This window comes from Legionella gratiana (assembly GCF_001467695.1).
GTDB lineage: Bacteria > Pseudomonadota > Gammaproteobacteria > Legionellales > Legionellaceae > Legionella > Legionella gratiana.
Genome location: NZ_LNYE01000006.1, coordinates 115,343 through 173,013, shown reverse-complemented (window position 1 = coordinate 173,013; position 57,671 = coordinate 115,343). Strand labels below are relative to the sequence as shown.

Below are 57,671 nucleotides of genomic sequence, written 5' to 3'. Positions count from 1 at the left end.
TCCCCTGTTAAAGCATGCATTAAGTGGGCTGGCTTTGGGTTTTTTCGGAACGCCCCAGCAGGTTCTTAGTAACGTACAAACAGCTTGTGCAATAATTGCTGAAAATAAAAAAAATACCCTTCTAACACGAATAGCAAATATCAGTTTTCTACAAGAAGCCATGGGAAATTTAATAAGTATTATTATGGATCAAGAGGCTTCTAGAGGGAAAAAATTTGGTGTTGGTACAGCACTGATACTTGTGGCACTTGCTAGGCTTCCCACTGCTATAATAAAAATCGTACTTGCTCCATCAGAAACAATAGGACATATAATTTCCGGAGTTTCCATGATTTGGAACCATGCGCACTCAGCTACATTAAAAGCAGTAGCTGCACTGGCAAGCATTATCGCTTTAGTTGCATTAGCTCCTTTTGCTTTAGTAGAGCAAGGTATCAAGCACATTTCAAAACCATTCCATGCACTTGCTCGCTGGATGTCAAAAAAGACTTCGCCACCCTCTGTTGAAGATCAGGTAACGAATGGAAGTTATCGCTCTATGATGACTGAATTAATTAATGAGGAAGTTGCTCAAAGAATCCAAGAAAATACCCTAGAATTGCCCAGAAAAAAAACGCCACTTGAGATTTTAGTAAATTTTGAAACAGCGTTTCAAGATAATCCAGATAAGGTAATTACTCTGAGTGATAAAGATTTTGATAAAATTAATAAATATGTTGGAGAAAAAAAAGATTCTGCTTTAAGACTCCAATCTTGTTGCAATGAGTCTTTACAAAGAGCTAATAGATTAAGCATAAAGCCCTCCAAAGAAGTTGATGCGCTTTTTAGGGAAAAAGGAAGTGATTCCGATGGACATTTGTTCAGCATAAAATCTTAAACCTAAATTCAACTGCCGAATTTAGGTTAAAAATTAGGTTTAGCCAGGTAAATTGATCTGGGTAGATTTTCATTGTATTCCGGAAGAGAGAGCTTCTCAAAAATTTGTTGTTGTTTTGCTGGATGTCATTTTTACATCTCAAATTCAAAAATGTATCATTTTTTCCATAGCTGAGAATGATTCTCGATTCCATTTGTGCTAAAATTAGTGTATTTCGTTATTTGCTTGTTCGCACATGGTAAAAATTACAGAATTAATCCAAGGTGATAAAGTACGATTAACAAGTTTTGGCACAACGGATATGCAGTATCGACGTAGACTCTTATCTTTAGGTGTAACTTGTGGTACCGAGTTTTCAGTTGTTCGCATTGCTCCTTTAGGTTGCCCAATACAAATTGAAGTTAGAGGAACGGCTTTAACTTTGCGTAAAGAAGAGGCGAATCAATTGATTTTGGAGTATGTATGACTCATGTGTTACTCGTTGGCAATCCTAATTGTGGCAAGACCACCTTATTTAATGCATTAACTGGGGATAATCAGCGTATAGGAAATTGGCCGGGCGTTACCGTTGAAAAGAAAACCGGTGAATTTTTGCTCGAGGAGCAATGTATAAGCATAACTGATTTACCAGGCGTTTATTCATTAGTCGCTAATGCAGATGGAATAAGTCAGGATGAGCGAATTGCTGCGCAGTCAGTTGTTTCTATGCAAGCGGATTGTATTATTAATGTGATCGATGCCTGCCATCTTGAGCGACACTTATATTTAACCAGTCAAATTCTAGAATTGGGTAAACCAGTAATCCTTGCACTCAACATGACGGATATTGCTCAGCAACGAGGTATAACCATCGATACTACTGCTTTATCTCAATGGTTAGGTTGTCCCGTAGTTGCAATCCAAGCACATAAAATGATCGGCATTCCTTTGCTCAAACAAGCGTTGCTGAAATTGCCACAAGCTATCATGCCTTTGACCCTTCCCTTACCTAAACCAATACAACAAGCATTAATGGCATTGGAACATAAGTTAGTTAATGAAGGTTATAGTCAATCTCTTGCTTATTACCAAGCGCGTAGAATGGCTGAAGGGGACGTATTGATCTCGGGGCAGACATTGCCCAAAGATTTAGCCTCATTGAATCAAGAAGAGCCTAATTTAGATATTTTATTGGCCGATGCTCGATATCAGAAAATACATGAAATCGTTATTTCGGTTCAGAAAAAGCGTAGTGACGCCACCGAGCATTTTACCGCGAAAATCGATAAGATTGTATTGCATCGCTTTTTTGCGCTCCCTATATTTTTTGCCATGATGTATTTAATGTTCTTATTTGCAATCAATATTGGTGGAGCATTTCAGGATTTTTTTGACATGAGTACAGATACGCTATTTGTACAGGGTACAGCTTGGCTGTTACACCAAATTCATGCTCCGAATTGGTTAATTGCTTTATTAGCTAATGGATTGGGTAAAGGAATTAATACAACACTTACTTTTATCCCTGTTATTGCCGCAATGTTTTTCTTTCTATCGCTACTGGAAACATCAGGATATATGGCAAGAGCTGCTTTTGTTGTGGATAAAGCCATGCGTGCTATGGGGTTACCTGGTAAGTCTTTTGTACCGATGATTGTTGGTTTTGGCTGCAACGTACCAGCCATCATGGCTGCGCGTACCTTAGATTCAGAGCGTGATCGGTTATTAACTGTAATGATGAGCCCCTTTATGTCATGCAGTGCTCGTTTGGCTATTTATGCGGTATTTGTTGCTGCATTTTTTCCCTCTGGCGGTCAAAATATTGTCTTTTCTTTATACATTATCGGTATCTTAATGGCTGTGTTAACAGGGTTCATACTGCGAAAATCCACTTTAAAAGGGCATGCATCTCCATTGATTTTGGAGCTTCCCGCTTATCATAAGCCCGCATTGAAACGCTTATTTAAAGAAACATTGATGCGGTTGCGTTTTTTTGTACTGCGTGCAGGAAAATTAATTCTACCTATTTGTGTTCTTTTGGGTGGTTTAAATGCTATTACCCTTGATGGAGGAATTAATTCAGGTGAGGCCAGTACACAATCATTATTGTCTTTAATGGGGCAATGGATTACTCCTTTATTTACACCTATGGGCATTCATCAAGATAATTGGCCTGCAACCGTAGGATTGCTAACGGGTATGTTGGCTAAAGAAGTAGTAGTGGGCACACTAAATTCACTCTATGCTCAAGTCGGTCATGTAAGTGAGATCGCTACAGCACATTTTGATCTTTGGGCGGGTATTAAGGCAGCTTTTTGGTCTATTCCTGTGAATTTATCACAATTAGGCTCTGCATTAGCAAACCCTGTATTAGCAAGTGCTGCAGATAGCCCTGTATCTCAATCTGTATATGGAATTATGGTACAACGCTTTGATGGCCAAATCGGTGCCTTTGCTTATTTACTTTTTGTTCTTCTTTATATTCCTTGCGTGTCTACTATGGCTGTAATTAGACAAGAAGCAAATAGAAAGTTGATGTGGGTTTCAGTAATTTGGTCTTTTGTTGTTGCTTATATGACTGCGGTTTTATTTTATCAAGTGGCCAAATGGATTCAAGCTTCAGAACTAAATAGTTCTTGGATTATTGTATCTTTATTTGTTTTGTTTTTTATTATCGTGTTAGGCATTCTTAAAAAACGAAGTATGAGGAGAACTAATGCTGTTGCAAATACGTGATTATATTCGTCGAGAAGGTGTAGTAAGTACGCAACAATTAAGTAGAGAGTTTCATTTAGACTTCTCCGCATTACAACCGATGCTTCATCAATGGATCGACAAGGGTGTCATCCGTAAGTGTCAGGAACAGGTACAATGTAAAAACACCTGCTTTAAATGTCGAACCCATGAACCTGAGTATTATCAGTATCTTTAATTTTGAAAAAGATTTGCTTATGATTATTTTTACAGATTTTTTACTTAGGCAACTTTATCTTACGTGCCCCTTGGCGAAATTTGAGCTAATATAGACTTATAAGCTTGTTTTTATGTGACAAATAAATGGTTGATAATACTGATACACCTGAAACTCCAACAATTGGTATCGATATAGATAAGCGTCGATTAGAAATGGAGGCAGATTTAAATGATCCGGTCGCTATGGTTGAGCGAGTTTATCAACTTTGGTGGCGTTGGGCTGATTTTCAGTTATATATCGTGTCTCCGTTTATTGATATTATTTCACCTCCAGCGATTATTAAGCCTGAACTCATTCCAGATACAGATGAATATGAATTTGTATATCCTATCCATGATGCAGGATCAAAATTATCTACTTCTAAAAGTGTAGACATGCTTAGCGCGGGCATGTCTATGTATAAACTCTATATGACCATAGAAAAAATGATTTACCTTTTGGTTGAGCGTTTGAAAAACGAAGGTATTACCACAGAAACGGAAGTACAAGTATCTTTTGGCGGACATTTGCTGGCACAAAGAAAGGCTTTTGAATCAATTATCAACTTGGCTTACAACGTGGTAGTAACGAACTTTGATCCAGGTGAATGGGGTGAACGTTATTTACAAATTGTGAAACAAAATGCAGATAAATACGGCTATCCCCCTGAAGCCCCAAGAGATACATACAAACAACCCCATAATTCAGGCTCTTCATCTCCTAAGCGATAAAAATTATTCTAACTGCAAAAATCCTTCTACATTGGTGCGACATGTAAGCCAAGAAGATTTAATAAAAAATTGTTCAAAATAGGGATACTGTTTACTTTTATTCAAATTCCATAGAGACTTAATCTTGCGTGATAAAAACAGAGTGCTATACTCGCATTTGTACTTTATTTAATAACTTTCTCTAATTAAGGAAGAAACCTACAGTGAATAAAAAAAGACCCATTAATCTGGATTTGGCGAGTTTGAAATATCCCCCAATGGCAATAGCTTCTATATTGCATCGGCTTTCAGGGGTGGTTTTGTTTTTATTATTACCCATTATGTTATTTATTTTGGGGCAATCAATACAATCAGAAGAAACGTTCATTCATGTGAAAAACTTATTATCTCATCCAAGTTATAAAATACTAGTGTGGGTATTTGGGGCGGCTATGATTTACCATTTGCTTGCCGGAATCAGGCATCTTTTGATGGATATGGGGTTTGGTGAGCATCTTAATGCTGGCCGGAATTCGGCTGTTTTAGTCATTGTTCTTGCCGCTATTTTGACAATTTTTCTAGGAATCTGGATATGGTAACTAATGTCACTAGCTTGACGGGTAATGGGTTAAAAGATTGGTTGATTCAACGAGTGACCGCGGTTTATTTTGCTGTGTACTTTATTTTTATAGTTGGTTTTTTGTTATCTCATCCTGAGTTGAGTTTTGCTCAATGGCATGCTCTGTTTTCTAATATCGTAGTTCAGGTTGCATCTATAATTGCCTTATTTGCTCTTTCATTGCATGCTTGGATAGGTATTTGGACAGTGACTACAGATTATATGAAATGTACTGTGCTGCGTGTATCAGTGCAAATGATAGTTGTTTTATGGCTCCTTGGTCAGTTTATCTGGGGCTTAATGATCCTTTGGGGGCGGTAGTATGGCAATTGCACGTAATAAATTTGATGCAGTAATTATAGGTGCAGGTGGAGCTGGAATGCGTGCTTCGCTGCAAATGGCTAATTCGGGTTTAAAAGTTGCACTCTTATCTAAAGTATTTCCAACCCGCTCACATACCGTTTCAGCACAAGGAGGTATTACTTGTGCGTTAGGAAATGCACATGACGATGATTGGCGTTGGCATATGTATGATACCGTGAAAGGGGCTGATTATATTGGTGATCAGGATTCAATCGAATATCTTTGTAAAACAGGTCCCGAAGCTGTCTATGAACTAGAGCATATGGGACTGCCATTCTCACGTATGGACAATGGTAAAATCTATCAGCGTCAGTTTGGCGGCCAATCTAAAAATTTTGGTGGTGAACAAGCAGCGCGTACTTGTGCTGCCGCGGATAGAACAGGTCATGCTTTGCTCCACACTCTTTATCAGCAAAATTTGAAAGCAAAAACACATGTATTCAGTGAATGGTATGCCCTTGATTTAGTTAAAGATTCACAGGGACGCATTTCTGGTGTTACCGCAATGTGTATTGAAACTGGTGAAATAGTTTTCTTTCAAGCACGGGTGTGTATTCTGGCTACTGGTGGGGCAGGTCGTATTTATCAATCGACAACCAACGCCTTTATCAATACTGGTGATGGGTATGGTATGGCACTAAGAGCTGGTATCCCTTTACAAGATATGGAAATGTGGCAATTTCATCCTACGGGAATCGCTGGAGCAGGTGTTTTAGTGACGGAAGGATGTCGTGGTGAAGGTGGTTATTTGATTAACAAAGATGGTGAACGTTTCATGGAACGTTATGCGCCGCGAGTTAAAGATTTAGCTTCTCGAGATGTTGTTGCGCGTTCTATGGCTTTAGAAATACGAGCAGGAAAAGGGTTTGATCCTAAAGGTATTGATCATGTTAAATTAAAGTTAGATCATTTAGGTGCAGATCTTATTAAGTCACGTTTGCCTGGAATTCGTGAGCTTTCTCTTAAATTCGCTGGTATTGACCCTATTGTTGAACCCATTCCGGTTGTTCCTACGTGCCACTACAGTATGGGGGGGATTCCTACCAATATGTATGGACAGGTTATTACCAAAACCAAAGGCAAAGAACATCTAGTGGAAGGTTTGTATGCTGTGGGTGAGTGTGCTTGTGTATCCGTTCATGGTGCGAATCGTTTAGGCGGTAATTCCTTACTTGATTTGGTTGTATTTGGGCGAGCAGCGGGCTTACATGTGGAAGAATTATGGCAATCAAACCAATTACCTGAGGTGGCCTATATTAGTGATGATGATATTGCTCCGTCCTTAGAGCGCTATAACCGCTGGAATAATTCAAAAGAGGGCGAAAGTCCTGCCGTAATTCATGATGAAATGCAGCGCGTGATGCAAGAGGATTTTGGTGTATTCCGTACGGGCGAGGTTATGGCATCAGGATTAAAACGTCTGCAAGCGTTACGTGAGCGTTTAGCAAGCGCTAAATTGGAAGATAAAAGTAACGTATTTAATACGGAACGAGTGAGTGCATTGGAGTTGGATAATTTAATGGCAACTGCATATGCTACAGCTCATTCTGCTATGGTACGTACCGAAAGCCGTGGAGCACATAGCCGAGAAGATTATCCAAAGCGAGATGATAAGAACTGGATTAAACATACGCTTTATTTTGAGGAAGGTGAGACAATTGATTTTAGACCAGTTAATGCATCACCTAAGCATGTCGAGCCTTTTATGCCCAAAGAGCGTGTTTACTAAAGAGGATACATTACATGGCAGATAGTAGAAAGTTGACCGTATCAATATATCGCTATAATCCTGAGGTGGATGCTAAGCCATATATGAAAGATTATGAACTGGAAATCCCAGTCAAAAGTGATCCTATGTTACTTACATTACTCGAGCGTTTGAAAGCAGAGCAGGATCCTTCCATTACTTACCGACGTTCTTGTCGTGAAGGAGTATGTGGTTCCGACGGTATGAATATTAATGGCACCAATGGATTAGCATGTATTACTCATGTCTCTCAATTGCAGACCGATAAAGTAGTGCTTCGTCCTTTGCCAGGGTTTCCAGTGATTAGAGATTTAGCTGTTGATATGTCTCAATTTTATCAACAATATGAACGTATAGAACCGTATTTACAAAATGATGAAGTGGCTCCCGCTCGAGAACGATTACAATCTCCAGAAGAACGAGCACAGCTTGATGGATTATATGAATGCATTTTATGTGCATGTTGTACTAGTTCATGTCCTTCATTTTGGTGGAATCCAGAAAAATTTGTGGGACCTGCTGGATTATTACAGGCAAGACGGTTTTTAGCGGATAGCCGAGATACAGCAACAACACAGCGCTTGGATAAATTGCAGGATCCTTTCAGTGTATTCCGTTGTCGCAGTATTATGAATTGTACGAATGTTTGTCCTAAGGGACTTAATCCAACAAAAGCGATTGCAGATATTCGTGTACAGATGTTAACACAAGAAACTTAATATACTGTTTTTTGCCCCTTAGGAGAGAGAAAAAATGAGCAGTTCCAATCTGCAAAATGAATGGGCTTCTTCCTATTTGTCTGGTGGAAGTATGGCTTATATTGATAGTCTTTATGAGGATTATCTTGCTGATCCAAGTTCGGTTTCAGCAGATTGGCGAGCAGTGTTCAGTGCGCTGCCCAAGGTTAATAATGCGGAACAAGAGTATTCACATAGAGATATCCGCGAGTATTTTTTGCAGAATGCGGATAAAAAAGCAATACCCATTGTTCAATCATCAGACAATCAACAATTTCGAATTGCACATTTGATCAATGCATATCGATCAATGGGACATCATGCTGCCAAATTAGACCCGTTGGAAATGACGGAACGTTTGCCAGTTCCCGCACTGGAATTGGATTATCACCATTTGTCCGATGCGGATAAGAATCGTAAGTTTTTTGCAGGAACCACTTTTAATGGACCCGAAATGACATTGGATGAAATATACCAAGCACTTCGACAAACATATTGTGGCAGCATTGGTATTGAGTACATGCACATTTCTGATAGTAAAGAAACAGAATGGTTGCAAGAGCGTATGGAGTCTGTACGTGGTCGTCCAACTTTAGATATCCCAAAGAAAATAGAAATTCTAAAAGATTTGATTGCTGCTGATGGTTTGGAGCGCTATTTAGGTACTCGTTATGTTGGGCAAAAGCGATTTTCTCTTGAGGGAGGCGATTCTTTAATCCCTATGATGAAGGAAATTATTCAATGTGCTGGAAGAGATAATGTTAAGGAATTGATTATCGGTATGGCACATCGAGGACGTTTAAATGTTCTTGTTAATGTATTAGGTAAGGAACCAAACGCTCTTTTTCAAGAATTTGAAGGAAAAATCAAATCTGAGCGCACTGGAGATGTGAAGTATCATTTGGGTTTTTCATCAGATATAAAAACAAACTCAGGCTCGGTGGTTCATTTAGCATTAGCATTTAATCCCTCTCATTTAGAAATTATTGGTCCAGTAGTCGAGGGTTCTGTACGTGCTCGCCAAACACGACGCAATGATTTAGACAAAAAAGAAAAAGTAGTTCCCATTGTTGTTCACGGAGATGCAGCATTCGCTGGTCAAGGAGTCGTAATGGAAACGTTTAATTTTTCTCAGTCTCGAGGTTATTGTACTGGTGGAACAGTTCATATCGTTATCAACAATCAAATAGGTTTTACAACCAGTAATCCTTTAGATGCTCGTTCGACTTTATACTGTACTGATGTTGCTAAAATGGTTCAGGCACCCGTGATTCACGTGAATGGTGATGATCCTGAAGCAGTGGTATTCGCCACTCAGTTAGCATTTGATTTTAGGATGAAATTCAAACGCGATGTGGTCATTGATCTCGTATGTTACAGAAGACATGGGCATAATGAAGCAGATGAGCCCGCAGTAACGCAACCTGCAATGTATCAAAAAATTAAATCGATGCGCCCTTTACGAGAAATCTATGCCGATCAACTCATTAAAGAAAAGTTATTAACGAGTAAAGATGCTGAACAATTAGTAGATGCGTATCGAGATGGCCTGGATAAAGGCAAAGCCGTTGTTGATTTGGTACATGGCGATTATGAAGGAAAATATGCGAGTGATTGGACTCCGTACATTGATGCAAAATGGACAGATAAAGCCGATACCACAATTTCTAAAGCCAATTTACAAAAGTTGGCGAAACAATTAAGTAAGTTACCTAAAGGGTTTACATTACATCCAGTGGTCCAGCGTTTGTTAAATGAACGTGATAAAATGACAGCCGGTGAGTTGCCGATGAATTGGGGATATGCTGAAACTATGGCTTATGCAAGCCTAGTTCAGGAAGGTTATGGTGTACGTTTATCGGGCCAGGACTCAGGACGGGGAACGTTTGCTCATCGCCATGCTATATTACATGATGCTGAGACTGGTGATACCTTCATTCCTTTAGAAAATGTAACGAATGAACTGAGCCGTCCTTTTTCTGTGATTGATTCAGTACTTTCTGAAGAAGCCGTGCTGGCTTTTGAGTACGGATATGCTTCTTCCAATCCTAATTTTTTGGTGTTGTGGGAAGCCCAGTTTGGTGATTTTGCGAATGGTGCTCAGGTTGTTATTGACCAATTTATCAGCTCAGGAGAACAAAAGTGGGGACGATTGTGCGGTTTAGTCATGTTATTGCCCCATGGCTATGAAGGACAGGGGCCAGAACATTCATCGGCTCGTTTGGAGCGCTATATGCAACTTTGTGCCCAGCATAATATACAGGTATGTACCCCAACAACTCCTGCACAGATTTTCCATTTATTGCGTAGACAAGTCATTCGTAATTTCCGGAAACCGTTAATCGTGATGACGCCAAAGAGCTTATTGCGTCATAAGCTAGCTGTTTCTCCTTTAGAAGATTTGTTTAAAGGAAAATTTAATACCGTTATTCCTGAAGTTGATGATTTAAAGGCGCAAAAAATTACTCGAATAGTGCTATGCTGCGGGAAGGTTTATTATGACTTACTACAAATGCGTCGTGATAAGGAGTTGAATCATATTGCGCTGATTCGTCTAGAGCAATTATACCCGTTCCCTAAGAAATCACTTACTGTTGAGCTCAATAAATATCCTAAAGCAAAAGAAATAATTTGGTGCCAAGAAGAACCACAAAACCAGGGGATTTGGTATTCTTCTCAGCATAATATAAGAGATTGTTTGTCTTCTGGACAAACATTGCATTATGCAGGTAGAGACTCTGCTGCAGCGCCGGCTGTAGGAAGTCCAGCACTACATACAGCACAACAGCAAGCTTTAGTGGAACAAGCTTTGTTGGGGTAAGTTTGCGTTTTATCGTAGTCTGGATTAAAGCATTGCTTTCTCCAGCTACAATTTGTTAATGAATCTAGGGTTTAACAGACTCTAATAAAATAAGAAGGTATAACCATGTCTATCGAAGTCAAAGTACCTGTTTTGCCTGAATCAGTTGCTGATGCAACAGTGGCTGCATGGCATAAAAAAGTAGGTGATAAAGTTACTCGTGATGAAAATTTATTGGATCTAGAAACAGATAAAGTGGTTCTTGAAGTTCCAGCTCCAATGGATGGGATACTTAGCGACATCATGTTTCAAGAGGGAGACACCGTACGTTCTGGCCAGTTGCTTGCAAAAATAAAAGAAAGTGATGCAGCTGAAGCTAAAGAAGAGAAAAAGGCTGAATCCAAAGAAGAAAAGAAAACTGAGAAGAGCGACTCTGCGGAAGAAAGAGTGAGTGCCAAAGAAGATAAATCAACAAGTCCTGTAGTAAGGCGAATGATGGCAGAACATGATCTTCAGCCAGGACAAATTCAGGGTAGTGGTAAAGAAGGTCGAATTACTAAAGAGGATGTTCTTGCATATATAGAATCGAACAGAGAAAAATCATCAAGTCTTGCAGAAAATAAAAAAGAACAAACAACACGAGCGCCGATGGGGTTACGTGAAGAACGTCGTGTTCCAATGACGCGATTGAGAGCTAAAATTGCAGAGCGCTTATTAGCAGCACAGCATAATGCAGCTATGCTTACTACGTTTAATGAGATCAATTTAAAAGCAGTAATGGACTTGCGTTCTCAATATAAAGACAGCTTTGAGAAAAAACATGGGGTAAAACTTGGGTTTATGTCTTTTTTCACTAAAGCAGTCGTTGAGTCTTTAAAGCGCTTTCCGGAAGTAAATGCCTCTATAGATGGCCAAGATGTGGTGTATCATGGCTTTTATGATATTGGTATTGCAGTATCTACTGATAGAGGGTTAGTGGTGCCAGTAATTCGTGATGCCGATCAAATGAGCATGGCAAATGTTGAATCAGCAATTAATGATGCTGCAACAAAAGCCAGACAAGGCAAGTTAGCTATGGAAGACATGCAAGGCGGTACGTTTACTATTACTAATGGTGGAGTGTTTGGCTCTTTATTAGCTACTCCAATCATTAATCCCCCACAAACAGGTATTTTAGGTATGCATAAGATTGAAGATAGACCTGTAGTGGAAAAAGGACAAATTGTGATTCGTCCTATGATGTATGTGGCTTTGTCTTACGATCATCGTTTAATAGATGGTAAAGATTCAGTCCAATTTTTGGTGAGTGTGAAAGAGCTGTTGGAAGATCCTGCTCGTCTTTTACTTAATGTTTAAGTTTCATTTACACTTATGTGCTGATGAATTTTACTTTTTTTAGAAAGGTAATTGCAATGAATTTACATGAATACCAAGCCAAACAATTGTTTGCAAAATACAATTTACCCGTTCCAAATGGCCAAGTTGCTTATAATGTGGAGGATGCATTACAAGTAGCATCTCAATTAGCGACAAATCGTTGGGTTGTTAAAGCACAAGTTCATGCTGGAGGAAGAGGAAAAGCAGGTGGAGTCAAAGTAGTAGCTAATAAAGATGAATTAGCGGCTACAGTGAAATCATTATTAGGAACTCGTCTGGTAACTTACCAAACCGATGCACATGGACAACCTGTTAATGCTGTACTTATCGAAGAAACGTGTGATATAGGCAGAGAATTATATCTTGGTGCCGTTGTTGATCGTGCTACCCGTCGAGTAGTAATGATGGCTTCTACAGAGGGGGGCGTTGAGATTGAAAAAGTTGCAGAAGAAACCCCTGAGAAAATTTTCAAAATAGTTGTAGATCCTTTAGTTGGGGTTATGCCTTTTCAGTGCCGCGAAGCAGGGTTTAAATTAGGTTTACACGATGATCAGATCAAGCAGTTCACTCATTTGATGATAGGACTGGGGAAAATGTTTGTTGAATGTGATTTGAGCTTATTGGAAATAAACCCACTCGTAGTGACTCAATCAGGACAATTAATTTGTTTGGATGGAAAAATTAATATTGACGGTAATGCATTATATCGTCAACCTCAATTAAAGAGCTTGCGTGATACAACACAAGAAGACGAGCGGGAAAATCGCGCGAGCGACTGGGAATTAAATTATATTCCTCTTGATGGAACTATTGGTTGTATGGTGAATGGGGCCGGCTTAGCTATGGCGACTATGGATGTGATTAAACTTCACGGTGGCGATCCAGCAAACTTCCTGGATGTAGGCGGTGGTGCTACTAAGGAGCGAGTGAGCGAAGCACTGAAAATTATTGTATCTGATGAAAAAGTCAAAGGAATTTTAGTTAATATTTTTGGTGGTATTGTTCGTTGTGACCTCATCGCTGATGGTATTCTAGCTGCAGTGAAAGAAGTTGATGTAAAAATTCCTGTGGTAGTACGTCTTGAGGGCAATAATGCACAACTAGGTGCTGATATTTTAAATAAAAGTGATTTGAATGTAATTGCTGCAACCAGTTTAACTGATGCTGCAAAGAAGATCGTGGCGGCTGTTGCTTAATTACTAATTTTCGAGGTTAACAATGAGTGTATTAGTTAATAAACAGACTAAAGTACTGTGTCAAGGTTTTACTGGAAAGCAGGGAACTTATCATTCAGAACAAGCAATTGCTTATGGTACACGTATGGTTGGTGGTGTGACGCCCGGGAAAGGTGGGCAAATGCATTTAGGTTTGCCAGTATTTAATACGATGCGAGAAGCAGTTGAAGAAACCAAAGCAGACGCGAGTGTGATTTATGTTCCGGCTCCATTTTGTAAAGATTCAATTTTAGAAGCCGCAGATGCAGGGATTCAATTAATCGTTTGTATTACTGAAGGAGTCCCTGTATTAGATATGTTACAGGTAAAAGTATATTTGGAAAATAACACTCAAGCACGTTTAATTGGTCCTAATTGCCCTGGAATTATTACACCGGGCGAGTGCAAAATTGGAATCATGCCGGGCTCAATCCATTTACCTGGAAAAGTTGGAATTGTATCACGCTCTGGTACATTAACTTATGAAGCAGTAAAACAAACTACAGATAAAGGCTTTGGCCAAAGTACCTGTATTGGTATTGGAGGCGATCCTATTCCTGGTACCAATTTTATTGATGCCTTAGCTTTATTCGAACAAGATCCAAAAACACAAGCGATTATTATGGTTGGTGAAATTGGCGGCTCGGCAGAAGAAGAAGCGGCTGAGTATATTAAGTCACATGTGAGTAAGCCCGTAGTTTCTTATATTGCAGGTGTTACTGCTCCAGCAGGTAAACGTATGGGACATGCGGGTGCAATTATTTCAGGTGGTAAAGGAACTGCTGCTGAAAAATATGCCGCGTTAGAAGCAGCAGGCGTGAGAACAGTACGCTCTCCAGCTGATCTAGGTGACGCAGTAGCGGAAGTAACTGGTTGGAAATAGATGAGGAAATAGTCTGGATGATTGAATGATTATCCAGACTGTTTTTATTATAAATCAGAGCATTCAGGTATATTTTACCTGGCTACTTTATGTGGTATTTCATGACAAATTTTCGAAGCATTGCAGATATAAGACGTGAATATGGAGAACTGAATTTAAGCGAAGAATTACTTCCTGATGATCCAATAGTGCAATTTATGCAATGGTTTGAAGATGTTCTTAAAAATGAAAAAAATGATCCTACTGCGATGGTTTTGTCTACGGTAGATGATAAAGGTTGTCCTGATTCTAGAGTCGTTTTGTTAAAAGGTTTGGTAGAAGGCAATTTTATTTTTTATACGAACTATCAAAGTACAAAAGCGGAACAGATCAAAGTAAACCCATATGCCGCACTTAATTTTTATTGGCCGCAAATGGCTAGACAGGTTAGAGTCCGTGGTCAAGTCAAGCAGGTTGATCAGAAGCAATCTGATCTTTATTTCTTATCAAGACCAATTAAAAGTCAATTTAGCGCAATTATATCACCACAAAGTCATGAGATTAAGGATAGGCAATCATTAGAAAATGCCTTAAATGAATTAATCGAAAGGCATGGTCAAAAACCTATTGTACGTCCAACTTATTGGGGCGGATACATGATTATTCCTGACCAAATAGAATTTTGGCAAGGAAGAGATAATCGGTTGCATGATCGAATCCAGTATTTTCAGCAAGATGGACAATGGAAACATCATCGGTTAGCACCATAATTCTAACAAAGCGTTTGGCCTCGCCCAATTTCATGCCCTATCAGAGACGGCCATGGTTGGCTCAGGTTGAACCTGCCCTCATCGTAGTAAGCGCGTTCACGCCTCAAATGCCACCGCTCACCAAGAGGCAAGCATACCCGCTGAACGAAATATGATTCATCAGTCTCCGTTATCTTTTACTTTTTAGAACGATGGCAAAATTTGCCGGCAAAAAGTAAATTTACATCACATATTTATATTTAATCCCTCTTTTTGTCCTTCTTCTACTTTTTTTGTTTTTTTAAAATGCAAAAAAAGTTGGCCCATAAATTGCATCTAATAATACAGAAATATAAAAATAAAGTGTTGTTTTCTAGCAAATAAAAAAATTGTCAAGAATGAGTAAATGTTTTGAATTGGTAAATAAGCGTTAACTTAAAGTCGTAAAATTGTTTTAAATGTAGAAATTATTTACAGTATTGCGAATATACTGAATACATAAATAGAGGGTACAATCATGAACGACATAACAGCCTTACTACCACATATTAAATTGCGTTTTAACATTGATCATCCAAGTTATGAAGACAGCTACGCATTTGGATACGAATGCGCTCTTGCTGACGTAGCAGAAGAAGATAATCCTTTCCAGCAAGGTAGTCAACAAGCGGAACATTGGTTAGAGGGTTGGTGGGATGCAATGGAAGGAGAGCAACCTCTCTTCGAATTAAACTCTGAGACTCCAGAAGTATTTACTGTAAAAAATGAAGTTGCTGCAAATGATCAAGTTTATTGTCATAAGCATAGTTTTTTATCACTTGTTATTGAAATTAGTGGTGCTATAGCAGCTTCAGCATTAGTTGGATATCAATTATTTGAGTTAGTAGCCTAATTTTAGGAAATCGATATTCCAGTCTAAAGAGCAAAATTCACCTATTTATGTAGTGTTGTTAATGAATCCATGTTTCTCTTCTCCCTTTAGGGAGAAGGAAATACAATCCTACGAGGCAGATGAATAGGTACTTTCTAATTAAATATTGAATTATTTTTTGAATAATTTTAATACAGTTGAACGCATACGCGTAATTTCAGAAGGATTAAATTCTTTATATATATCACTGCCTATATTGAGACACACAGTAACATTATCACCAATCCCTTTAAGTAAATCCACTCCAGATAATTTGAGCAATTTGATTTCTGCAGCAATGTCAGAAGCCCATGAATTAAGATAACTCATTTCAGTAAACACAGGCAAAAAAATATGCTCATTCTCTTGCAAAAATAGAACCCTAGGAGCTTCATTTTCAGCGCTTTGTTCTATTGGAATGATAAAATTAGCTTTAATAAACTCAAGATAAGCCTTATTGGCCTCTTTCGTGGTTCCTGCAGAAAGAAGTGCTTCTTTTATTGCAAGATCAAGAGCATTCATTTTTAGCCTTAAAAAAATTAATAACCGCAATTGATTATACCCCTATTCTATATATAGAGTAACTCCTTGCCTATAGAAGAACTAGGATGAATACAAAAGAAATCAAACTATGTGTTGAAATAAATGACAACAGCAGTATAATGTGATCCTTGCTTTGCAGATTTTTTGCTCATTTTTGTATAAATATTGGGGCTTATTGATATTTATACTACAATCAATGTTCTAGCATTAGTAGGAAATATTAATGGCCCGGAAATGGAGCTTTGCTTTTTGATATACCAATGCGGTTAATAACCCTTCGATGAAACAAAGCGAATTAGAATTTTTATTAAGATAGAGAATTTATGAACAAAATGCATGAATCTAAAGTAGAAATCTATAACCGTAAGAATTATCTGGGATTTGCTTGGTTAGTTTGGGGATTGGCCGCTGCGTTTTATTTTTCAGATTATATGGCTCGTGTTGCTCCCGGAGTAATGCATCGATACTTACAAATTGATTTTGGAATTAATGAAGCGGGTTTTGGGATATTAACTGCTTCTTTTTACGTGCCCTATATTTTAATGCAAATTCCTGTAGGACTTACCGTAGATCGTTTAAGTATTCGTTGGTTACTTACGGTGATGTCCTTAGTTACTGCTTTTGGTTGTTGTGTATTTGGTTTAGCAGGAAGTTTATTTATGGGCTCAATCGGTAGAATGCTCATAGGCTTTAGCGCTGCGTTTGCTTTTGTATGTTCGCTCCGATTAGCGACCTCTTGGTTTCCACCGACAATGTTAGGTTTACTGGCGGGGTTAACCCAAGCCTTAGGAATGTTAGGTGCTGCAGCAGGTGAAGCTCCCGTTTCCTTTTTAGTGAGTAATGTCGGATGGCGCCATAGCATGCTGATTATTGCTTTTCTATTTATTGCTCTTGCTGCTTTACTCTATCAATTTGTACAAGATAAGCCAGGAGAACATCGAAGTGAGGTGCGTTCTATAAATCGATTGAGTATCTTGCAGAGCTTAAAAATTGTATTATCGTGCAAGCAAACTTGGTATAACGCGCTCTATGCCGGATTTTTATTTGGTCCAACAGCTGTTATTGGTGAAGCAATTGGTCCTGCGTATTTGCAATTTGGTAGAGGATTAGGGGCACATGCAGCAGCTTTCGCAACTGGATTAATTTTTATAGGCTGGGGAATTAGTGGTCCTTTGTCAGGTTGGCTGTCAGATAAAATGGGACGTCGTAAACCACTAATGATTCTTTCAGCAATATTTGGCGTGATTTTTACAACTTTATATGTATATAGTCCTACACTAAGCCAAAATTCAGCTTATTTATTGTTTTTTGCTTTTGGTCTTACCAACACAGGTGTTGCTATTGCCTATGCAGTTTCTACTGAGATCCATGATAGAAATGTTATTGGAACTTCAATCGCATTCACTAATATGATTTCGATTTTTGTTGGCGCTTTATTGCAGCCTTTGGTAGGACGTTTAGTTGATATGGTTTCTGGGGCTCGTGCCTATAATGTTGAAACCTTGTTATTATCAGATTTCCAGGCTGGTTTAAAGATATTACCCATTTGTTCTTTGATTGCATTGATATTGGCACTTATGGTTAAGGAAACTTATTGCACGTCAACAAAGCATACTTAATCGCTTATCGATTGTTGCAAAGTTACTATGGCCTGTGGACCATGCTACATCCAGGTCAAAATGGCGTGATTTTATACGTTCCGAGACGCATGTATTTTGTGTATGTTACGCTTCAATCCTCTAAAATCATGTCATTTTTGGCTTAGCCTAGCGAATTGTTAACGGGCTATAGGACTGTTTTTTTATAAGCGTATCGCACTCCTATGTTATTTGCTGTTATACTTCGTACTGCAGTTTGTTGTAGGCGAATTAATAACATGGAGAACAGAATGAAAAAATTTGCAGGATTAGTGATTATCCTGGCCGTTCTAATTCTAGGCGGATATTATGGTATGGGTGCTCTTACTGAAAAATCAATCAGAAAGACCATAAAAGTAATTGATCAATCAAATGGCTTATCTGCGGATATAGAACAATACCATAGAGGACTGTTTAATTCTGAAGCCAAAATTAAATGGCATTTACATGTACCAGAGCGTGTTGTAACCGATGCTAATGGTCAATCTCAAACCATCCCTGCTCAAGATTATAGAACAGAAATGCCATTAACAATTCATCATGGCCCAGTTATCGTTGCTAATGATCATATACGTTTTGGATTCGGATATGCAGAAGCAGTTTTCCCATTCCCGCCACAATATAATGATCAATTTAATGCACAGTTCACTCAAGAATCAATAAAACCACAATTAGATTTATATATATTTGTTAATTATCTTAATGAAAGCACTGTTGAGTTTAATGTTCCTAACTTTAAATTAATTACAAAAGATGGTTCTGGTAACTTTGAATGGTTAGGCATGAATTCTAGTACTACCATGACTTCTGGAGTGAAGAAAGTTAAAGGAAGTGTTGTTCTAGATGGATTGAATGCGACTAAAGACGATACCAAAATTACTTTAAGCAAGGTGTCAAGTGATTATGACTTGCATGAAACACCCGCTGGACTGTATTTAGGTGATGCAAACTTTAATTTACCTAGTTTTGATGTTTTTGTTAAAGACCAAAAAATGTTTGGGATTAATAATCTCGCTATTAAATCAGATAGTGATATTGAGCAACATCTTTTTAATACACATTTTAATGTTAGCTTAAAATCAATGTTAGCCAATGGACAGAATTATGGTCCAGGAAATTTGGATATCGCTTTAAGAAATCTTGATGCTGATGTATTAGCTAAAATCAATGAGCAGACACGAGCCATGCAAAATGGTGATGAAGTTCAACGCCAACAAGCGATGCTCGCTTTATTACCGGAATTACCTAAGCTATTCAGCAAGGGTGCAGAGCTTGAAATATCTCAACTCAGCTTCAAAATTCCTCAAGGACAAATCGAAGGGAATCTGTATATTACTTTGCCTAAAGGAGAAAATTCTAATCCATTTGAATTGATGCAAAAAATTCAGGGTAAAGCCAAATTGCAAGTTCCTGCTGAAGCAGTAAAAGAAATTATGAAACAGTCAATCATGCAGCAGTTATCCAAAGAACCTAATTTACAACAAACCTTAATGCAACAATTGCAGGCAAATCAAGCTACTAATCAACCTGCAGCTAAAACCACTCAGCCAGCACCCACACCTACTGCGGAGCAATTAGCTGATATGCAGACTGAAAAACAATTAAATGCATTAAAGCAATCTGGTTTCATTATAGCTCAAGGTACAGATTACATCATCGAAGTCTCTTTAGAGCAGGGCAAATTTATAATTAATGGTAAGCCTTATGATCCCTCAATGATGAAGTTCTAGAAGGGAACTAGAATACTTTTGAAGATGTAGTTTGCAGAAGCAATCTACATCTAATTAAAGCTTTTTAAACTTAGAATGAATATTATATATTGATTTTTAATGTGCTTTTTTTAGTTCTGCCCTTGTTTCAAGTGGCTTGTTTCGGTAATATACTTTTTTTAAAAAGAGGAGCTAATAATAATGACAACAATCAGTAATGAAGTAGTGGATAACACCGCTTCTCTGGCTGAAAGCGTAACTCTTTCAGTGCAAAAATACTTTTCAGAACTTAAAGGAACTGATCCTGTTGACTTATATCAGTTTGTTCTCGAAGAAATTGAGACCCCTTTATTTCGTGCGGTTATGGAGCATTGCAAGTACAATCAATCGCGGGCTGCAATCATGCTGGGAATTAGTCGCGGAACATTGAGAACCAAATTGCGCCGTTACTTTGATGATAAGTATGTAGGTACTCGAGATTAGTTTAAGTTTTATAAGGAGCTAATAAGCTCCTTTTTTCAATCTTAATAAATGTCTTCTTGCAATAAAACACAGATATATTAGTGGCACTAAGTTAAGTGCTTTTTGACTCATCGTAATAGGCATATCGTCACCCTCCGCGGAAAGCGGAGGGTCTCAATCAAAGCCTACAGCACTCTACAGCTTCCAAGAATCTCCATTTGTTCTTGAAACAAAGCGCTTACAGTTTGGTAAGTTATTTAGACCCTGTGGCTTGTCTTCGGATTCAGAAATCTAATTCGAGCGCGAGATTTCTAGATCTCGCGGACAAGCCGCGGGAGCGGAACGTAGATATATGAAGAGTTTACTCAAAAACGCTTACTCGGCAAACATTGAGCTGACTGATTCTTCTATGTTTACTCGTTTAATAGCTTGTGCCAGCATCTCTGATAAGCTAACTACGCGAATCTTTTCACATTGACGCGCTTCTGCTGATAGAGGGATGGTATCAGTTACTACAATTTCATCAAGTCCAGAGTTTTTAATATTATCTATTGCTGGACCAGATAAAACGGGATGAGTAATATAAGCTCGTACACTATGAGCTCCATTTTTTTTGAGCTCATGAGCAGCAGAGCAAAGAGTGCCTGCTGTATCTACAATATCATCAACAATAATGCAATTTTTATAAGTAGGGTCACCAATGATATGCATTACTTCAGATTTGTTAGGACCGCTACGGCGTTTATCAATAATACATAACTCTGCATGATCAAGTCGCTTAGCTACAGCTCTAGCTCTGACTACACCCCCTACATCAGGAGAAATTACCATTATATTTTTTAAATTTTGTTTTGCGATTTCGTCAAGAAGTATTGGAGTGGCATAAACATTATCGACGGGCATATAGAAAAAGCCTTGGATCTGATCTGCATGTAAATCTACAGTGAGAACACGGCAAATGCCCACGGATGCCATCATGTCAGCAACAACTTTTGCAGTAATCGGGACGCGCGCGGATCGAACGCGTCGATCTTGTCGAGCATAGCCAAAATAAGGGACTACTGCTGTAATCCGAGCAGCAGATGATCTTCTTAATGCATCTGCCATGGTCAATAGTTCCATTAAATTATTATTTGCTGGAGCGCATGTTGATTGAATTATAAAAACATCCTTACCGCGAACATTTTCTAAAATTTCAATCATTGTTTCTCCATCACTAAAAGTACCCACTGTAGCTTGGCCAATAGGTATTTTTAAATGAGATGAAATTTGTTGTGCTAACTCCGGATTTGCATTTCCTGAAAAAATCATCATTGTGGACATGTGAATGAAGCCTTCGATCTAGGTTAATCATTTAACTTAAACACATAGCAGAAGACAGCCAAAAAGATATTATTATTATTTGAGCATTACTAAAACGCATCCTTCCAGGTTATCTTCTGCTGTCTGTTTACTTGAATCAACAAGAAAGTGGCAGGGGTGCTAGGATTCGAACCTAGGTATGCAGGGATCAAAACCCTGTGCCTTACCGCTTGGCGACACCCCTAAAATTTGCAGATTCTTAAATCTTCCATGCATTAATTACGTTCATCCCTACAAATGTGTAGCGTATTTTGCAGGGGTTTTTGCAACATGTCAACTTTGAATGCAAGAATTTTTTGTAATTTTTAAGGGGTTTAGGAATTGACATCAAAGCAAGAATAACATATGGGATGAACAGTTGATAGGTTCATCTTTTATGTCATTCTTGCTGGATTGTATTATACAGTCCAATTTTGAATAACAACTTTAACCATTACTCCATTTCCTTGTAGATGAATCATACTTGGAAGATCAATTCCTTTTACTGAAGTGTATTTAGCAAAATTAATTGTATAACCACTTTGTTTTAATTGAGTCAGATGGTTATATTCATCTCGATGTTCTGCTTGAACAGCACCAGGAGCTGGTAATCCCCTTACCCAATAGTAAAGATTGTTTACAGGAAGTTTAATTCCAGTTTGTTGGACAAGCAATTCATCAGCATCATGAGAGGTGATTTTTTTGGGACCATCTTGGAAGGTAATTGTGTCTCCTTTTTTGTCAATGAGTACTGTTCCCCCTCCCAAAGGACCCATTAAACGAATTTGATAAGTATTGGGACCATTTTGTGTCCAATTCATAGTAGCAGACCATCCTTTGGATTTGTTTTTAGCGGCCATAGCACCACGAATTTCCCACGAGGAGATTGTTGCGGTTTTTTCTTTGCGTTGTTCTACTGGCATGACCTTATTTTCAGGCAATTCAGCTGCAGGTCTAGGAGGAGCACAGGCAGTTACGAGACAAATAGGAATGATTGCTAATTTTTTTAAATTATTCATGGATCACCTCAAGTCCTTTTTTGTAGTTTTTCACCTAACAATACGCTAGACTGTGGTGATATGCAATTAGTCTTAACCATAATGAAATTAAAAGCGATTTATCCAGGTACATTTGATCCTGTTACGAATGGGCATATTGATATCATCAGTCGAGCTGCTAAAATTTTCCCTGAAATTGTTGTCGGTGTCGCAAGTAATAAAGCAAAGCGTCCATTTTTGCCTTTGGAGACAAGAATCAAACTTCTGGAGGAATCGGTTGCTCATTTACCCGGTGTTCATGTTCAAGGATTTGAGAACTTATTAATTGATTTTGTATTAGAGCAAAATGCTGGGATTATTCTGCGTGGTTTACGGGCGGTTTCTGATTTTGAATATGAATTTCAATTGGCTGGAATGAATAGAAAATTATCCAAAAAAATAGAAACAATTTTTTTGACACCATCCGAAAACTTAATGTTTATTTCTTCCACTCTGGTGCGGGAAATTGCACTTTTAAATGGAGATATTTCTCAGTTTGTTCCTTCTTGTGTTGTTAGAGAATTAAAAAAGAGACAAAATGAAAATCAGGCTACGGAGAATACATAAGGTTATTTGCATTGTACTTAGTGTCAATTTAGTTTATGCCAATACGAGTTTTGCGGAGCAATATAACGTACAACCTCCTGGTTACGCGGTTGCAAGTGCTCATCCTTTAGCCACTAATGCTGGACTTGAAATTTTAGCTCAGGGAGGAAATGCTTTTGATGCTGCTGTAGCTGTATCAGCGGTGTTGGGCGTAGTTGAACCCTATCATTCTGGTCTGGGAGGCGGGGGATTTTGGTTATTGCATCAAGAAGAACAACATAAAAACACCTTTATTGATGCTCGTGAAACAGCACCTATGGCTGCTAAAAAAGATATGTATTTGGGACCAGATGGGCGTGTCATACCCGGTTTATCATTAAATGGAGGACTGGCAGCAGCAATTCCTGGCGAACCTGCAGCTTTAGCATACATTGCAAAAAACTATGGGCGATTACCTTTGGAAAAAACGCTTGCCCCTGCTATTAGGCTGGCGGAAGAGGGTTTTATCGTGGATAAGCAACTTCACACCTTCTTGAAAAATGAAGATAGACTTAATCAAATCAAAAAATATCCAGCTACCGCAGCAATTTTTCTAAAAAATGGTCGACCTTATTTAATTGGCGATCGTTTAGTTCAAAAAGATTTGGCTAAGACCTTAAGGTTAATTGCTAAAAAGGGAGAACAAGGCTTTTATGAGGGTGAAGTGGCAGAGCAATTAGTCAAGAGTGTCAATGCAGCGGGAGGTATTTGGACATTGGCCGATTTAGCTCAATACCGGATTAAGGTAAGAGAACCTTTAATAGGTGCATACCATAATATGCTTATTATTACAGCACCACCACCTTCGGCAGGTGGCATTGCTTTATTAACAATGTTAAATATATTGTCTCACTATTCTCTTGCTTCGTTATCTAAAGTGCAATGGATACACTATTTGGTTGAGTCTATGCGACTTGCTTATTGGCAAAGGGAGCAATTTTTAGGGGATCCTGATTTTGTGACTATTCCTGTAGAAAAATTGATTTCTGCAGAAAATGGGAAACAATTGAGTACTTTAATTTATCCAGATAAGGCTACACCAAGTGCGGTGTTACAAGGTCAGAAAAAAAACACTACTAAATCTTCCAATTCTAAAAATACCACGCATATATCGATTATTGATGCAGAAGGAAACCGTGTTGCGGCAACAATGACCATTAATTATATTTTTGGTTCCAGTGTTGTTGCTGAAGGAACTGGTATTTTGTTGAATGATGAGATGGATGATTTTTCAAGTAAAGTTGGTGAAGAAAATGTTTTTGGTATCGTAGGTGCTGATAAAAATTCCATTGAGCCCGGTAAAAGACCTCTATCAAATATGGCACCTACTTTTCTCGAATTACCAGGACGTGTTGCAATTTTAGGCACACCAGGAGGCAGTCGAATTCCTACTATGGTATTAATTGCATCTTTAGTTTTTAACGACGCTTATGGAGCAATAAGCATGGTTTCTGCCATGCGTTTTCATCATCAGTATTTACCTGATGTGTTACAGTTTGAACCGGATACTTTTCCACCCGCAATTCAAGAGGGACTAAAAGCTATGGGATATCACTTGATGCCGTTAGGGCAATATTATGGTGATTTGCAAGCAATTACTTGGGATAAACAACGTAATCTATTAACTGCAGCATCTGATCCAAGAAATATAGGCTTGGCTGCATCAATTGTGAATCAACAAAGGGGATATGGGATAAGGTATTAAAGGTACTGCCATTTAACTGAATGGCAATGGCACTATTGTATATTACCTTCTCCAACCAACTCTTTAATCGCATTAAAAGTTTGCTTAATCAGTCTATCTTTATTTTCTAAAGTAAATTGAGAGGCATCAATGGGTTTACCAATATGTATTTCTGCCTTTTGTTTTAAGTGAATATTAAAACTACGCGCTGGTAGAATATTATTGGCACCACGGATTCCTATGGGAATAATTGTCGCATTAGATTGTATGGCCGTAATAAATCCTCCTTTTTTAAAAGGACCGAGTTTCCCATCTTTAGAGCGAGTACCTTCAGGAGCAATCCACATGACAATCCCACTTTCCATGAGCTGCTGGGCAAAAGCTAAATCCTTAATAGCCTGATATTTATTTTTTCTGTCTATAAAAGGAAACTCTGCTGCAGCCATTGCTTTACCCATTAAGGGAATTTTGGCGAGTTCTTTTTTGGAAAGCATACGAATTGAGTGATTTGGAAAGGCCTTAAAAGCGAGCGGGATATCGTACGCGCTTGAATGATTGCACATGATTATGGTCGCTTTTCCTGCTTGTGGTTGAATATTGAATGGATTAATGACCTTATATTCTACTTGTACTTCATTCAATAATTGATCAACCCAATGGTGAATTGCTTTATCAGTCCAAGATCGGTTCAAAGTACTAAGAAAATATTTAAAGATACAGCGTATACTTGTTACGGCTGTATAAAACATTAAAGCACAAATAACCCAAGCTGTTCTAAATTGATTTATTTTCATTATCGTTGAGATAAAGTAAGTTAGCGCTAATATAACGCAAGTTGATTCGATTGCCCAGCGCGTTTTTAGTATTATGAAAACTCATTCTGCCATTGCAGGTGACGTTTTATTTTTCTTAGTAGAGTCTCAATTATAATGAAAAATGTAACTTTGGCATTGAGGACAAAAAGTAGAGTTGCGCCCAGCAATAATGACTGATTCAATTGGATGCAGGCACTGCACACAAGGTTGATTTTTTCGTCCATATACTTTAAGTGAGACACTGAAATAACCGGGTTTGCCATCTAAAGTATAAAAATCTTTTAAAGTAGTACCTCCGCATGCTATGGCTTGTTTGAGTACTTCTTTAATGTGCATTGCCAAGTTGAAGTGAGCTTCTTCAGAAAGCATTTTTGTTGGTGTGCTCGGATGGATCTTAGCTAAAAAAAGACTCTCTGTCGCATAAATATTACCCACACCTACGACAATCTCATTATCCATAATAAATGATTTAATAGGTTTGTTTTTATTTTTTCCTTTTTGAAATAAATAATGACCATTAAATTCTTCTGAAAGTGGCTCTTTGCCTAAATGAATAAGAAGTGGGTGTTCATATGGATTTTTATCGATGTAAAGAAATAAGCCAAATCGTCTGGGATCATAAAATCGTAGTTTAAGATTATTGCTTAAAGTCATGGTAATGTGATCGTGTTTTTCTGGAATGCTCTTATTTTTGGCAATCCTCAAGTGTCCTGACATTCCTAGATGAATGAGAAGATATCCTTCAGACAGCTGGATCAAAATATATTTTGCTCTGCGAGTGACAGCAATAATTTTTTTGCCAATACAGAGTTCATTTAAGTGATTAGGAACAGGTATCCTAAGTCTTGGATTATGAACGCTAATCCAGCTGATTGTGTGTCCTTCCAGCTGGAGCTTAATTCCCTCTTTTGTTGTTTCAACTTCAGGTAATTCAGGCATTATTTTTTATCATGATGCTCTATAATTCGGCCTTCATTCTTTTTGACTACTTCTGTTGTCGTTTTAGAATTTGAAAATAGGATTTGTTTTATTGTAGCTATTAACCACAGAGTACCACCTATAATAATGCCCCAAATTAACACGTAAGAAAACATAAATAACAGGCCTAAGAACAATGCAATTGCCATCCCTGCTATGACGAAAGGGACTAAAGTCTCAAAAATTTTTGCAAATGGAAATTTCTCATTCATATCATCATTCCTAATCGTTGTTATTATAATTATCGGCTACTTAATGAAATGTTGCAACGTAAAGCGTAAAATTGTGTTATTCTTAGTATCATATACAATATTCAAGGATGTATTGGATTATTGAGGCTCAACTAAGGAATTTCTTAATTTGCATGTTTTGCATTTGAAGCGAGGTAATTATGGTTTTTGGTTATTTAAACCTGTCTTTTTGGGGATATGTTATTGCGACATTGATTTTGACGCAAATTACTATCGCAGCGGTCACGTTGTATCTTCACCGAAATCAGACTCATCGAGCGCTGACTTTGCACCCCATTGTTAGTCATTTTTTTCGTTGTTGGTTATGGTTAACCACCGGAATGGTCACAGCAGATTGGGTTGCTATTCATCGTAAGCATCATGCATCAGCTGATGTAGAAGGCGATCCTCATAGTCCTGTGGTTTTTGGTATTAAAAAAGTATTCTGGGAGGGAGCTGAGCTTTATCGTTCGGCCCGTAAAAATAGAGAAATGGTTGCTAAATACTCCCATGGTACTCCTACGGATTGGCTCGAGCGAAATGTTTATTCTCGTCATTCTTCTCGAGGAATTTGGCTCATGTTTTTTGGGGATTTATTTTTATTTGGTGTGCCTGGAATTACCATTTGGGCGATTCAAATGATGTGGATACCATTTTTTGCTGCTGGGGTCATTAATGGAATTGGACATCATTGGGGGTATAGAAATTTTGAGTGTCTCGATGCTGCAAGAAATATTTTTCCTTGGGGCTTTTGGATTGGTGGGGAAGAGTTGCATAATAATCATCATACCTTTGCTTCTTCAGCAAAATTCTCAGTTAAATGGTGGGAGTTTGACATAGGTTGGATGTATATTCGTATTCTTTCCTTTTTAGGTTTGGCTAAAGTGAAAAAGTTACCTCCTAAGCTTGCTATGGATGCAGGTAAGTTGCATGTCGATTTAGATACAGTAAAAGCGGTGGTTTCTAATCGATTCCAAGTTATGTCGAATTATTATAAAAGTGTCATTAGACCGATACTCAAACAGGAAAAAAATAGCGGTGTAGAAAGTAAAGAAGAGAAAAAGCTTTTTGCGCGTGCAGGAAGTCTATTAAGACGAGAAAATTGCTTGTTGACTGCTAAAGCAAAAACTCGTTTATCTAACTTACTGGAAGCTCGTGAACAACTACGTGTAGTTTATGCCTACAAACAGTCACTACAAAATATTTGGCTAAAAACGGCCTCTACCCAGAAAGAGTTGGTTGAGGCTTTACAACAGTGGTGTCGGCAGGCAGAAGAGTCTGGTCTTGATGTTTTAAGGCAATTTGCGCAGCAAATAAAAGGATATGTTCCTGCTTACAGGTAAATTGTGAGTTCGACATAAAAGGCATAGAAATGCCTTTTATGGCAGCTCAACGAGCGTTATCCCGTAAAGCTTGTTCCCAGCAAAAGTGGGGATGCGTAGCATTTATACGGGATCCAGTTCTAAATAAAAACAGTTCGATATAAAAAATCACTTTATTTTTTATATGGAACTGACGTAATTACCCATCATTTCAAATTGATGGGTTTTTAGTTTGGTTTTCTATAATTTATTTTATTATCGTACTAACAGGGAGTTGTTTATGATGAAAGGCATAGCAATAGTAACTGGAGGAACGGGAGGCATAGGTTCCGCTATTTGTCAACGATTGGCTTCCGATTTTCAGGTTGTGGCATGTTATTTTAAGCATGGAAAACATGACGAAGCCAAACAATGGCAAGAAGAGCAAAAAAAGTTAGGTTTTGATATTGATATCGTTTATGGAGACATAGCTCAATTTGCAGATTGTGAAAAGTTAATCTCTCTTGTCATGGAACGTTATGAGCGTATCGATGTATTAGTAAATAATGCAGGTGTTACTCATGATTGCAGTTTGAGAAAAATGACTCCAGAACACTGGCATAGTGTTATCGAGGCTAATTTAACGAGTGTATTTAATATGACTCGTAATGTGATTCCCATAATGATTGATAGAGGTTATGGTCGTATTGTAAGTATTTCTTCCATTAATGGTCGAAAAGGACAATTCGGTCAATGTAATTATGCTTCTACTAAATCTGCTTTATATGGCTTTAGCAAAAGTCTTGCGTTGGAAGTAGCAAGCAAAGGGATAACTGTGAATACGATCTCTCCAGGTTATATAGAAACTCCTATGCTTTCCTCTTTAAAAGAAGACGTGCTTAAATCAATAATATCAAGTATTCCTGTTGGACGTTTGGGGTATCCTAAAGAAATTGCCGATGCCGTTGCCTTTTTAGTATCTCCGGGTAGTGGATTTATCACAGGAGCTAATTTAGATGTTAATGGCGGTCAGTATATGTAAAAGATAATGTCCTGGTTTTAAAAGCTTGGACATTATTGATTATTTTAGCCTTTCTTTTTTAATAAGTAGAGAATTGTATGCACAAAAACAATACGGCGTTGATTACTGGTGGTACTGGTGATATCGGTACTGCGATAGCCAAAGAATTAAATGCATTATATAAGCATGTTTTTGCTCTTGATTTAATTTCTGAAAAGCAAGGTCAAGCATGGGAAAATGAGTTAAAAGAGCAAGGATATAAAAATATTCATTTTCGTCATATGGATGTAACGGATTATGAGCAATGTGGAACGGTTATTTCTTCGATTATTAAAGAGTACGGTAATATCGATGTATTGATTAATAATGCAGGAATTACTCGAGACGCTGTATTTACTAAAATGACTAAACAGCAATGGGATGAAGTACTTACTGTTAATCTTGATGGAATGTTTCATGTAACTCGTCATGTGGTTGAAAACATGAAGCAAAATGAATACGGCCGAATTGTTAATGTTTCTTCTGTGAATGCACAAAAAGGACAATTTTCACAGGCGAATTACGCTGCTTCAAAGGCAGGAGTTTATGGATTCACAAAAAGTTTGGCGCAAGAATTAATGAGTAAAAATATTACTGTTAATAGTCTTTCCCCTGGGTATGTTGATACTCGATTAATGAAGGGAATTAGACCCGATATTCTTGAAGCTATTATTGCCCAAATTCCTGCAAAACGTTTAGCTCAAACACAGGAAATTGCCTGGGCAGTTGAGTTTTTGATTAGCGAAAGAAGCCAATATATAACTGGGGCTAATTTGAGTATCAATGGCGGTCTTCACATGTATTAGTTATTTGAATGAATTTTTTGAAAATCTTTTTATGTAATTCAAATCGAAACATTCTATGAATATCTTAAGATTATTTATATCATGAGAAAATTATGGCTCGTTTAATAAAAAAATATAAGAATCGTCGGCTTTATGACACTGAGACCAGTCAGTACATCACCCTAGAAGAGTTACAACGTTATGTTGTAGATAATGTATCGTTTAAAGTAGAGGATTCTCTAACAGGAAAGGATTTAACTAACTCCATTTTATTGCAAATTATCGTAGAGATGGAGGCAGGATCTACTCAATTTTTATCCCCTGAGATTTTACGACAGATTATTTCTTTAGCGAATCATCCTATGCATGCTTCTTTAAAACAGATGATGGAGCAGATGTTTCAAGTTATGGATAAGCCATTGCAAAATAATCCTTATCTCCAGGCAACGGAAACTTGGAATCAACAAATGCAGAAAATGATGCAGCAATGGCAAAGCTTATTTAAATCTAACAGTTAATTCTTAGTCCATGCTTTTTTATGGTGCATTGCAAAAAATATTTTTATAACCCGTTGACAAAATTGACGCATATATACTAATATAAAATTGTGCATTGCAACATATTTGGAGAATATCATGTATCAACAAAATTTTGAAAGATGGACTGAAATAGCTAAGAAAATGCAAGAGCCTTTTCAAGCTATGGCTGAATTAAATGTTAAAACATTACAAGGTATTAATTACCTCAAACCCGAAGAGATCGCAGGTATTAAAAAACCTGAAGAATTATTGGAGAAACAAATCAATTTGGCTGTTGAAAATGGCCACAAAACTTTGGATTATCTTCAAAAATCGTTCCAAATTATTGAGAAAGCGATGTTGGGTTTTGTTCAAGAAGCCAAAAAGACAGCTGCTGAAGCAAAGCATTAATCCACTGCCTTGTTAAAACAGCTCAACCAATTAAGTTTGAGCTGTTGTCGTTCTTGCTGCCTAGCATCTAGAGTCTACTGCCATTGCTGAAGGATGTTGTTATTTTCGCGAAAGCGGAAATCCATTTCTATAGAAGCATTGTGTTTCCATCAACATGGGGCCCCTCTTTCGTGATGGCGACTACTCGTTGCTTCAGTTAATGACAGTGATTCTAGTGTCTGTTGACCGTTGGTTCTCTTAAGGACATAAAAGTTATTTTTATACCCTTTTATGTCGAACTCACGTTAATTTAGTAGATTCAACCGCTTTTTCTGGGTTAAAATGCGTAAAGCTATCTCATCTTTTAGGTAATTCCCAATAAATCTGGGGAAAAGAATGCCCTATGTTCTGTGGCGTGTACGCAAAATCTAGGTGTCTTACTCTATATCCTGGAGCCTTTGTCGCTGAGTCACAGTAACAGGATACTTGAGTAGTTACCTCTTTATCGGGCTACCTTCATTAGAAGAGGGGGGAATTACTAAAATAGGGGCATTGAGTGATTATTTTTCGTTATTTAGCTAAAGAAGTGTTTATCACTTTGATTTCGCTAACGTCTATACTCGTGTTAATTTTTTTGAGTAATCAGCTGATCCAATACCTCAATCGAGCGGCTTCTGGTAGTATTCCAGGAATTATCATTATGAAATTAATGATGTTGGAATTACCTACCTTACTCTGTTTGCTTATCCCCTTAGGTTTTTACATCGCAATGTTACTTGCTTATGGTCGTTTGTATGCTGAAAGTGAGATGACTGTATTACGTGCCTGTGGTTATGGCCCAAATAAATTATTACAACATAGTTTTATTATGGCGACAGTAGTTGCTTTTATCGTAGCTGTAGTGATGATTTGGGGAAGTCCTTTAATTTATATCGAACGAGCTAAATTGTTACGCTCTACTGGAATACAAACTTTAGTCCAAACCATTATGCCAGGACGTTTTCATGCCATTAATGAAGGTAAGGAGGTGTTCTATGTGCAATCGATGAGTCGAGATCATACTAAGGCGGAACAAGTATTTCTTGCAAAACGAACTACAGTAGAAGATAAAACACGTTGGGATGTGTTATGGGCGGATCAAGCTTTTGCAGAAACCGATCCCCAAACAGGTGAAGATTATATCATTCTGCAAAATGGTAAAGAATATCAGGGGGTTCCTGGTCATGCTGATTATCAAATTGCGGAGTTTGGTCAATATAAAGCACGATTACCCCACCCTGTAGTAAAGATATCCGAAGATTTTCGTACCCTAAGTACTGCAAATCTATTGCCATTCAATAATCCAGATCGTGCTAAAGCAGCTGAATTGCAGTGGCGTTTTTCTGTACCAATAATGGTATTTACATTGACTTTAATTGCCGTTCCTTTAAGTCGTATTAATCCTCGATCAGGTAAATTTGCTAAGTTACTACCCGCAATTATTATTTATATTGTATATGCTAATTTATTGTTCATTGCACGTGATGCTATGGTGTCTGGAAAAATGCCGTATTGGTTAGGTTTATGGTGGGTACATCTTAGCATAATAGCATTTGGATTACTGTTGCTCTGGCGTAATCAGGCAAAGCTGGCATGACTATGAAAATATTAGAGCGTTATATCGCAAAAACAGTTCTTGGTTCTATTGGTTTAGTTACTTTAATGTTGATAGGACTCCAAATTTTTATTTTATTTGTTGATCAAATAAGTGATTTGGGACGAGTTGATTATGGAATTGCGCAAGCTACTCTTTTTGTGATGTTGCAAATGCCTTATCAAGTTTATCTGTTTTTTCCAATGGCTAGTTTGCTCGGCACGTTAATTGGTTTGGGGATCTTGGCGAATCATAGTGAATTAGTCATTATGCGTGCTTCAGGCATGTCTATAGGACAGATTACTTGGGCAGTTTTAAAGGCGTCTGTGTTCCTTATTGTATTAGTTACTGCTCTCGGTGAGACTTTAGTCCCATACTTATCTCATTATGCGAATGATTACAAAACGGCTGCGATTAGTGGTGGCCAAACTTTGCGAACTTCAAAAGGGTTTTGGCTCCGTTATAATAATGATTTTATTTCAGTGGGAGTAGTCCGTTCCAATAATGTGCTTCATAACATTTATCAATTTCGCTTTGACGATCAGCATCATTTAAGAATGTCGCGTTATATTCGTGAGGCTCAGCATACTCCAACTGGGTGGATAGCTTATGATGTACAACAAACAGAGTTTAGTGACGATCAAACTAAGGCGCAGACTTTTGTTTCTGTTCCTTGGGATGTGTCGGTAAAGCCTAAGATCTTGACAATTAGCAGCATTGATCCTGACGAAATGACGTTACATGAATTAAATCGATACATACGAGAACAAAAAATTAATCATCAAAATGTACATAATTATCAGTTTGCTTTTTTACAGCGGCTTATCCAACCATTTACAACTATGGTTATGATGATTCTTTCCATTCCATTTATTTTTGGGCCTTTACGCTCAACTACCATGGGATCGAAGTTATTGGTTGGTGCTGCAGTCGGATTTAGTTTTCATATTTTAAATCGTTTTTTTGGTCCGCTAAGTACGGTATTTCAGTTACCGCCTGAGCTATCGGCTTTGGGACCTACGGTTATTTTTGCACTATTGGGACTTTATCTCATGAAAAGGGTACGATAGCTGTGATTCAGTAGACTTCTAATTTATACTACTTGGCCAGCAGCCCAACCTGAGGACCATGCCCATTGAAAATTATATCCTCCTAACCAACCAGTTACATCTAGGGCTTCACCGATAAAATAAAGACCAGGGACTTCATGAGATTCCATTGTCTTTGATGAAATGGAATGACAATCTACACCACCAATCGTTACTTCAGCAGTTCGATAACCTTCAGTTCCATTGGGTTTTATGATCCAAGAATTAAGTTGTTTGGCTACAGACTCTAAGTCTCGATTTGGTAGTTCAGCTAATTTCTTTTCTGCAAGTTCAGGTTTGATAAAAATTTCAATGACGCGTTTGGGTAATAGTGTGGATAATATCGAATTTAATTGTTTTTGTGGTTTATTGACTCGAGCCGCTCTTAAATACTCGAAAAGATTAATTTCAGGCAATAAATTGATGCAAATAGTTTGACCGACATTCCAATATGAAGATAACTGTAAGATTGCAGGACCGCTCAAACCTCGGTGGGTAAACAGTGTATGCTCACGAAACTCTATAGAAGCATTTTTAACCAAACTATCTACTCCAATTCCTGAAAGAAATGCTATTTTCTCTTTTTCAACCACATCCAAAGTTAAAGGAACAAGTCCTGCTCGTGTTGGCCATACTTTAATTCCAAATTGTTCCGCAATTTTATAGGTAAAAGGACTTGCTCCCATGGTTGGGATGGATAATCCACCACTGGCAATAACTGCAGATTGGCAATGAAATGTTCCTTTAGTGGTTTGTACTTTGAAACTTTGTGTTTTGTGAATTTTTTCAATGCTGGTGTTTAGCTGTATTGTCGCTCCTGCAGCATCACATTCTTTAAGCAACATAGTAACAATATCGATTGATTTGTTATCACAAAAGAGTTGTCCTAGGGTTTTTTCATGAAAAGGGATCTTATGCTTTTTTACTAGCTCAATAAAATCCCATTGGGTATAGCGAGTTAAGGCCGATTTAAAAAAATGAGGATTATTGGATTTGTATTTTTCGGGCTCTATATAATAATTGGTGAAATTACAACGGCCTCCACCTGACATCAAGATTTTTTTACCCGCTTTATTGGCATGATCAAGTACTAAGACTTTTCGGCCACGTTTGCTCGCTTCAATAGCGCACATTAAGCCTGCAGCACCTGCGCCAATGATAATAACATCAACTTCTTCCACAATAGGAGCGACTTGTTTTAAACAAAACCAAATACAAGAGTATCATGAATAACAGTAGTTTAATCTAAAAAATTACGATATTTTTTATATTGAACTCATGTTAAACGTCTCCTTATGTATATTCTAGAGCGCCTCTTAGCACTTTTCTTAGGTATTATTGTAGTACCATTACGTGTGCTTGCATGTCATCTTTTGTATGCAATGATTGCCCTACTTATTGGAGTTTGTGCCAGCATAGGCATACCTTTGTCGCTGGCATTAACATTAAATTACCAAGGTATGTCTAAAGCAGTTAATATACCGCTGACTCTTTTTTTTGTTTTTCCAATGACCGCAGTCCTAATTACGAGCGCTCTTGTTCTTTTAGCTTCGTATTTTTTGTACAGTATGATAATCCATACGGTTGAGGCATTATGGCTTGGTTTTAAAAACAGTCTCTTTTATGGAATGGATGGTTTTTGGAATACTTTAAGTACTCAACAAATTGTAAGTCAGGATGTGTGGAACCAAATTAGAGCTTTTTTAGGACTTGACGATAGAGAGGAATTAAATGAGGCTATCTATTATGCTGGAGACCAACGGATTGCAGAGGGGGGGCTCGATCTTGAGATAGTGGATGAAGATTTTGAGATTCTTGATTTGCAAAGCAAAGAACCACGAGAGCCTCCTATTTTATTTGATGAAATTGAATTAAAAAAAATTGAAGAACTCATGGAGTATGTAACAAACTTCAAAGAGCCTTTAGCGCAACTAACAAAAGAGCAATTCATTGTTTTACAAACCTTATACACTCAATATCAAGATCTTTTTTCCAAATTGGAGGAGGTACGTTTTGCTTTAATCGATAATGAAAAAAGTAAAATTAAGGATGAGCTTATTGCCTACAATAAAGTCAATATACCCATATTATTAGTAAAACAATATAAAAAAGGGGAGCGTTGGTATCATGTCCCTGCTTCAAGTTATGTTACGGATAAAGAAAGCTTTTTGCATTTATTGAAAAAAAATCCCATGCACCCTTTAATTAGAGATCGTTTTAAAAAGCCAGAGCCTTACCATCACATGGAAACAAGATATCTGTGGTACGAGCTTACTGAAAATGATTGTTCTTCCCAGGAATTGAGTGATGCCGTTGTTGAAATACGTGTTTTGGTGGATAGGTTGTTGTCTCAATTATCTGAAACACAAAGAATAAATTTCAGCATGTGGGCTTCTTGTCATGCATTTTTTGGTTCAGTAACAGGAGGCCATGCTCATACACGACCCCTTGAACAGAATACTAGGTTGTATCTTAAGTGTACTTAATTCCAATATCTCGAAAAGGAAGCCATTTTTTCCATGGAGTAATTTAAGGCTTATACTATAAATTAATAGTTAATTGATGTTTATTTTAAAGGACCTGTCATCATGAATGAAATTGATATTTTAGGTTTATTTTATGATGTAATGAGAACTACTGGAGTGACTCGAGATCAAGTTTTTTTAAATATGGAAGATGAATCTGCAGCAATGCTTTCTCTAAAATTAAATGAGTCTGTTTCATTACGGCAATTGCAGAAATTAACCGATGTCTGTATTGCTAATGAATGGTTGGAACGAACTACTGCGGATCCAAATTATAAATATTTATCGTTAACTGAAGCAGGACTTCAAATTGTTTTAGCCAATCTGTACACATAATCCTAGAAAAAGCAGTAGGACCCAGCTGCTTTTTCTAGGATAATTGCAAGTCAAGGGTATAAACTTTAAGCAAAACTCGGTAAAATACATCACTTTATCTTTTTTTGTTGTTGCCATGCCGAAACGAACTGACATTAAATCCATTCTTATCCTTGGAGCGGGCCCTATAGTAATAGGACAAGCTTGTGAATTTGATTACTCGGGTACTCAAGCTGTCCGTGCCTTAAAGGAAGAAGGATATCGAGTGATCTTAGTGAACTCCAATCCTGCGACCATAATGACCGATCCAGAACTTGCAGATGCGACCTATATTGAGCCTGTATCATGGAAGGAAGTTGCACGAATTATTGAAATTGAACGTCCAGATGCACTTTTGCCGACCATGGGGGGGCAAACTGCTTTGAATTGTGCATTAGATTTGGTACGTGAAGGAATCTTGGCAAAGTATGATGTTGAAATGATTGGCGCGACACGAGAGGCGATTGATCGTGCTGAAGATAGAGAAAAATTTCGTCAGCTGATGATTAAAATTGGTTTGGATATGCCGCGCTCTGCGATTGCACACAGTATGGAAGAAGCAATACAGGTACAGGCTCGCTTGGGTTATCCTGCGATTATCCGACCCTCATTTACTATGGGGGGTAGTGGTGGTGGTATTGCTTATAATCGTGAAGAATTTGAAGAAATTTGTATGCGTGGTTTGGAGTTGTCGCCAACTCATGAATTATTAATCGATGAATCAGTGCTGGGTTGGAAAGAGTTTGAAATGGAAGTAGTGCGTGACAAAAATGACAATTGCATTATTGTCTGTACCATTGAAAACTTTGATCCTATGGGCGTACATACTGGTGATTCAATTACCGTAGCACCGGCACAAACTCTTACTGATAAAGAATATCAACGTATGCGTGATGCCGCAATTAAGGTATTAAGAGCGGTTGGAGTTGATACGGGGGGCTCTAACGTACAATTTGCTATTAATCCTGAAAATGGACGTATGCTTGTAGTCGAAATGAACCCCAGGGTTTCTCGAAGCTCGGCCTTAGCTTCTAAGGCAACTGGTTTTCCAATTGCAAAAATTGCTGCGAAACTTGCGGTAGGCTATACTCTCGATGAATTAAAAAATGAAATTACTGGTGGTAAAACTCCTGCTTCATTTGAACCAAGTATTGATTATGTAGTCACTAAAGTACCAAGATTCAATTTCGATAAGTTCCCACAAACTTCAGATACACTAACGACGCAAATGAAATCCGTTGGTGAAGTTATGGCTATAGGTGCTAATTTTCAGGAATCATTACAAAAAGCGATTCGTGGTTTAGAGATAGGTCGATGTGGCTTACATCCCTTGTTTCTAAAAGGTGATTTAGCACGTTTAAGAGGGAATTTACGTGAACCTACTCCAGATAGACTCTGGTATATTGCTGATGCTTTTCGAAAAAATATGTCTCTTGAAGAAATTCACCAGGAAAGCCGAGTAGACCCTTGGTTTTTAGCACAAATTGAAGAGTTGGTTACTTTGGAACGTTCTGTTGCTGAAAAGGCGCTACGCAACATTGATGCAACAACGTTACGCTTATTGAAAAAGCGAGGTTTTTCGGATGCTTATTTAGCCAAGCTATGGTCTTGTGCTGAAGAAGAGGTTCGCCAAAGACGGAAAGAGTTGGGAATCTTCCCTGTCTATAAACGCATTGATTCTTGTGCAGGCGAGTTTCCCAGTGCCACAGCATATATGTATTCTTGTTATGAAAGTAGTTGTGAGGCGAAACCCGATAGAGACAAGAAAAAAATTATGATTCTTGGTGGTGGTCCTAATCGAATTGGCCAAGGAATTGAATTTGATTATTGCTGCGTACATGCGGCTATGGCACTTAGGGACGCAGGTTGTCAAACTATTATGGTAAATTGTAATCCGGAGACTGTTTCTACTGATTTTGATACTTCAGATCGTTTGTATTTTGAACCTGTGACTTTAGAAGATGTTTTAGCCATTGTTGAAGTGGAACAACCTGATGGCGTGATTGTCCATTATGGTGGCCAAACACCTTTAAAATTAGCTCGAGCTTTAGAAGCGAATGGTGTGAAAATCATAGGAACATCCCCAGATGCAATTGATAGAGCAGAAGACAGGGATCGTTTTCAAAAATTAGTCACTGAATTAAAATTACACCAGCCCGAAAATGGTACCGTTCGTAGTGAAGAAGAGGCTATTGTTCTAGCAAATAAGATTGGTTACCCCTTGGTCGTTAGGCCCTCTTACGTACTTGGTGGGCGCGCAATGGAAGTAGTTTATCAGGAAGAAGATCTACGCCATTATTTGTCTCATGCAGTCGCTGTATCTAATGATTCGCCAGTATTGTTAGATAAATTTTTAAATGATGCAATTGAGGTAGATATTGATGCAGTTTGTGATGGCAAGGAAGTATTAATTGGTGCAGTAATGGAACATATAGAACAGGCAGGTATTCATTCAGGGGACTCTGCGTGCACGTTACCTCCTTTTAGTCTTAGTGTTGTAGTACAACAGGATTTAATGGAGCAAATGCGTCAAATGGCATTGAAGTTGGGCGTAGTGGGTTTAATTAATGCTCAATTTGCAATTCAAGCTGATGATATTTATGTTTTAGAAGTTAATCCCAGAGCTTCAAGAACGGTACCTTTTGTCTCTAAAGCGACAGGACTGCCTTTAGCCAAAATTGCTGCTCTTTGTAAGTTAGGTGTTAGTTTAAAAGAACAAGGGTTGAGTCATAATCATCACATGCCATCATTTTATTCGATTAAGTTACCTGTTTTTCCCTTTATTAAGTTTTCTGGAGTAGATTCTATTCTTGGTCCCGAAATGAAATCTACAGGTGAAGTAATGGGTATTGCCAGACGTTTTGGACAAGCTTATGCTAAAGCGCAATTAGGGGCGAGCTGTAATATCCCCAAACGTCGCCGTGCTTTTGTTTCTGTTCGAGATGCGGATAAAACGCGAGTAGGAGAGATCTCGAAGCGCTTGATTGAATTAGGGTTTGAAATCATAGCGACGCGTGGTACTGCTTTAGCTTTGCAAGCTGCTGGTGTTGATTGCCGAAGAGTGTTTAAGGTCAACGAAGGTAGGCCACACGTCTTAGACTTTATAAAGAATAACGAAATTGATTTTATTGTGAATACAACAGAGGGTAAGCAAGCTATTGCTGATTCTTTTGCAATTAGACGCAATGCATTGCAACACAAGGTTAGTTATACTACGACTTTGTCAGGTGCTGAGGCCGCTTGTCTAGCAATGAAATATGAAGATAGAGGAACTGTAACGCGCTTACAGGATTTACATTAAGAAAGGAATTAATATTGAGGTAGATATGAGCAAATATCCTATGACAGTACATGGTGCAGAAGCACTAAAAGAGGAATTACATCGATTGAAATTTGTTGATAGACCTCGCATTGTGGATGCGATCGCCACTGCTCGAGCCCACGGCGATTTAAAAGAAAATGCCGAGTATCATGCTGCTCGTGAACAGCAAAGCTTTAATGAAGGACGAATTCAGGAATTAGAAGCTAAATTATCTCATGCTCAAATTATTGATATCAGCAAATTGCCAAACAATGGCAAAGTTGTATTTGGTTGTACCGTGACTATTTGCAATGTGGCAACTGATGCCAAGCTTACTTATCAAATTGTTGGTGAAGACGAAGCAGATATTAAGCAGAATAAAATTTCGTACAGCTCACCTATTGGGCGTGGATTAATTGGCAAAGAGTTAGATGATTCTGTCACAGTAAATACCCCCGGAGGGATGGTAGAATACGAAATTATTGATGTCCAATATATCTAAATAATGCGTTCGACATAAAGGCATAAAATGCCTTTATGTGCTAAACGAATGTTATCTCACAAAGCATACCCCTGAACGGATAATGTCGTTAACTTAGGACCAATCTTTGTTTCTAGGCACGGACTTCTCAATACCGTCGCCTTCCGCAAAAGCGGAAGGTCTAAAAGTAACAAATCTTTGCTCTAAACCAAACTTCGCCTTGCAGTCATACGCTTACGAGACCCCCTGCTTACGCAGAGGGTGACGATGCTCTCAATACCATCTCCTTCTGCAAAAGAAATAATTGGGTCCTGTTTTATTTGCGATAGACAAGATGTGTAGAAGATTCAGGCGAAAGCGGGGGGACTCAATCAAAGTCTTAGTATAAAAGCACCATTGTTCTAGAAACAAAGTACTTACTGTTTGGCAAGTTATTTAGACCCTCCGCTTTTGCGTGTTGGAATTGCTGCTATAATAATTATATTCATTCACGGAAGAGAGAAAAAACATGCTTACGATCCATATTACACCTATTATTTCATTAATTGCTGGAATTTTAATACTACTTTTACCACGGTTATTAAATTACATAGTTGCAATTTATCTGATTATTGCTGGCATTATAGGCTTAGGAGTTTTGCATTAAGAAACTCGTGGTTTCTGTAATTAACTCTAAGTTGTTGATTTTCATTTTTAACTTCATACTTATATGATAGTCTAAAATGAAACGATACAGGGAAATGGTTCAGTTTGATATGACTGCAAAAAAAACATCAACAAACAAAACGTTCCAAGAAAATGCTTTTTATGCTGCCATAATTGAATCCAGTAACGATGCTATTATTGGTAAAGATCTGGACGGAATTACAACAAGCTGGAATAAAGCGGCCGAAATGATGTATGGTTTTAAAGCGGCAGAAATGATAGGACAATCGATTAAAAAGATTGTTCCTTCAGATAAGACTCAAGAAGTCGAACAGTTTTTAGCTAAAATTAAACAAGGCGAAACAATTGATCATTATGAAACCATTCGCCTCAAAAAAGATGGTACAGAGATCAAAGTTTCTATTTCTATTTCTCCAATCAAAGATTATTCCGGTAGGGTGATAGGTGCTGCTAGTATTGCTCGAGAAATTCCATTTGTAACAAAAGAACAGAAGAAATTTGAATTAGCCGTGGAAGCTTCTCCTACTGGGATGATTATGGTCAGTCGCGCTGGTGCTATTGAGTTATTAAATTCGCAAATTGTAACAATGTTTGGCTATGAAAAGCATGAGTTAATAGGCAAACAAATTGAAATTCTGGTTCCTAATAGATTTAAAGCCAAACATCCTGGATATAGAATTGACTTTTTTGAAAAGCCTAAAGCTAGAGCGATGGGTGAAGGACGCGATTTATATGGACAGCGAAAAGATGGTTCTGAGTTTGCTGTAGAAATTGGGTTAAATCCTTTAATTACTGAAGAAGGTAGTTTCGTACTCGCTTCGGTAGTGGATATTACAGAAAGAAAAAAAGAACAAGAACGATTCCGTTTAGCTATTGAAGCTGCTCCAGCTGGAATTTTGATAGTAAACAAAATGGGTGAAATTGAACTGGCCAATCAACAAATACTTAAGATGTTTAAATATAAGAAAGAAGAATTAATTGGCCAAAAAGTAGAGTACTTAGTCCCACACCGTGCACGTAATGAACATGTCCAATATCGCAATTTTTACTTAAAGAAACCTCAGGCACGAGTCATGGGTGTTGGTCGTGATCTTTATGGGTTAAGAAGTGATGGGACGGAGTTTCCCGTTGAAATTGGATTAAATCCCTTAAAAACAGAATCAGGTGTTTTTGTGTTAGCCTCCGTGATTGATATTACTGCAAGAAAGATGTCCGAAGATTTAATTAAAAAAAGTAATGAGGAATTAGAGCGCTTTGCTTATGTGGTTTCTCATGATCTAAAAGCTCCTTTACGGGGAATTGCCACTGTTTCGGGGTGGATTGTTGAAGAATATGAAGATAAATTAGATCAGGAGGGTAAAAAATATATGGGACTACTTGATAATCGAGTCAAGCGTCTCCAAGCTTTAATTGATGGAATTTTAGCTTATTCCCGTATTGGCAGTATAGATGAAGAATTAGAGCCGATCGATTTAAATAAGATTCTGCAAGAGATCAAAGAAGATTTAATCCCTCCTAAGCAGATACACATTAAAATTCAAAAGGATCTACCGCTCATTTATGGAGTAAAAACACATTTTTATCAGCTTTTTCAAAATTTAATCAATAATGCCATTAAATATAATGATAAAAAACATGGAAAAATTGAAATCGGTATGGTTGAACATGCAAAGGAATTGGAGTTTTTTATAAAAGATAATGGTATAGGGATTGATGAACACTATAAGGAGAAAGTTTTTGAACTTTTTCAAACGTTACAAAGTAAAGACAGCCAGGAGTCTACGGGCATTGGACTAACGCTCTCTAAAAAGATTGTAGAACTTTATCATGGAAAAATTTGGTTTCACTCAAAAGTGGGTAAAGGAACGACATTTTATTTTACTTTAAATAAAGAAAAAATAAGAGAGGCATAAATTGTACTCAACCAAACCAGTGCTACTCATAGAAGATGATCAAATTGATCAACGAGCAGTGCAACGGGTTTTTAGACAACTAAAAATTTGTAATGAACTCATTATAAAAGAAAATGGTGAGGAAGCCTTAAAATATCTTAGCAGCTATGGTAAACCTTGCTTGATTATTCTAGATTTAAACATGCCACGCATGAATGGTATGGAGTTTTTAGATGCTCTTAAAAAAAACCGGGTTTACAAAAATATTCCAGTTATTGTATTTACTACTTCCAATGGGGCGGTTGAAAAAAGAAATGCTTACGATAGGGGAGCGGTAGGTTATATTGTAAAACCGCCTGATTATAAACAATTCATAGAGATTTTTAAGGCTATTGACAATTATTGGACGATTTCAGAGGGTGCAATTTAGTTTATGACTCTACTATAATTTACTGAAAGGATGCTTGAAGTAAATTAAATTCCAGCAGTTACTATTACAGGAAGTAATAATGAACATATTTTCTGAATGGTTTCAAATAACTCCAATTCCAGTTGATGCAATAAATGGCCGTTATGATTTGAAGATAGTAGCTTTGTCTTATGTAATAGCGGTTTTTGCATCTTATGTTGCTTTAAATCTTGTAGGTCGTCTGCGCTCTGAAAAAAATAATCAAATTCGAATGTATTGGCTTGCTGGCGGGGCTTTTGCTATGGGGGCGGGAATATGGGCGATGCATTTTGTTGGGATGTTAGCTTTTATCCTGCCTATGCCTATGGAATATGATGTAGGTTGGACTGTTGCTTCATTGATTGTTGCTATCCTTGCTTCTGCTTTAGCTTTATTTATTTTACAGAAAAAAGATTACTCCCCCGCGCATTTTGCGTTAGGTGGATTAATTGTTGGTCTTGCTATCTCCACCATGCATTATATGGGCATGGAAGGAATGAAGATACATGTAAATATTCATTATGTGCCAGGTTTGTTTTTTCTTTCGATTCTCATCGGAATTGCCGCTGCAGAGTCCGCAATTTGGCTGGCGTTGCAAAGCAATTATGGTTCACGTAAAAGACAATTTAATTTGAAAGTCATAAGCTCTTTACTCATGGGACTGGCTATTTGTGGTATGCATTACACAGGGATGTCAGCTGCTGTATTTACACCCAATTTATTACACCATGTTATGGCTGACGAAAATTTGGCAATTGAGCCAAGCTATTTGGCCTATTTTATTACGGGCATCAGTATCTTAATTTTTACAATTGCACTAACTGCATCTGGTTATTATAAAAAAATGATTCTTGCTGTGGAAAATGAGAAAGAATTTCTTAATGCAATGCTTGATAATTTAGAGGATGGAATCATCGCGTGTAATGCTGAAGGTCAAATAACTGTATTAAACCATACCATTCAAACGTATATTAATTCAAATAAGGTAAATAAAAATATTAATAATATATCGGATTATTTCAGTTTGTTTACGATAAATCATACACCACTTAGTCCGAATGAATTTCCACTCAAGCGCGCTTTAAATGGGGAGCGTGTTCGTGGTGTTGAATTAATAATGCATACTAAAAACGATGGGATGCGTCATGTAGTGATTGACGGGCAAAAAATTATTAATTCAGAGGGGAGTAATTTAGGTGCTGTTATTGTCATCCATGATATTACTGATCTGAAACAAACCGAGAAATTAAAAGATGAATTTGTTTCTACAGTAAGTCATGAATTACGTACCCCTCTTACTTCCATACGTGGTTCTCTGGGGTTATTGGTTAGTGGGGTCATGGGTGAATTCCCTGAAAAAGTAAAGAAATTACTTGAAATAGCTAATAACAATTGCGAACGGTTACTTTTGTTGATTAATGATATTTTAGATATAGAAAAAATTGAAGCAGGGAAAATGGATTTTGATTTAGAAGTGATTGAATTAAATCAGCTACTCAAAGAGTCCATTGATATTAATAAAATGTATGCGGAAAAGTTTAGCGTAAAAATTGAATTCATACCAACTGATGAAGACTATTTAGTTACAGTAGATTCTGGTCGTTTGATGCAGGTTTTAGCAAACTTGCTCTCAAATGCCTGCAAGTTTTCTTATGAAAATGAAACGGTTGCTGTAGCGGTGAAACGAGTGGATTCATCAGTACGGGTGTCCATTTCAAATAGAGGCGATGGTATATCACCTGAATTTCAGTCACGCATTTTTCAAAAATTTTCTCAAGGAGATTCATCAACTACTCGAGGAAAAGGTGGAACGGGTTTGGGGTTGAATATCAGCAAGACAATTATTGAAAAACTGAAAGGATCGTTACATTTTGAGAGTAATCCCAATGATCTCACTACTTTTTATTTTGACTTACCGCTAGCACCGCAACCACTGCTCTCCTGTGAAATAAATAAGCGATCAACTCAAGAAACGGGCAAGAGAGTGCTGATTTGTGACGATGATAGCGATCAGGCCAATTATCTAAAATTACTTTTAGAGTCTGCTGGTTTTATTGCTGATGTAGCTCTTACTGCTGCGGATGCACGAAAATTATTAGAAAATCAGGAGTATCATGCGCTTTTGTTGGATTTAATATTACCCGATCAAGATGGAATTTCATTCATTAGAGAGTTGCGTACGAATCAAAATACGATGAATTTGCCGATTATAGTACTTTCAGTCATTGCTCAGGAGGGAAGAGAGTTATCAAATGGAGATGCTGTTTCAATAGTAGATTGGTTAGATAAGCCGATTGATTTTAGTCAGTTACTCATGGCAATTAGTAAAATACAAAAAAAAGATTCTCAGAATATGCCTCATATATTACATGTTGAAGATAATAAGGACACTCAAGAAATTGTAGAGGCACTTCTTGAAAAACATGCGAAGGTATCTACGGCAAATAATTTAAAAGAAGCGAAAGAGCTACTAAAAAAAGACAAATATAATTTGATTATCTTAGACTTGTTGTTGCCGGATGGAAATGGAATAGAAATTTTGCCAACGATATCAAAATACCATGCACCAGTGCTCGTATTTTCTGATACCAAATTAAACAAAGATTATTCCAAATTTGTGAGTCAAGCGTTGCTTAAATCCAATTCTTCAAATGAAATTTTACTGAATACCATTAAAAAACTGCTTTAACCTAGAAAAGCAATAGGACTCAACTGATTTTTCTAGGTTAAACTTAATTAAGGAATACAAAATGCCTAAAGAGCTTAAAAAAATTTTATATGCAGAAGATGAAGAAGACATAAGAGCGATTGCACAAATTGCTTTGGAGGACATTGGTGATTTTACAGTAAGATATTGTTCTAATGGAAAAGAAGTTATTGAGGCAGCAAAGGAATTTATTCCGGACTTACTTTTATTAGATGTAATGATGCCTGAACAGGATGGGCCAACCACGTTATGTGAATTACGGAAGAATCCCGAGTTTATGGAAATACCCGCTATATTTATGACTGCTAAAATACAAAGTAATGAAATAGCGGAGTATAAATCGATAGGTGCTATTGATGTTATTAAAAAGCCTTTTGACCCTTTGACTCTTGCGATGTCAATAAACAATGCATGGTTAAAATATAATGGATGAGAATATACAGAAAAAATTACATAATCTTTTTATGGTCTATCGTAAGCAGCTTCCAGAGCGAATTTATAATCTAGAGCTGCAATGGCAATCTCAACTCAAACGATGGGATTTGGCCGGTTTTCAAGAGTTCCATCGCAATGTACATAGCTTGTGTGGTTCAGCTGGGACCTATGGTTATTTGGAATTGAGTAAGATAGCTCGGCAGATGGAACTATTATTAAAGAACATTCTAGCTCGTGGAAAATTAGAAGATCAAGATCGAGAAAAAATTACTTCCTATTTTAATCAATTAAAAACGGTATTGGCTCAAGAAGATTCCCCAAAACAACACATGTTTAAAGCAGAAACCAAACCTGAGGACAATAGATTAGTATATATTTTGGAACAGGAAATGGAATTGGTTAATGAACTCAGGGCTGGCCTGAAACAGGCTGGTTATGAGACGCAACATATAAAAGATATGGAATCATTACAGAACTTCATTCAGAAAAAGCAACCGATTGCTTTAATTATTGATACCAACTATTTAAATAAAAGCTCCCTTGAATATCTCGCTACTCTAGAAAAACAACAGACGAGGCTCATTCAATTATTTTGTATTGTTCCTAATGCTGATTTACTACCTCGACTCACTGCGATACGTGCTGGTTGTGTTGCTTTTTTTCAAAAACCGCTCGATGTCTCATACATGATACAAGAAGTGAATTTAAATTGTACTTCCCCAATTAATGAAACCTATCGCATTTTAATTCTGGATGATTCACAATCTTTGGCTGAATTTTATTCGTTGATTTTAAAACAAGCGGATATGATTACTCGGGCTATTACAAAACCATTGGATTTGTTAAAAGAGCTTGAAACATTTCAGCCTGATTTAATTTTGATGGATATTTATATGCCGGAATGTTCTGGTTTAGAGCTTGCAATGCTACTACGCAAGGATAGACGATACACGAAAATCCCCATTATTTTTCTTTCTACAGAAGATGATAAAAACAAGAAATTAGCGGCAATTAGTTTAGGTGGGGATGATTTTCTTACCAAACCTGTTTCGCCCCAAGATTTAGTTTCTGCAGTCAGATCGCGATCAAATCGCGCAAGTATTTTAAATTATTATATGACCACAGATAGTTTGACGGGTTTATTAAATCATTCAAGTGTTTTAAATCGTTTAAATATTGAAATTACCAGAGCAAAACAACAGAACTCATCGCTTTCTTTTGTGATGATTGATATTGATAATTTTAAATTAATTAATGATACCTATGGCCATCCTTTTGGCGATGTTGTAATTAAAAAACTTGCCTCTATGCTCATGATGAGTTTACGTAATCAAGATATTATTGGACGGTACGGTGGCGAGGAGTTTGTGCTGATATTGCCTGGTACAAATCTTGAAAACTGCCAAAAAATTTGCAACGACTTACGTCTTCAATTTTCGAACTATGCTTTTAAAATCAATGATCAACAAGTACATGTGACGATCAGTCTTGGAATTTCGAATTTGAATCATAGTCATGATTTTAATGATATTATAAATTACGCGGATCAAGCATTATATAAAGCAAAGCAAAATGGAAAAAATCAGGTTGTTATTTATTCTGAGCGTTAATTTTAACCTAATCTCCTAATTTCAGTGAAATAGACTTTCGTAATAGAGGTCAACTTCCTTTTTTAAGATAATGCAAACTTATCTTCAATCTATTGAAAATAAAATATTATTTGTAATTTTCATATCACATATAATAATTATTTATTGGGTATAAATTAATTAATTTGATCAAATGATGGCCTGTTCTATTTCAGAGTAAGCATTCACGTAATGGCGCCAACTTAAGGCAACCTGAGTAAGGATGAAGTTTCGGTATCAACTCTCGGTTTTTGAAAGTGCATCATTCTCCCCGAAAGCGCTTTCTCTTGATCCCATCTCTGAGTTTTAGAGAGTAATAAATTTTATTTTATATGAGTAATGAAGATGAACGAAGAAGATGTAAGACTATTTTTTCAAACATTATACAATAACAATACAAGCAATCATGTGCAGTTTGAATCTAGGATTCTAAATGGCTTTAATAATGGAGCAGGACTTCAAATTGTTTCTGCTGCTATGAGTGAAAATGATGCGCAACAAGTAGCGAATGCTCTTAAAAAACTTTTACCCGAGTCAGCCAATGTAGATAAAGTCGGCTCTCAGAAAGTACCTGGGCAATTTCGTGCCATTAAAACAGCTTCAAGAAGAACAAAAAGCTAATACTATCTCTGAAGATCTTCAAGTCGATCAAGAAGCAAAGACGCTCCCTGAGGATCTTGAAGAAGATATTGAGTCTATGATTCATTTGCATAAGTAACGTGAGCGCGACATAAAAGACATAGGAATTGCTTTTATGTCGCTAAATGAAGGCGATCCTCCGTATCCGTTCAGCTAATGGCGTCAACTTAAGGACCAATCTTCGTTTCTAGTCAAATCGTCACCCTCCGCGAAAGCGGGGGGTCTCAATCAAAAGCCTTAATATAAAAGCACAATTGTTCTAAAAACAAAGCGCTGACTGTTTAGCAAGTTATTTAGACCCTCCGCTTTCGCGGAGGGTGACGTTCTTTCGAAACCGTGAGTTCCTCGAAACCTCATCTTTCCCTTAAGTTGACGCCATTATATGAGGCGTGAACGTTTACGGCTATCCAGTTCTAAAATGAAACTAGTTCGATATAATTACTTTATTTTTACTTTGGGAACGCATAAATTCTCAAGGTTGAAATACTTCTTGTTGGACGCCTCCTACTAGCCATTGAGAACTGTTAGGAAATTGACGGAAATGCCAAATTTCATCGAGTTGGCTTACCGCTTCGTCATTTTCTTTAACCGATCCTGTAAAGCGGACACTCGCAATCAATGAATTAGATTGTCTTGAAACATCCAATAATTCCGCGTCTAAAGTGATAACTTCCGTTTTATTAGGAACATCGCCTCGCTCATCTAATTGCATTTTAATTTCTGCAAATACTTCTGGTGCAGTAAATTCACTCAAATCCTGAAGGTTTTTTTGATCATAAGCAGCTTGCAAACGATTAAAAGTTACTTTAGCTTCACGTAAAAAAGTTTCAGGAACAAAACCAATAGGGTATTCGGCACCATTATTGTTGCCCCCCATGGAACTATTGCTAAATGATTGAGTAAAATTATTTAAAGGATTTTGATTAAATGGGCTGTTAGATTGTCCTGTTTGAAAACCAGGCTGCATTCTCCTGCGGAAGAATCCAACAACAAAGAAAAGAATAGCGCCTAAAATTAACCAGGATAAAATTCCACTGGTAACGCCATGACCCATAAATAAGCTGGTTAATAAACCACCGATTAATAAGCCACTTAATAAACCACCCCATCTACTCGAGTTTTTAGTGCTTTGTCCGATAACACTCGATTTTTGTGTTTTATTGGGTGAGAACAAGCTGCTCTGTGAGCGTTGGACACCAAAGCTTCTACCCCCACCGAAACGTTTAGCAGATGCTTCATTAATTAGAAGCCCAAAACTTAATAATGCAATAAGTAAATATGAAATAAACGTACGCATAAATGGAACCTTTTTTTATTTAAGAATGCTTAGTATATATAATCGGAAGGAATCTGTCTCTTTGTGTTTAAAATATAAACCATTATTTAGGAAATAATTTGCTTTTATGTCGAACTCACGTTAATTAAGGAGTGATCTCAGCGACTAAACAATATATTCTTCCAAGTTAAAACCATTTAAAATTCCTGGTGTGAAGGGATTAACTTGATTATTTGTTTTTAATAAATAGCGACCTGAATTGCTGTTCACTTCAAAAAGAATTTGTAAATTGGAGCTATCTTGTTCATCAATGAGGACATTTACTTTTTCTAGAAGCTTAAATATTGCCCACACTCCTTGTTCAGCGAGTTCGTAGTGATTCCCTTCAATAGAATCAAGAGCAAGTTTTGCATTGGTTTGTGGCCAGATAAAGTGAGTCATCGACTCACTCCCTTGGTTATCCGATAACTTAGTTTGGCCAATTTGTAATTCTAGGTTTGCAACTACAGGGTCAAGGCTGATTTTTTGTAGACTGAAATCAATTTTACTTTCTTCACCACGATCGGGGAAAAACATATTGGTAATAATATTGGCTCGTATCAGTGCATCTAATGTTTCGGCGCTGATTGGTAATACGGTATCGTTAATCGCTTTTGGTTTCCATTCTGCATTGGAAATATCCAAGAAAGGCTTCACATAGTTTTCAGTGAATGTATTTAATGTTCCGTGAGTGGAGAAGAAACGATTAAAATCATGGATTGCTATTTCCTCATTTTGTGAAGAATCAAAAGGATAGCGTTTAGCAATTGTGGTTTGAAAGTCTCGATAAACGGTTTGCTGCCATTGCTGATTAATGTATTGGCGACTGTCTTTGATTAAAATACTCCAGGCATCGCTCGCTAATTGTTTTGACCAAATACTTAAAGGTTCAGGTAAAAGTTTTGCTTGATTGTAGAGTAAGCTTACTGGATCCGATGCATTATCACTAGCGAATCGTGTTCTTGTGATATTAAATGCAGTTTTTCCACCATCATTTATCATCGATAAAGTAGAAATAAAGCGTTCTAAATCAACGATTTTTAGGCTAAGTTCTTGCGCACTGGAATGACTCATTAAGTTCAAGTCAGTAAATTGACTAGCAATAAACTGATTAAAAGGCGACGTGTTGTTGGTCAAATCTGCCTTGGTTTCTTGTTGAATTAAGCTTATTATTTTGCTTAATGCATGAGATTGCTCTAAATTCTTAACTACTTGGCGTCCTGCTTGATAATCTTGATAATGGAACGGTTGTGATTTACGCATAAAGGTTTGCCACCAAGTGACATAATCAAAGCAATATGCCTGAATCAGCATATCTTGTAATTGGCCTAAGTCATTGCGTGCAAGGACCCAATTTTCGTTTTGCAATGTATGATTAATCTCTGGAATTCTTTGTATCACTTCGTCAAAACCTGTTCGAGTGAAATAAACAGGTAATTCATTTGAGGCTAGAACAAATCCATCAATCGATATTTGTTGTTTTGTTTTAGGAAAAGACTCTTTGGCAATAGAATAATACAGATAACTTGTAGGCAAAGCATTAAGATAATTACGAGCATCGGTAATGATTTGTTGTTTGATTATTATATTTTTTGGTGGTTTATTTAAGAGCCGCTTTAATAGAGTCAAATGTTTTTTTAAAGTGATTTCCGGTTGATCGTTCCAATGAGAAGCAAACCAATCGTGTACTTGTATGGTTGAAAAATGTTCTGGTTGACTCAGCATTAAGTAAATTTTTAACGCATTATAGCGAATAATCGGTGTATTACTTGGATTATTAATAACTTCTTCGAGTTCATTCGTTAGAGAAGATAAAAAGTCACCATACAGGCGGTTGTCGGTACCGTTTTGCAAATTATTTTTTAGCTGATGCACTGTTGGAAGTGATAAGGAGTTGCTCGGAATTCGACTCATTGTTTGAGCTGCATTTGATAAATGATACAGAGCTTGTTTTTGTTTATCCTGTTGCTTATTGAGTACATCATAGACAAGTAATTCTTTACTGGCTTCATCCAGTAAGTGTGCTGTTTTATAATGATTGTAACTTAAAATCAGCAAGCTAATTCCAGCAATACTTGCTGTTGCTGCAATAATAGTTTTTTGTGAAAACTTGCGTGTATGCGGAATTTGGCTGCAGTGCTCTTGAATTGTTTTTAAGGCTCCTTCAACAAAATAGGCCCTGAAATTGGTTGCTTGAGGAAAAGTATCTTGGACTACTAATGCATACTCGTGCTGAATTTTTTTATTCAGACGATCAATACTGATACCACCTTGTTCGGCACTCGTAAAATAAATAGAATGAAGATTAAATAACTTGGTTGATATGCCATGTATTAACGCATGAATTGGCGTACATAAACCGGCTACTTGTAATGGAAATTCACGAATCAAGCTACGTCTCATTGTGGAGCGAGCGGGGTGCATTTTATGGATGACTTGTTGATTCAGTTGTTCTATCAGCTGATTAACTTGTAACGAGTAAGCTTCTTTCTTTTTCTTTGGTTCATTCATGCAGTCAAGAGAAAAACCAAGAGGCTTTGCTAAATCAGTCGCATGCTCGGATTGATAAAACTCAGTAAAACCTGCTAAGGTATCCATTTTGGTAAATATCAGGGCAAGCTCAACAGGATAACCCAAATTAGTGCCGAATCGTTCTAACAACTGTAGGTGAGCTTTCTTTTGTTCCGCAAATTGCGCGGGATCAGCAATGAGTAAGTCGTTTACATCGACACATAATACAATGCCGGTAATTTTCAGATATGAGTTACAACGATTTAACTGTTTTAACGTATTAAGCAAGAGAGTTTTACTGTTGGTTAACCAATTTTCACCTAACTCAATCATGATTCCTTGCTGATTAAAATAGACTTTTGCATGTTGTTCGCTAAAGACCGGTATTTCCTCCATGTTACTTTGTTTCAATAAGGCAGATTTTCCTTGAGCATTTTTCCCCGTAATCACTATAAAAGAGAGTTGATGACTTTGGGGCTTTAACTGGGAAAGTATTTTTTTTATAGCATCACATAATGCGCGTAAGGAATTATCCATTAGCTCTCCAGAAGAGCAAGTTGGGAGTGGCCAAATAGAACTGCTTTTGCTTTATTTTCCAATAAATATTGGCTTGTAAAAAAAGCAAAAACTACTAAAGTTACGGCTGTAATTAGAGTGATAATGGCCGTCTTATAACTTTTCTTAACCGTTTTAGGTAGAGGATTTTCATTAAATAAACGACGTGGTTGATGAAAACGATTTTGTTGTATTATCTGATACAGATCTTCAATATAGTTGTCCAAAGCTTGTCGTCCATCGGGTTTAAGATGATAATGTCCTTCAAAACCTACAATCAGAAAAAAATAAACTAATTCAATGAGATCGAGATATTGATTCGGGCGTTCTTTAATGTAATTAAGAATTTCAAAAAAACGGTATTGCGGTTGAACATCTTCATTGGTTAGTGGTGTAAAGGCCTTAAATTCGGCATTTATTTGGTATACTCGCATGTAATTTTTACCAATGAGTTCATCTATAGTTGCGGTCATTAAATAATGGGCAATAATAATAAAATCCATAGGATACTTAGATGCATCCATTTTGCTTCGAAACGCAAGCAGTTCGTGCTCAATGTTATCTCTAATGTTTTCAATAGGAGGAAGTGATGGACTGAGACAAAGTCTTTCCAATAACGATAAAAGAGGGCCTGCTGCGGCAACCAAGGCATTAGTAGAAAAAGGAGCGATAAATAATTTAGAGCGATAGTACCCCTGCGGGATAAGCGAAGTTCCCGAGTCGAGGCGATTACTGACAAGTGAGACCGGATAATGCTCAGTTGTCATGGTCTTGCTCCTAATGAATCTTTGTTCCATGAAATCGTAGTGCAACTATTTTTAACCCAATAAAGAAGATAATACGTTATATAATACCTATAGTTCAAGTAGGTCACGATTTAATAGTCTGGCCAAATCAATTGTTGTGTTTTGAATATTTTATTTGCATCACTCCTTAACAATAAGGTACTATTCGTGTTCTAAAGATATAGAACCGTTTTAGTACTATATTTATAGTATGGATAAATTAACTTGAGTTTCGTATAAGAGAACGTGGTTTCACTTCAAACCGTTTCTGAGAAAGCGCATCGCGCTGTCTCGAGGCCTTAGTACGAATTTTCAAGTTCTGTGCTAAGGGCCTCGAGACAGCATAAATGCCTTCTCAGCCCGAACGGTTCGAGATGGCGACTGGATCTAAATAGATTCTTTATCCGAAACTCACGTTAATTAAGACTTAATTAGTACTAGATTATTCGATTTTGAGGTGTTATGCTGCGCATCAGCAAATTGGCCGATTATGGAACAGTGGTGATGGTTTATCTTGCTAGGCACGCGCAAGAAGTATGTAATGCTCGTGATATCGCTTTACATACTCATCTGACTGTACCTACGGTAAGTAAAATTTTAAAACACTTGACTAGTGCAGGGTTGTTAATCTCAGTGCGGGGGGTGACTGGAGGATACCAATTGCGACGACCTGCTACTGAAATTTCTGTGTCGCAAATAATTTTTGCATTGGAAGAACATCGAGGTTTCACAGAGTGCAGTATGCATCCTAATGGCTGTTCATTACAAGATGTTTGTACTATTCAGGGTAATTGGCGATTAATTAGCCAAGCAATTGAAACAGCTTTGGATAGTGTGAGTTTAGCTGCATTAGCTAAACCTACTTTGCCTGCACGTGATGTGGAGCGGGTTCGACAATTAGCAAGTGGAGTGAATCGTGGCTAAAAGCAGTGAGCAAATTAATTCTCTGCTCGGTAGAGAATATCAACATGGGTTTACGACCGACATTGAAGTAGATACTTTTGCACCTGGACTGGACGAAGAGGTCATTCGACGATTATCAGCAGTTAAAGGTGAACCCGAGTTTTTGCTCGAGTGGCGTTTAAAAGCTTACCGACATTGGTTAACTATGTCTGCTCCTCAATGGTCTAGTGTGCATTATCCACCAGTGGATTTTCAGGCTATTTCTTATTATTCAGCACCCAAACAGAAAAAAGATGCGCCAAAAAGTCTCGATGAAGTGGATCCCGAATTACTAAGAACGTATGAAAAACTGGGCATTCCTTTAAGAGAGCAAGAAATGCTTGCTGGTGTAGCTGTAGATGCTGTTTTTGATAGTGTTTCTGTAGCAACTACATTTAAAGCAAAATTAGCTGAAAAAGGAGTGATTTTTTGCCCTATATCAGAAGCGGTGCATCAATACCCTGAGTTATTAATGAACTATTTAGGCTCTGTTGTCCCTTATCGTGATAATTTTTATGCTGCCTTAAATTCCGCGGTTTTTAGTGACGGCTCCTTTGTTTACGTCCCCAAAGGAGTACGTTGCCCTATGGAGTTATCCACGTATTTTAGGATTAATGCGGCTGCTACGGGGCAGTTTGAACGCACATTAATTATTGCAGATGTTGATAGTTATGTGTCTTATCTTGAAGGTTGTACCGCTCCTATGCGTGATGAAAATCAATTGCATGCTGCAGTTGTTGAGCTGGTTGCTTTAGATGGTGCGCAAATTAAATATTCAACGGTACAAAATTGGTACCCAGGTGATAAAGAGGGTAAAGGTGGTATTTATAACTTTGTGACCAAACGAGGAGCATGTCGCGGTAAACGCTCTAAAATTTCCTGGACGCAAATTGAAACCGGTTCAGCAATTACCTGGAAATACCCCAGTGTGATTTTACAAGGAGATGATTCCGTTGGTGAATTTTATTCAGTTGCGTTAACGAATAATTACCAACAAGCGGATACTGGCACTAAAATGATTCATATTGGTAAAAATACGCGATCAACTATTATTTCCAAAGGAATTAGTGCAGGACGAGCACATAATGCTTATCGTGGTTTGGTACGTATCGCGCCAACTGCAACCAATGCGCGTAATTATACTCAATGTGATTCAATGCTTATGGGTTCTGAATGCTCTGCACATACTTTTCCTTATATAGAGGTCAAAAACCCTACAGCACAAGTAGAGCATGAAGCAACTACCTCAAAAATCAGTGAAGAGCAATTGTTTTATTGTCAACAACGAGGCATCGATACAGAAGATGCGGTTTCAATGATTGTTAATGGCTTTTGCAAGCAGGTATTGAAAGAGTTACCTATGGAATTTGCAGTGGAAGCCACTAAGTTATTGGGTTTAAGTTTAGAAGGGGCAGTAGGTTAATATGTTAAAAATCAAAGACTTAAATGTTTCGGTGAATGAGCAATCCATTTTAAAAGGGATTGACCTTCAAGTAAATGCTGGCGAAGTTCATGCAATTATGGGGCCGAATGGTTCCGGTAAAAGTACTTTGTCTAAAGTCTTAGCTGGCCACCCCTCTTATCAAGTAACGCGAGGTGACATCGTCTATTTAGGACAAGATTTAATTCCTTTATCGCCCGAAGAAAGAGCGCGTGCTGGAGTTTTTCTATCCTTTCAATATCCAGTGGAAATACCGGGAGTGACTAATGTTAATTTTCTTAAAGCCTCTGTGAATGCAGTGCGTAAAGGCCAAGGGAAAAATACGCTGGATGCTATTGAGTTTTTAACGTTCATTCGTGAAAAATGTCAGTTGCTGGAGATGGATGAAAGCTTTTTATATCGCAGTATTAATGAAGGATTTTCAGGTGGTGAGAAAAAACGTAATGAAATTCTACAGATGGCGGCTTTAGAGCCTAAGCTTGCTATTCTTGATGAAACAGATTCAGGTTTGGATATTGATGCATTGCGAATTATTTCCCATGGGGTGAATGCGATGCGCTCACCAGAACGCTCTATTATTTTAGTAACGCATTATCAGCGGTTACTTGATTATATTGAGCCTGACTTTATTCATGTGCTGGTTAACGGACGTATTATTCTTTCTGGTGATAAATCTCTTGCACTTGAGTTAGAGAAAAAAGGGTACAGCTGGCTTGAGGAAACGGTGCAGTGATGAGTGAGATTTTGGATTTTTACCAACAACAAGCAAAAACGAGTTTATCTACTTTGCCTTGGCTTGCTCAATTGCAAACTAAAGCATTAAGAGATTTGCACCGCCGTGGTTTTCCGACACGCAATGATGAGGATTGGAAATATACTCGTGTTGATGCATTATTGAATCACTCTTTTCTACCAGCGAGTAGTTTGGATTCTACAGCGCAGTCTTGGGGTAAAGAGACAAAATTTGATTTACCAATAGATCAACATATGTTGATCCAAAATGGAGTTTTTTCCAGTAACGATCAGGTTACAAAAGACTTACCTAAGGGAGTAGTAGTCCTTCCCTTATCTGTTGCGTTCACTCAGCATCCCGAATTACTGAAGTCTTATCTAGGAACTATTTTAAAACAAGAACATGGATTTCATTATTTGAATACAGCGATGATTCGTTGTGGCGTGATGATTTATATTCCTGAAGGAGTTATTCTAGAAGAGCCTATTGTTTTAAGTCATGTGCAAACGCATAGGAATCAAGCAGTTTATTTGCGACATCTGATTATTGCTGAGGCAAACAGTCGAGTTACGGTAATTGAAGATTATCAAGGCTTACCTGATTGTAGTTATTTGACGAAT

General features: G+C 37.5%; 52 protein-coding genes and 1 tRNA gene (2 of these 53 running past the window's edge). 42 read left to right on the top strand and 11 right to left on the bottom strand.

Annotated features, from left to right (window positions below):
• From Lgra_RS03260 to Lgra_RS03190, 15 genes are all read left to right on the top strand, one after another.
• On the top strand, window positions 1-877 hold the 3' end of the coding sequence (locus tag Lgra_RS03260) for a hypothetical protein (RefSeq protein WP_058497855.1). The gene continues 1,109 nt to the left of window position 1, outside the view; only the last 877 of its 1,986 coding nucleotides appear in the window; its start codon lies beyond the left edge, outside the window; its stop codon occupies window positions 875-877.
• Between the two features lie 235 nt (window positions 878-1,112).
• Window positions 1,113-1,343, top strand: coding sequence for a FeoA family protein (locus tag Lgra_RS03255; RefSeq protein WP_058497854.1), 231 nt, complete (start codon window positions 1,113-1,115; stop codon window positions 1,341-1,343).
• Entirely contained in the window at window positions 1,340-3,592 is a 2,253-nt protein-coding gene (feoB, locus tag Lgra_RS03250) for a Fe(2+) transporter permease subunit FeoB (protein WP_058497853.1), read from the top strand. Before Lgra_RS03255 ends, feoB begins: the two co-directional genes overlap by 4 nt.
• On the top strand, window positions 3,573-3,788 hold the full coding sequence (locus tag Lgra_RS03245) for a FeoC-like transcriptional regulator (RefSeq protein ID WP_058497852.1): 216 nt from the start codon (window positions 3,573-3,575) through the stop codon (window positions 3,786-3,788). Before feoB ends, Lgra_RS03245 begins: the two co-directional genes overlap by 20 nt.
• A 125-nt stretch (window positions 3,789-3,913) precedes the next feature.
• Window positions 3,914-4,540 (top strand): hypothetical protein, encoded by a 627-nt coding sequence (locus Lgra_RS03240; RefSeq protein ID WP_058497851.1) that lies wholly within the window; start codon window positions 3,914-3,916, stop codon window positions 4,538-4,540.
• Between the two features lie 203 nt (window positions 4,541-4,743).
• On the top strand, window positions 4,744-5,118 hold the full coding sequence (gene sdhC, locus Lgra_RS03235; RefSeq protein ID WP_058497850.1) for a succinate dehydrogenase, cytochrome b556 subunit: 375 nt from the start codon (window positions 4,744-4,746) through the stop codon (window positions 5,116-5,118).
• Window positions 5,112-5,459, top strand: a complete 348-nt coding sequence (gene sdhD / locus Lgra_RS03230) for a succinate dehydrogenase, hydrophobic membrane anchor protein (protein ID WP_058497849.1) — start codon at window positions 5,112-5,114, stop codon at window positions 5,457-5,459. The genes sdhC and sdhD overlap by 7 nt, the downstream gene beginning before the upstream one ends.
• Before the next feature lies 1 nt (window position 5,460).
• Window positions 5,461-7,230, top strand: a complete 1,770-nt coding sequence (gene sdhA, locus Lgra_RS03225; RefSeq protein WP_058497848.1) for a succinate dehydrogenase flavoprotein subunit — start codon at window positions 5,461-5,463, stop codon at window positions 7,228-7,230.
• Window positions 7,231-7,244: 14 nt separating this feature from the next.
• Entirely contained in the window at window positions 7,245-7,967 is a 723-nt protein-coding gene (locus tag Lgra_RS03220; RefSeq protein WP_058497847.1) for a succinate dehydrogenase iron-sulfur subunit, read from the top strand.
• A gap of 34 nt (window positions 7,968-8,001) precedes the next feature.
• Complete coding sequence (locus Lgra_RS03215) at window positions 8,002-10,806, top strand: 2-oxoglutarate dehydrogenase E1 component (protein ID WP_058497846.1); 2,805 nt, start codon at window positions 8,002-8,004, stop codon at window positions 10,804-10,806.
• A 105-nt stretch (window positions 10,807-10,911) separates the two neighbouring features.
• Window positions 10,912-12,141 (top strand): 2-oxoglutarate dehydrogenase complex dihydrolipoyllysine-residue succinyltransferase, encoded by a 1,230-nt coding sequence (odhB, locus tag Lgra_RS03210; RefSeq protein WP_058497845.1) that lies wholly within the window; start codon window positions 10,912-10,914, stop codon window positions 12,139-12,141.
• 56 nt (window positions 12,142-12,197) lie between these two features.
• Entirely contained in the window at window positions 12,198-13,358 is a 1,161-nt protein-coding gene (sucC, locus tag Lgra_RS03205; protein ID WP_058497844.1) for an ADP-forming succinate--CoA ligase subunit beta, read from the top strand.
• Window positions 13,359-13,380: 22 nt separating this feature from the next.
• Complete coding sequence (gene sucD, locus Lgra_RS03200) at window positions 13,381-14,259, top strand: succinate--CoA ligase subunit alpha (RefSeq protein WP_058497843.1); 879 nt, start codon at window positions 13,381-13,383, stop codon at window positions 14,257-14,259.
• Window positions 14,260-14,360: 101 nt separating this feature from the next.
• Entirely contained in the window at window positions 14,361-15,008 is a 648-nt protein-coding gene (gene pdxH, locus Lgra_RS03195) for a pyridoxamine 5'-phosphate oxidase (RefSeq protein ID WP_058497842.1), read from the top strand.
• Between the two features lie 496 nt (window positions 15,009-15,504).
• Window positions 15,505-15,879, top strand: a complete 375-nt coding sequence (locus Lgra_RS03190; protein ID WP_058497841.1) for a hypothetical protein — start codon at window positions 15,505-15,507, stop codon at window positions 15,877-15,879.
• A gap of 150 nt (window positions 15,880-16,029) precedes the next feature.
• Here the strand turns inward: Lgra_RS03190 and Lgra_RS03185 are convergent, their stop codons facing one another.
• Complete coding sequence (locus tag Lgra_RS03185) at window positions 16,030-16,419, bottom strand: SseB family protein (protein WP_058497840.1); 390 nt, start codon at window positions 16,417-16,419, stop codon at window positions 16,030-16,032.
• Window positions 16,420-16,763: 344 nt separating this feature from the next.
• Here Lgra_RS03185 and Lgra_RS03180 point away from each other — a divergent pair, with 344 nt between their 5' ends.
• The 3 genes from Lgra_RS03180 (at window position 16,764) to Lgra_RS03170 (ending at window position 20,269) form a co-directional block, all read left to right on the top strand.
• Window positions 16,764-18,059, top strand: a complete 1,296-nt coding sequence (locus Lgra_RS03180; RefSeq protein WP_058497839.1) for an MFS transporter — start codon at window positions 16,764-16,766, stop codon at window positions 18,057-18,059.
• Between the two features lie 269 nt (window positions 18,060-18,328).
• Window positions 18,329-19,807 (top strand): YdgA family protein, encoded by a 1,479-nt coding sequence (locus Lgra_RS03175; protein WP_058497838.1) that lies wholly within the window; start codon window positions 18,329-18,331, stop codon window positions 19,805-19,807.
• Between the two features lie 180 nt (window positions 19,808-19,987).
• Window positions 19,988-20,269, top strand: a complete 282-nt coding sequence (locus Lgra_RS03170) for a helix-turn-helix domain-containing protein (RefSeq protein ID WP_003633193.1) — start codon at window positions 19,988-19,990, stop codon at window positions 20,267-20,269.
• Window positions 20,270-20,623: 354 nt separating this feature from the next.
• On the opposite strand, the gene Lgra_RS03165 is transcribed toward Lgra_RS03170, so the two are convergent.
• The 3 genes from Lgra_RS03165 to lolB form a co-directional block, all read right to left on the bottom strand.
• Complete coding sequence (locus tag Lgra_RS03165) at window positions 20,624-21,571, bottom strand: ribose-phosphate pyrophosphokinase (RefSeq protein WP_058497837.1); 948 nt, start codon at window positions 21,569-21,571, stop codon at window positions 20,624-20,626.
• Between the two features lie 148 nt (window positions 21,572-21,719).
• Window positions 21,720-21,794 (bottom strand) — tRNA-Gln (locus Lgra_RS03160).
• Between the two features lie 214 nt (window positions 21,795-22,008).
• Window positions 22,009-22,608, bottom strand: a complete 600-nt coding sequence (lolB, locus tag Lgra_RS03155) for a lipoprotein insertase outer membrane protein LolB (RefSeq protein ID WP_058497836.1) — start codon at window positions 22,606-22,608, stop codon at window positions 22,009-22,011.
• Between the two features lie 60 nt (window positions 22,609-22,668).
• Between lolB and coaD the strand changes: the two genes are divergently transcribed.
• Together coaD and ggt are read left to right on the top strand one after the other, a co-directional pair.
• Window positions 22,669-23,193 carry a pantetheine-phosphate adenylyltransferase gene (coaD, locus tag Lgra_RS03150; protein WP_058497835.1) on the top strand — a complete coding sequence of 175 codons (525 nt, stop codon included), beginning with the start codon at window positions 22,669-22,671 and terminating at the stop codon, window positions 23,191-23,193.
• Window positions 23,165-24,916, top strand: coding sequence for a gamma-glutamyltransferase (ggt, locus tag Lgra_RS03145; protein WP_058497834.1), 1,752 nt, complete (start codon window positions 23,165-23,167; stop codon window positions 24,914-24,916). The genes coaD and ggt overlap by 29 nt, the downstream gene beginning before the upstream one ends.
• 32 nt (window positions 24,917-24,948) lie before the next feature.
• Here ggt and Lgra_RS03140 read toward each other — a convergent pair whose 3' ends face one another.
• The 3 genes from Lgra_RS03140 to Lgra_RS03130 form a co-directional block, all read right to left on the bottom strand.
• On the bottom strand, window positions 24,949-25,689 hold the full coding sequence (locus Lgra_RS03140; protein ID WP_058497833.1) for a lysophospholipid acyltransferase family protein: 741 nt from the start codon (window positions 25,687-25,689) through the stop codon (window positions 24,949-24,951).
• 126 nt (window positions 25,690-25,815) lie between these two features.
• Window positions 25,816-26,649 carry a bifunctional DNA-formamidopyrimidine glycosylase/DNA-(apurinic or apyrimidinic site) lyase gene (mutM, locus tag Lgra_RS03135; RefSeq protein WP_058497832.1) on the bottom strand — a complete coding sequence of 278 codons (834 nt, stop codon included), beginning with the start codon at window positions 26,647-26,649 and terminating at the stop codon, window positions 25,816-25,818.
• Entirely contained in the window at window positions 26,649-26,900 is a 252-nt protein-coding gene (locus tag Lgra_RS03130) for a hypothetical protein (protein ID WP_058497831.1), read from the bottom strand. The genes mutM and Lgra_RS03130 overlap by 1 nt, the downstream gene beginning before the upstream one ends.
• 179 nt (window positions 26,901-27,079) lie before the next feature.
• On the opposite strand from Lgra_RS03130, the gene Lgra_RS03125 reads away from it, so the two are divergent.
• The 7 genes from Lgra_RS03125 to lptG all read left to right on the top strand — a co-directional run bounded on the left by Lgra_RS03125 (window position 27,080) and on the right by lptG (window position 33,675).
• Window positions 27,080-28,261 (top strand): DesA family fatty acid desaturase, encoded by a 1,182-nt coding sequence (locus Lgra_RS03125; RefSeq protein WP_058497830.1) that lies wholly within the window; start codon window positions 27,080-27,082, stop codon window positions 28,259-28,261.
• Between the two features lie 259 nt (window positions 28,262-28,520).
• Window positions 28,521-29,261 carry an acetoacetyl-CoA reductase gene (gene phbB / locus Lgra_RS03120; protein ID WP_058497829.1) on the top strand — a complete coding sequence of 247 codons (741 nt, stop codon included), beginning with the start codon at window positions 28,521-28,523 and terminating at the stop codon, window positions 29,259-29,261.
• Window positions 29,262-29,338: 77 nt separating this feature from the next.
• On the top strand, window positions 29,339-30,085 hold the full coding sequence (gene phbB / locus Lgra_RS03115) for an acetoacetyl-CoA reductase (RefSeq protein WP_058497828.1): 747 nt from the start codon (window positions 29,339-29,341) through the stop codon (window positions 30,083-30,085).
• A gap of 92 nt (window positions 30,086-30,177) precedes the next feature.
• On the top strand, window positions 30,178-30,582 hold the full coding sequence (locus tag Lgra_RS03110) for a polyhydroxyalkanoate synthesis regulator DNA-binding domain-containing protein (RefSeq protein WP_058497827.1): 405 nt from the start codon (window positions 30,178-30,180) through the stop codon (window positions 30,580-30,582).
• A gap of 117 nt (window positions 30,583-30,699) precedes the next feature.
• A complete protein-coding gene (locus Lgra_RS03105; protein WP_058497826.1) occupies window positions 30,700-30,993 on the top strand; it encodes a phasin family protein in 294 nt (97 codons plus the stop codon).
• Between the two features lie 535 nt (window positions 30,994-31,528).
• Complete coding sequence (lptF, locus tag Lgra_RS03100; protein WP_058497825.1) at window positions 31,529-32,608, top strand: LPS export ABC transporter permease LptF; 1,080 nt, start codon at window positions 31,529-31,531, stop codon at window positions 32,606-32,608.
• Complete coding sequence (gene lptG, locus Lgra_RS03095; protein ID WP_058497824.1) at window positions 32,605-33,675, top strand: LPS export ABC transporter permease LptG; 1,071 nt, start codon at window positions 32,605-32,607, stop codon at window positions 33,673-33,675. The genes lptF and lptG overlap by 4 nt, the downstream gene beginning before the upstream one ends.
• Before the next feature lie 23 nt (window positions 33,676-33,698).
• Here the strand turns inward: lptG and Lgra_RS03090 are convergent, their stop codons facing one another.
• Complete coding sequence (locus Lgra_RS03090) at window positions 33,699-34,874, bottom strand: BaiN/RdsA family NAD(P)/FAD-dependent oxidoreductase (RefSeq protein WP_058497823.1); 1,176 nt, start codon at window positions 34,872-34,874, stop codon at window positions 33,699-33,701.
• Window positions 34,875-34,988: 114 nt separating this feature from the next.
• Here Lgra_RS03090 and Lgra_RS03085 point away from each other — a divergent pair, with 114 nt between their 5' ends.
• The 11 genes from Lgra_RS03085 to Lgra_RS03040 all read left to right on the top strand — a co-directional run bounded on the left by Lgra_RS03085 (window position 34,989) and on the right by Lgra_RS03040 (window position 48,751).
• Complete coding sequence (locus Lgra_RS03085) at window positions 34,989-36,179, top strand: hypothetical protein (RefSeq protein WP_058497822.1); 1,191 nt, start codon at window positions 34,989-34,991, stop codon at window positions 36,177-36,179.
• Between the two features lie 102 nt (window positions 36,180-36,281).
• The gene (locus tag Lgra_RS03080) at window positions 36,282-36,554 is read left to right on the top strand and encodes a hypothetical protein (RefSeq protein ID WP_058497821.1); all 273 of its coding nucleotides are present in this window, start codon (window positions 36,282-36,284) and stop codon (window positions 36,552-36,554) included.
• A 115-nt stretch (window positions 36,555-36,669) separates the two neighbouring features.
• Window positions 36,670-39,873, top strand: a complete 3,204-nt coding sequence (gene carB, locus Lgra_RS03075; protein WP_058497934.1) for a carbamoyl-phosphate synthase large subunit — start codon at window positions 36,670-36,672, stop codon at window positions 39,871-39,873.
• A gap of 25 nt (window positions 39,874-39,898) precedes the next feature.
• Entirely contained in the window at window positions 39,899-40,375 is a 477-nt protein-coding gene (greA, locus tag Lgra_RS03070) for a transcription elongation factor GreA (protein WP_058497820.1), read from the top strand.
• Window positions 40,376-40,862: 487 nt separating this feature from the next.
• A complete protein-coding gene (locus Lgra_RS17375) occupies window positions 40,863-41,000 on the top strand; it encodes a DUF3096 domain-containing protein (protein WP_083502843.1) in 138 nt (45 codons plus the stop codon).
• A 76-nt stretch (window positions 41,001-41,076) separates the two neighbouring features.
• On the top strand, window positions 41,077-42,933 hold the full coding sequence (locus Lgra_RS03065; RefSeq protein WP_058497819.1) for a PAS domain-containing sensor histidine kinase: 1,857 nt from the start codon (window positions 41,077-41,079) through the stop codon (window positions 42,931-42,933).
• Between the two features lies 1 nt (window position 42,934).
• Window positions 42,935-43,342 (top strand): response regulator, encoded by a 408-nt coding sequence (locus Lgra_RS03060; RefSeq protein WP_058497818.1) that lies wholly within the window; start codon window positions 42,935-42,937, stop codon window positions 43,340-43,342.
• 79 nt (window positions 43,343-43,421) lie between these two features.
• Window positions 43,422-46,049 carry an MHYT domain-containing protein gene (locus tag Lgra_RS03055; protein WP_058497817.1) on the top strand — a complete coding sequence of 876 codons (2,628 nt, stop codon included), beginning with the start codon at window positions 43,422-43,424 and terminating at the stop codon, window positions 46,047-46,049.
• Between the two features lie 61 nt (window positions 46,050-46,110).
• Window positions 46,111-46,500, top strand: coding sequence for a response regulator (locus Lgra_RS03050; RefSeq protein WP_058497816.1), 390 nt, complete (start codon window positions 46,111-46,113; stop codon window positions 46,498-46,500).
• Window positions 46,493-48,112: a diguanylate cyclase gene (locus Lgra_RS03045; RefSeq protein WP_058497815.1), complete on the top strand. Its 1,620-nt coding sequence runs from the start codon at window positions 46,493-46,495 to the stop codon at window positions 48,110-48,112. Before Lgra_RS03050 ends, Lgra_RS03045 begins: the two co-directional genes overlap by 8 nt.
• A 363-nt stretch (window positions 48,113-48,475) precedes the next feature.
• The gene (locus tag Lgra_RS03040; protein ID WP_058497814.1) at window positions 48,476-48,751 is read left to right on the top strand and encodes a hypothetical protein; all 276 of its coding nucleotides are present in this window, start codon (window positions 48,476-48,478) and stop codon (window positions 48,749-48,751) included.
• 490 nt (window positions 48,752-49,241) lie between these two features.
• On the opposite strand, the gene Lgra_RS03035 is transcribed toward Lgra_RS03040, so the two are convergent.
• From Lgra_RS03035 to icmH, 3 genes are all read right to left on the bottom strand, one after another.
• Window positions 49,242-50,066, bottom strand: a complete 825-nt coding sequence (locus Lgra_RS03035) for a Tim44 domain-containing protein (protein ID WP_058497813.1) — start codon at window positions 50,064-50,066, stop codon at window positions 49,242-49,244.
• Between the two features lie 144 nt (window positions 50,067-50,210).
• Window positions 50,211-53,132 (bottom strand): type IVB secretion system protein IcmF, encoded by a 2,922-nt coding sequence (icmF, locus tag Lgra_RS03030; protein ID WP_058497812.1) that lies wholly within the window; start codon window positions 53,130-53,132, stop codon window positions 50,211-50,213.
• Window positions 53,132-53,917 (bottom strand): type IVB secretion system protein IcmH/DotU, encoded by a 786-nt coding sequence (gene icmH / locus Lgra_RS03025; protein ID WP_058497811.1) that lies wholly within the window; start codon window positions 53,915-53,917, stop codon window positions 53,132-53,134. The genes icmF and icmH overlap by 1 nt, the downstream gene beginning before the upstream one ends.
• A gap of 480 nt (window positions 53,918-54,397) precedes the next feature.
• Here icmH and Lgra_RS03020 point away from each other — a divergent pair, with 480 nt between their 5' ends.
• The 4 genes in view from Lgra_RS03020 to sufD are tightly spaced (at most 1 nt apart) and all read left to right on the top strand, a layout consistent with a single transcriptional unit that may run on beyond the window.
• A complete protein-coding gene (locus Lgra_RS03020) occupies window positions 54,398-54,859 on the top strand; it encodes an SUF system Fe-S cluster assembly regulator (protein ID WP_058497810.1) in 462 nt (153 codons plus the stop codon).
• On the top strand, window positions 54,852-56,300 hold the full coding sequence (gene sufB / locus Lgra_RS03015) for a Fe-S cluster assembly protein SufB (protein ID WP_058497809.1): 1,449 nt from the start codon (window positions 54,852-54,854) through the stop codon (window positions 56,298-56,300). Before Lgra_RS03020 ends, sufB begins: the two co-directional genes overlap by 8 nt.
• Window position 56,301: 1 nt before the next feature.
• Window positions 56,302-57,051: a Fe-S cluster assembly ATPase SufC gene (sufC, locus tag Lgra_RS03010; protein WP_058497808.1), complete on the top strand. Its 750-nt coding sequence runs from the start codon at window positions 56,302-56,304 to the stop codon at window positions 57,049-57,051.
• On the top strand, window positions 57,051-57,671 hold the beginning of the coding sequence (sufD, locus tag Lgra_RS03005; RefSeq protein ID WP_058497807.1) for a Fe-S cluster assembly protein SufD. Its footprint extends 660 nt past the window's final position; the window shows 621 of its 1,281 coding nt (coding positions 1-621); the start codon lies at window positions 57,051-57,053; its stop codon lies beyond the right edge, outside the window. The genes sufC and sufD overlap by 1 nt, the downstream gene beginning before the upstream one ends.

Coding starts and splice junctions, on each gene's coding strand:
- Lgra_RS03240 (WP_058497851.1), top strand. CDS start 3,914: ATGGTTGATAATACTGATACACCTGAAACTCCAACAATTGGTATCGAT.
- Lgra_RS03020 (WP_058497810.1), top strand. CDS start 54,398: ATGCTGCGCATCAGCAAATTGGCCGATTATGGAACAGTGGTGATGGTT.
- Lgra_RS03180 (WP_058497839.1), top strand. CDS start 16,764: ATGAACAAAATGCATGAATCTAAAGTAGAAATCTATAACCGTAAGAAT.
- Lgra_RS03220 (WP_058497847.1), top strand. CDS start 7,245: ATGGCAGATAGTAGAAAGTTGACCGTATCAATATATCGCTATAATCCT.
- sucC (WP_058497844.1), top strand. CDS start 12,198: ATGAATTTACATGAATACCAAGCCAAACAATTGTTTGCAAAATACAAT.
- Lgra_RS03125 (WP_058497830.1), top strand. CDS start 27,080: ATGGTTTTTGGTTATTTAAACCTGTCTTTTTGGGGATATGTTATTGCG.
- Lgra_RS03130 (WP_058497831.1), bottom strand. CDS start 26,900: ATGAATGAGAAATTTCCATTTGCAAAAATTTTTGAGACTTTAGTCCCT.
- phbB (WP_058497828.1), top strand. CDS start 29,339: ATGCACAAAAACAATACGGCGTTGATTACTGGTGGTACTGGTGATATC.
- Lgra_RS03165 (WP_058497837.1), bottom strand. CDS start 21,571: ATGTCCACAATGATGATTTTTTCAGGAAATGCAAATCCGGAGTTAGCA.
- greA (WP_058497820.1), top strand. CDS start 39,899: ATGAGCAAATATCCTATGACAGTACATGGTGCAGAAGCACTAAAAGAG.
- Lgra_RS03215 (WP_058497846.1), top strand. CDS start 8,002: ATGAGCAGTTCCAATCTGCAAAATGAATGGGCTTCTTCCTATTTGTCT.
- Lgra_RS03045 (WP_058497815.1), top strand. CDS start 46,493: ATGGATGAGAATATACAGAAAAAATTACATAATCTTTTTATGGTCTAT.
- odhB (WP_058497845.1), top strand. CDS start 10,912: ATGTCTATCGAAGTCAAAGTACCTGTTTTGCCTGAATCAGTTGCTGAT.
- icmF (WP_058497812.1), bottom strand. CDS start 53,132: ATGGATAATTCCTTACGCGCATTATGTGATGCTATAAAAAAAATACTT.
- Lgra_RS03040 (WP_058497814.1), top strand. CDS start 48,476: ATGAACGAAGAAGATGTAAGACTATTTTTTCAAACATTATACAATAAC.
- coaD (WP_058497835.1), top strand. CDS start 22,669: ATGCAATTAGTCTTAACCATAATGAAATTAAAAGCGATTTATCCAGGT.
- ggt (WP_058497834.1), top strand. CDS start 23,165: ATGAAAATCAGGCTACGGAGAATACATAAGGTTATTTGCATTGTACTT.
- Lgra_RS03140 (WP_058497833.1), bottom strand. CDS start 25,689: ATGAAAATAAATCAATTTAGAACAGCTTGGGTTATTTGTGCTTTAATG.
- Lgra_RS03185 (WP_058497840.1), bottom strand. CDS start 16,419: ATGAATGCTCTTGATCTTGCAATAAAAGAAGCACTTCTTTCTGCAGGA.
- sucD (WP_058497843.1), top strand. CDS start 13,381: ATGAGTGTATTAGTTAATAAACAGACTAAAGTACTGTGTCAAGGTTTT.
- Lgra_RS03255 (WP_058497854.1), top strand. CDS start 1,113: ATGGTAAAAATTACAGAATTAATCCAAGGTGATAAAGTACGATTAACA.
- lptG (WP_058497824.1), top strand. CDS start 32,605: ATGACTATGAAAATATTAGAGCGTTATATCGCAAAAACAGTTCTTGGT.
- Lgra_RS17375 (WP_083502843.1), top strand. CDS start 40,863: ATGCTTACGATCCATATTACACCTATTATTTCATTAATTGCTGGAATT.
- Lgra_RS03170 (WP_003633193.1), top strand. CDS start 19,988: ATGACAACAATCAGTAATGAAGTAGTGGATAACACCGCTTCTCTGGCT.
- sufC (WP_058497808.1), top strand. CDS start 56,302: ATGTTAAAAATCAAAGACTTAAATGTTTCGGTGAATGAGCAATCCATT.
- Lgra_RS03190 (WP_058497841.1), top strand. CDS start 15,505: ATGAACGACATAACAGCCTTACTACCACATATTAAATTGCGTTTTAAC.
- Lgra_RS03035 (WP_058497813.1), bottom strand. CDS start 50,066: ATGCGTACGTTTATTTCATATTTACTTATTGCATTATTAAGTTTTGGG.
- Lgra_RS03175 (WP_058497838.1), top strand. CDS start 18,329: ATGAAAAAATTTGCAGGATTAGTGATTATCCTGGCCGTTCTAATTCTA.
- Lgra_RS03055 (WP_058497817.1), top strand. CDS start 43,422: ATGAACATATTTTCTGAATGGTTTCAAATAACTCCAATTCCAGTTGAT.
- lolB (WP_058497836.1), bottom strand. CDS start 22,608: ATGAATAATTTAAAAAAATTAGCAATCATTCCTATTTGTCTCGTAACT.
- Lgra_RS03080 (WP_058497821.1), top strand. CDS start 36,282: ATGAATGAAATTGATATTTTAGGTTTATTTTATGATGTAATGAGAACT.
- carB (WP_058497934.1), top strand. CDS start 36,670: ATGCCGAAACGAACTGACATTAAATCCATTCTTATCCTTGGAGCGGGC.
- phbB (WP_058497829.1), top strand. CDS start 28,521: ATGATGAAAGGCATAGCAATAGTAACTGGAGGAACGGGAGGCATAGGT.
- mutM (WP_058497832.1), bottom strand. CDS start 26,649: ATGCCTGAATTACCTGAAGTTGAAACAACAAAAGAGGGAATTAAGCTC.
- Lgra_RS03105 (WP_058497826.1), top strand. CDS start 30,700: ATGTATCAACAAAATTTTGAAAGATGGACTGAAATAGCTAAGAAAATG.
- icmH (WP_058497811.1), bottom strand. CDS start 53,917: ATGACAACTGAGCATTATCCGGTCTCACTTGTCAGTAATCGCCTCGAC.
- feoB (WP_058497853.1), top strand. CDS start 1,340: ATGACTCATGTGTTACTCGTTGGCAATCCTAATTGTGGCAAGACCACC.
- Lgra_RS03050 (WP_058497816.1), top strand. CDS start 46,111: ATGCCTAAAGAGCTTAAAAAAATTTTATATGCAGAAGATGAAGAAGAC.
- Lgra_RS03245 (WP_058497852.1), top strand. CDS start 3,573: ATGCTGTTGCAAATACGTGATTATATTCGTCGAGAAGGTGTAGTAAGT.
- sdhD (WP_058497849.1), top strand. CDS start 5,112: ATGGTAACTAATGTCACTAGCTTGACGGGTAATGGGTTAAAAGATTGG.
- sdhA (WP_058497848.1), top strand. CDS start 5,461: ATGGCAATTGCACGTAATAAATTTGATGCAGTAATTATAGGTGCAGGT.
- Lgra_RS03110 (WP_058497827.1), top strand. CDS start 30,178: ATGGCTCGTTTAATAAAAAAATATAAGAATCGTCGGCTTTATGACACT.
- pdxH (WP_058497842.1), top strand. CDS start 14,361: ATGACAAATTTTCGAAGCATTGCAGATATAAGACGTGAATATGGAGAA.
- Lgra_RS03065 (WP_058497819.1), top strand. CDS start 41,077: ATGAAACGATACAGGGAAATGGTTCAGTTTGATATGACTGCAAAAAAA.
- Lgra_RS03085 (WP_058497822.1), top strand. CDS start 34,989: ATGTATATTCTAGAGCGCCTCTTAGCACTTTTCTTAGGTATTATTGTA.